Consider the following 56,184-nt stretch of genomic DNA (forward strand, 5'->3'; position numbering starts at 1 on the left):
GGCCCTGTGCCGGTCGCCTCTTAACAGACGCACCACGTATCCGTACAGAGCGCCGGCCTGCTCGTCGTAGAGCGTGCGCAGCGCGCGTTCCCGGGGGCCCACCGCACCCGAGGAACCCATCATGGTCCAGCTCACGTTCGCACTTCCTTGTTCCGTGACCCTGCGGGGGTACAGGTCTCGGGGCCGATCTCGGTGGTCCCGAGTCGGGGGAAGTGTGACGAGCGGGGTTCCACATCGCTTTGACGCTCGATTGACAGGTGGAGCCGCGGTTTCCGCCGCCCGGGAAGGTCGCGCACGGCGGCGGCGACGCGTTGCTGCCCTGGCGGGCGGGCCGTCGCCCGTTGTCCGGAAGGCCTGATGGCCCGCTGATCAGACGCCCTCTGCGTCCGGCCCGCGTTCGTCCAAGCGGCGGAGCCTGCCCCGGATCTCCTCGGTGTCGGGATGGCCGAACTCCTCGAAGACCGCGAGGGCCTGTCGCCATCTGATGCGGGCCGCTTCCGGGTCGCCCGCGGCCAGGAGGGTGTCGCCGAGGTGGTCGAGGGTTTCGCCCTCGTTCCAGCGGTCGCCGATGTCCCGGAGCGCTCCGAGGGCCTGGCGGTAGTGCTGGATCGCGTCGTCGTGGCGGTGGAGCCGGTGGTGGACGGTGCCGAGGATGTCGAGTGTGACGCCTTCGCCCCAGCGGTTGCCGCCGGCGCGCAGGATGGTCAGCGATCGCCTCAGGTGGTCGATGGCCTCGTCGAAGCGGCCGAGCCGCTGGTAGATGTCGCCCAGCTTGGCCAGGGCGACGCCCTCTCCCCAGGCGCTGCCGTGCGCCCGGTCGAGGACGAGTGAGCGGCGGATGTATTCGGCGGCCTTGTCGAGCCGGCCGAGCTGAAGATACGTGTTGCCCAGGTTGCCCATGGCCTGGGACCTGCCGGGGGTGTCCCCGAGTTCCCGGCAGCGGGTCATCGCCTGTTTCAGGTGGTCGATGGCCTCGTCGAAGCGGTGGGTCACGGTCAGTGCGACGGCCAGGTCGTTGAGGCTCCATGCCTCGCCCACGCGGTCGTGGGTGTCGCGGGCGGTGTCGAGTGCGATCCGGGTGGTGTCGAGCCAGTCGTGCAGATGGGCGCGCAGACAGAAGAATCCCCATAGGACGGCGGCGAGTTGCCAGGCGAGGCGGGGCCGGGAGGATGTGGCGGCCTGGTGCACTGCGGCGACGAGGTTGGGACGTTCGGCCTCGCACCATGTGAGGGCTTCGTCGTGGGTGGTGAAGGTCAGGGGGTCGCAGCCGGGAGGTGGTGAGAGGAGGGGGATCCGGCGGCGGTGGGGGGTGAGGTGGGGGTAGGCGGCGTCGGCGGTGTGCAGGTACCAGCACAGGAGTCGTTCGGTGGCACGGTCCCGTTCTTGTGGTGTCTCCTCGGTGGAGACGCGTTCGGCGGCGTAGGCACGCAGCAGGTCGTGCAGGGCGTAGCGGCCCGGTGAGTCTTCGGTCAGCAGATGGGCGCGGGTGAGTTCCGCGAGGAGGCCGCGGGTCTCGCGGAGGGGAAGCCCGGCGAGGGCGGCGGCGGCGGGTGCGGAGATGTCCGGGCCGGCGTGGAGGCCCAGCAGGTGGAACAGCCGGGCGGCCGGAGCGGACAGGGCCTCGTACGACGAGGAGAAGACGGCTCGTACGTCCATGGCGGGCTCGCCCCCGGCGAACGCGTCAAGGCTGCCCCGGCTGTCGCACAGCTCCTTGGCGATGGCTTCGAGCGGGAATCCGGGGTGGGCGGTGGCGCGGGCGGCGATGATGGCGAGGGCCAGGGGCAGCCGGGCGCAGCGGGTGATGATCTCGTCCGTCGCTTCGGGTTCCGCCGCCAGGCGTTCGGGGCCGACGCGGCGCACCAGGAAGCCATGAGCCTCGGCCCGGGTCAGCGGGGTCAGCGTCAGCGGATGGGCCCCCTCGTTGACGATCAGGCCGGTGAGCTGGTCGCGGCTGGTGACGATGGCCAGGCAGCCGGATGAGGCCGGGAGCAGGGGGCGGACCTGTTCCGCGTCGCGGGCGTTGTCGAGGAGGAGGAGCATCCGCCGGTCGGCGAGCAGGCTGCGGTACAGCGCCGCCTGGACGTCGAGGTGGGCGGGTATCCGCTGCGAGGGGACGCCGAGCGCGTCGAGGAAGATACGGATGGCCTCACCGCGGGGCATGGCCGAGCCGGTCGGGTCGAAGCCGCGCAGATTGATGTACAGCTGTCCATCGGGGTAGCGGTGGGCGAGGCGGTGGGCCAGATGCACGGCCAGGGTGGTCTTGCCGACGCCCGCCATACCGCCGATCGCGCTGATCAGCACCGTGGCCGGAGGCGTCGCGTCGCCGGGCAGCAGGGCCTGGATCTGGCTCAGTTCGGCTTCACGGCCGGTGAAGGTGGTCAGGTCGGCGGGTAGCTGCGCGGGGCGGGCCAGATGCCCGGCGGCCTGTGACACCCACGGCTCGGCCTCCGGCTCCGGCGAAGTGGGGTCCAGTGTGGGGTCGGCGGTCAGGATGCGGCCGTGGAGCTCCCGCAGTGACGCACTGGGGTTGATGCCCAGTTCGGCGGCCAGGGTGCCGCGCGTCCTGCGGTAGACCGCCAGCGCCTCGGCCTGCCGCCCGGACCGGTACAACGCCAGCATGAGAAGCCGGCACAGCGGCTCCCGCAGCGGATGCTCACCGGTCAGCGCGGCCAATTCGGCGATCACCTCACTGTGACGCCCCAGCCGGACCTCGATATCCAGACGGGACTCCAGCGTGGCCAGCCGCTTCTCGGCCAGCCGGGAACGCTCGGCCTCGGCCAGCGGACCGGGAAGACCGGCCAGCGGTGTCCCCTCCCACCCGTCGAGCGCGGCCCGCAGCAGATCCGCGGCGGCCGACATCGCACCCGTCGCCCGCAGCTTCTTCGCCTCGGCGACCCGCTGCTCGAACACACCCAGATCCACCGAACCTTCCGGCACCCGCGCCAGATAACCGTCCGCGGCCGAGACCACCACCCGCGGGGACTCACCTGCGTCCCGCCCCGGCTCCAGCACCTTCCGCAACCGCGACGCATAGGTGCGCAGCACGGACACGGCCGCCGGCGGCGGCTCATCACCCCACACGGCGTCCACCAGTTCGGCGACCGTGACCGGCCGCCCGCGCCGCAACAGCAACGCGGCCAGCACCACGCGTTGCTGCGGCGAACCCAGGTCCAGTTCACGTACGCCACGCCACGCCCTGACCGGCCCCAGCACCGCGAAACGCAGGGAATTCGCACGGGCCGCGTTCACGGTATCGGTCCGCGTGGTGGCCTGGACACGCTCATCCGTGAGGTGTTTCGGAGCATGCCCCGGCCAGTACGGCGCCCATCTCCGGGACGAGTCCGGCGACCGGATCATGGGTGAGCTCCGACATCCGTAGCCGCCCGCCGGTCGTGACGGCACCGAGAATGTGCTCGCCTGGCCTCGGTGGCACGGGCGCTCGACGGGGCATGCCGGGCGAGAGCCGCGGAACCGGTCTTCAGCGCGGCCGGTGTGCGCTGCTGGGCAAGCGATGCGCGGGTACGGCGGGAGAGCGTCCGGAAGTCTTTCGCGTCGTGAGCGGCGCTTCCCGGGATCAACCGCGTCTGCTCGACGGCGACGATGGCTTGCCATGGAGTGCCGTCGGCGGCTGTCTCGAGCGGGATCGTGTCTTCGGACACCCGGTACACGTCCTCGGGCGCGGCGCGGTCAACCGCCGCCCCGAGCAACGGATGCCGCTCCTGGAGCGAGAAATCGATGGACCGCTCGAACGCACCCAGCGGACGAACGACCATGTGGTCGGTGCTCATGCGCCCCAGCCGCCTCCGACGGCCCTGCTCGACAGGTACGAGTCGCGCAGCGCCTTGCGCAGACCGGGCACGGCGTCGTCGAAATGTGCGGCGAGGGCCTTGAGCGCCTGCTCGTGCTCACGGCGTTCCTTACCGGAGAACACACTGGTCACCTCGGTCTCGGCCGCGAACACGGCCATGGTCAGCTCCTCCATCGGCACCGCTGCCGGATCGGACCCGTGGAGCACGGCGTCGCGCACCCTCTCCTGCATGGCCAGTACCCGCTGCGGATCGTTGACGATGACCCGGTCGACGGCGAGCAGCCCCAGCCGCCTCTCGTGCCGGATCGTGACCACACCCGTCGCGGCAAGCTGCTCGCGGATGGGCTTCTCGGCGGTGTGCGCCTTGTTGTGGACGAGCGAAAGCCAGCTCTTGGGCTTCTCCGCGGGTACGTCGCGCCATACGTCGGCCAAGAAGGGATCGCTCGGCGGCTCTGTGGGCAGCCGGACGACCTTCTTTCCGGCGGCGCTGAGCAGCCCGTCGAGAGTCAGCACGGTCAGTGCCGCGGCGCGCAGCAACTGGCCGCGGCCCTGGAGATTGGTGAGTTCGAACTTCTCCTTGTCCACGGTGTAGCAGAGCAGGAACAGGCTCTGGGGCAGGGACTGGCTCTGGGGCAGGGACTGGCTCTGGGGCAGGGACTGGTCCATTTCTCTCCTCAGGGCTCCAACAGGGGTCGGCGGTCATGTCGGGGTCGGCGGTCAGGCCGATCGCGGGGGCCGCGGTCCTCCGGCCAGGGCCGTGAGTCGCTTGCCCGAGCGGCGGCCCGCCCACAGCACGACCAGGAAGGCCAGGGCGAGAAGGGGATAGCCCATCGCGATCTTGGCGAAGGCGAGCCAGCCGGTGGCGTCCTTTTCGTAGAGCCACTGCTGTACGGCGACCCGGGCGGCGAAGACGCCCACCAGGGTGAGGGTGGCGATGTCGTAGTAGTGGCGCGAGGGCTTGTCCTTGAGCCAGGCGGTGCCGGTGCCGTTGAGCGAGCCCCAGACGATTCCGGCCAGCGGCCGGCGTACGAGGACCGAGAGCAGGAAGAGCACGCCGAGTGCGACGTTGCCCCAGATGCCCGTCAGGAAGAAGCCCTTGGCCGATCCCGTCTTCCAGGCGACGAACGACGCGACGGCGACGCCGAACAGGCCGGAGAGCGCGGGCTGGATCGACTCCTTGCGCACCAGTCGCAACACGGAGATGGCCAGGGAGACGCCGACGGCGGTGCAGATGGCGGCGGTCAGCCCGTAGGAGGCGTTGGCAAGCACGAAGGCCACGACCGGCAGCATCATGTACACCAGGCCCGTGGTGCCGCCCATCTGCTCCAGCGGTGTCTGCTTCGTCTGGCCCCCCGGGGACCTGCCCGGCCCGTGCGGACCGGGCGCCGGGTCGGTGGGGCGTAGGGGCTGAGGTTCAGTCATGCGAGATCACTCACCAGGTAGGCATTGGTCTGTACGGCTGCGTCCGCACCGGCTTGCGGAGGCTGGGGCTCTTGAGCCACCGGCTGCTCGGTGCTCCCCTGCTCGCGCGGATGGCGGATGGCGGATGGCGGGCGAGGGGCAACGGGCAACGGGCAACGGGCAAGGGAAACGGCCGGCCGCGAGGTGGACGTCAGGCGGCGGGATCGCCGACGACTCCGCCGGTGGCCGTGCTGATCGCGGCGAAACGCCGGGAGACGGCGTCCCCCTCCGTCGCGCTTCTGCGTCGTGACCATGGCACCTCGCCTCCCGTTGGCGTCTCCCAACGACAGAATGTCACTTAGTGACGCCCCAGGCAAGGCGCGAGGCCCCAAGACCCCTCGGTTCGGTCGTCGACGTGAGCTTCTTGGGGTCGGCGGCAAGCCTGGAATCATCGTCGTGGCCGGCTCAGACGCTACGGATCTCGTGCCCTGGAGTCGTCCCCACGCGGCGGTCACCCGCGTGTGGCTCGCAGGAGGGACAGCCCCCACAAGATCCCTCTGACCGGCGACGACCTATCAGGACCAGTGGCGGCGACGGACTTCCCCGGCCGACTCCGTCAGTGCATCGGAACGTGCCCTCGACCCACGCCTCCCCTCACACCGATTTCCGCGCGCGGGGCATCCACAAGAGTGGGAGGCGCGTGGGGGCCGGGTCAGCGGGTGCGTTCGTAGTGGCGGCGCGCCTTTTCGCGGTTGCCGCAGACGGCCATCGAGCACCAGCGCGCGCGGTTGGCGCGGCTGCGGTCGAGCAGGAACAGCCGGCACTGGTCGTTGGCGCAGGGGCGCAGTCGGCCGGGCAGTCGCTCCTCGGTGGCGGCCCAGGCAAGGACCACCTCGACGGCCAGCCGGGCGTGCGGCGGAGTCCTGACCGTCCACCGAAGACCATCCGAAGTGATCTCCGGGATCTGGTGGACCCCTTCGAGCAGCGGGCTCAACGCGGCGGGCGAGCTTTCTCCGCGCACTACGCGCTGCAGGGCGTCCCGTGCTTCGCGCAGCAGCGCCAGTTCCGCGAGGCTGCCTTCGCCGCCGTGCTCCCGCGCCCAGCGCCTACCCCTGGCCGGGTCGCCGAGCGCGTCCCGTTCCTCGCCGTTGACCAGTGGCCTGCTGTTGAGCAGGTCCAGCAGCTCGTCCATCGGGCGTCACCCCATCTAACCAGATTGAATCCTTTGACAGGTTAGCTCAACTCATGCTTGCATGGCGAAGGACTAACCGGATCAAGCATTCAAAGGGGTTATTATGAGCTCGGTGCACCACCGGACCGCCACCGTCGGCGGCCACGAGATCTTCTACCGGGAAGCCGGCTCCGCCGACGCCCCCGCGATCGTCCTGCTGCACGGTTACCCGACCAGCTCGTTCATGTTCCGCGAACTCATCCCGCTGCTGGCCGACGACTACCATGTCATCGCACCGGACCACCTCGGCTTCGGCCACTCCGCCGCCCCTCTCGCAGGGGAGTTCACCTACACCTTCGACGCCCTCGCCGAAATCACCTCCGGACTGCTCGACCAACTGGGCCTGGACCGCTACGCCCTCTACGTCCAGGACTACGGCGCCCCCATCGGATGGCGCCTCGCGCTCAGGCACCCCGAACGGATCTCCGCCCTCGTCACCCAGAACGGCAACGGCTACGAGGACGGTTTTGTCGAGTCGTTCTGGACCGACGTCTGGGCCTACGGGGCGGACCCCGGCCCCGCCACCGAACCCGCCGTCCGCGCCGCGCTGGGCATCGACGCCATCCGCTGGCAGTACGTGCACGGCGTGCCCGACCCGAGCCTGGTCAGCCCGGACACCTGGGAGCACGACTTCGCCCTCGTCTCCCGCGAGGGCAACGACGAGGTCCAGCTGGCGCTGTTCCGCGACTACCAGAACAACCGTCCGCTCTACCCGCTGCTCCACGAGTTCCTGCGCACCAGCGAGGTCCCGGTGCTCGCCGTGTGGGGCCGCAACGACGAAATCTTCGGCCCGGCCGGTGCGCGAGCCTTCGCTCGCGACGCCAAGGACGCCGAGATCCACCTGATCAACGGCGGACACTTCCTGCTGGAGAGCCACCTGGACGTCGTCGCAGGTTACCTGCGCGGCTTCCTCGGGCGGGTGCTGGGCTGAGGGATGTCTCGTGCGTGGCCACCAACAGCACCCGTCAGGCCGGTGACGCGGATCGTCTCGGCGTGCGGGGTCACCCGCGGCCTCCAGCGGTGAGTTCGCTGACGAGGCCGTCAACGCGGGCCCGGATCTCGTCACGGATCGGCCGCACCGCCGCGACACCCCGCCCGGCCGGATCGTCGAGCTTCCAGTCCAGGTAGGTCTTGCCGGGGAAGTAGGGGCAGGCGTCGCCGCAGCCCATGGTGATGACCACGTCCGAGGCTTGCACGGCTTGGGCGGTCAGCACCTTCGGGATCTCCGCCGCGATGTCGATGCCGACTTCCGCCATGGCTTCCACCACGGCCGGGTTGACGTGCTCGGCGGGCGCCGAACCGGCCGAGCGGACTTCGACGCGGTCGCCCGCGAGGTGGGTGAGGAAGGCGGCGGCCATCTGGGAGCGGCCCGCGTTGTGGACGCAGACGAACAGCACGGACGGCCTCTCGGGGCTCTGGAGGTCAGACACGGGCGGAGCCTTCCTGGGCGGGGGCCTGCTCGGCGGTCGGGGCGGTGGGCCGGGGGAAGTAGCGGCGGGCGGCCAGGGCCACGTGGACGAGGCCGATCAGCACGGGAACCTCGATGAGCGGGCCGACGACTCCGGCCAGGGCCTGCCCGGAGGAGGCGCCGAAGGTCGCGATGGCGACGGCGATGGCGAGTTCGAAGTTGTTGCCCGCGGCGGTGAACGCCAACGTCGTGGAGCGCGGATAGTCCAGACCCACGGCCTTGCCCAGTGCCATGGACCCGGCCCACATCACGGCGAAGTACACCAGCAGCGGCAGCGCGATCCGCGCCACGTCCACCGGCCGTGAGGTGATCGCGTCGCCCTGGAGGGCGAACAGGACGACGATCGTGAACAGCAGCCCGTACAGGGCGAACGGGCCGATGCGCGGGATGAGCCTCGTCTCGTACCAGGCCCGGCCCCTGGCCCTCTCGCCGAGGCGCCGGGTGAGGAAGCCCGCGGCCAGGGGGACGCCGAGGAAGATCAGCACGCTGCGGGCGATCTCCCACACGCCGATATCGAGACCGGTCCGTTCCAGGCCGAGCCAGCCGGGCAGCACGGTGAGGTAGAACCAGCCGAGCGCGGAGAAGGCGATCACCTGGAAGACGGAGTTCAGGGCGACGAGGACGGCGGCCGCTTCGCGGTCGCCGCAGGCCAGGTCGTTCCAGATGATGACCATGGCGATACACCGGGCCAGGCCGACGATGATCAGGCCCGTCCGGTACTCCGGCAGGTCCGGCAGGAGCAGCCAGGCGAGCGCGAACATGACCGCCGGGCCCAGGACCCAGTTCAGCACGAGCGAGGGGACCAGGAGGCGCCGATCCCGGGTGACCGTGTCGAGGCGGTCATAGCGGACCTTGGCCAGCACCGGATACATCATCACCAGCAGGCCCAGCGCGATGGGCAGGGAGACGCCGGTGACGGTGACCTTCGCCAGGGCGTCGCCCAGGCCGGGGACGAGCCGCCCCAGGCCGAGGCCCGCCGCCATCGCCAGCAGGATCCACACCGCGAGGAAGCGATCCACGAACGTCAGGCGCGCACCAACCGGAGCAGCCGAAGACGCCGTGGGGTCGGCGGCCATCAGGCGTCCCCCGCCGTCCCGGCGGGCTCGGGCAGAGGCCGCCCGGCGGGGCGGGTGAGGATACCCGCGAGCCGGTCGGTCATCTCCGGCAGCAGCCAGTAGTAGACCCACGTGCCACGGCGCTCGCAGTCGATCAGCCCGGCCTGCCGCAGCAGCTTCAGGTGATGGGAGATCGTCGGCTGCGACAGGTCGAAGGCGGGAGTGAGATCACAGACGCACACCTCGCCTCCGGCCCGGGAAGCGATCATCGACAGCAGCCGCAGCCGGATCGGATCGCCCAGCGCCTTGAACACCTTGGCCAGCTCGACGGACTGCGCCTCGTCCAGCGGAGCGGTCAGCAGCCCTGGGCAGCAGCCGTCGACGCCGTCCTGGCCGAGCACCACAAGCTCTTGTTTCGACATTCCTCTATGTTGACGTTTTTCGATCCAAGGCGCAATGTTGCATCGAAGAACATCGATACAAACCGATGGGAGACCTTGCCATGTCCCGCGTGCAGCTCGCCCTGAACGTGCCCGACCTCGACGCTTCGGTGGCGTTCTACTCCAAGCTCTTCGGCGTCGAACCCGCCAAGCGCCGCCCCGGATACGCCAACTTCGCGATCACCGAGCCGCCACTGAAGCTCGTCCTGATCGAAGGCGAGGCGGCCCAGGAGACCCGGCTGGACCACCTCGGCGTCGAGGTCACCTCCACCGACCAGGTCACCGCCGCCACCGACCGCCTCAAGGACGCGGGGCTCGCCACCTTCGAGGAGAACGACACCTCCTGCTGCTACGCCCTCCAGGACAAGGTCTGGGTCCATGGCCCCGGCAAGGAGCCCTGGGAGGTCTACGTCGTCAAGGGCGACGCCGACCGGATGGGCAAGAGCGCGGCACTCGGCACCACCGACGCATAGGGGCCGCTACAGCCGATCTCGGTCCGGGTCCGACGTCAACGAGGTGTCGCCGTTCAGGTAGCGCCCCGGGGAGGTCCCGACGGTTCGCCGGAACGCCGCCAGGAACGCACTTGGCGTCGCGTAGCCCACGGTGTGCGCGACCCGGGAGACGGGCCGGCCTTCCGCGAGGAGGGAGAGGGCCGCGCGCAGTCGCGCATGGGTGCGCCAGCGGTCGAAGGTCATGCCGGTGTCGCGGACGAACAGCCGGGTGAGGGTGCGTCGGCTCACTCCCACGGCCCGTGCGTGCGCCTCCAGGCCGCGGGGGTCAGCGGGGTCGGCGAGCAGCGCCTCGGTGACGGCGCGTACGCGGTCGTCGGCCGGGGTCGGCACATTGATGGGTGTGCTCGGCAACGGGCGCAGCAGATCCAGTACGACTCCCTCGGCCCGCAGCCGGGCGTCGTCGGGGAGGTCGTTCCGGCTGAGGTAGGCGATCAGGTGGGCCAGCAGCCCGTCGACGCCGACCGGCGTGGGGTCGGACCAGTCCAGATGGCACCGGTCGGGTTCGAAGTACAGGCTGCACAGCACCGCGTCACGCGTCGCGCCGGTCCGGTGAACGATCCCCCCGGGCAGCCACAGCGCCCGGGTGGGTGGCAGAACCCAGTAGGCGTCGTCGACGGCGACGCCGAGTACGCCGCGCCGCGTCCAGGCCAACTGGTGTTGCGGGTGGGAATGCCGGGCGAACCACTGCCCGGACGCCAGCGGAAAATGTTCGACGACGATGGCGCCGACCCCGGGCGGTACGGGTCCCACGATGGCCTCGGTCATGCCGCCCAGCGTATGTCCCCAAGGCGTTATGGCCTGGCCTTGTAGCGCATCGCGGACAGAACGGCCCCTGCATAGCGTCGTCGTATGCCGATCCCTCATCCGCGCCGTGGGCGCCCCCGCGTGACGAACGGGTCGCCGGTTTCGGCGGCGGTCACCGCCACCGGACGCCGTGGACCGGCCCTGGTGGTGCTGTGCTTGGTGCAGTTCATGCTCGTCCTGGACGACAACGTGGTGAGCGTGGCGCTCCCCAGCATCCGCGACGATCTCGACTTCACCGCCGCCGGCCTGGCCTGGGTCGTCAACGCCTACTTCCTCGCCTTCGGCGGACTGTTGCTGCTCTTCGGCCGCATGGCCGACCTGTGGGGCCGCAGACGCGTCTTCCTGACCGGGGTGGCGCTGTTCGGCGCGGCGAGCCTGCTCTGTGGGCTGGCGCGGGAACCGTGGCAGCTTGTGGGGGGACGGTTCGTCCAGGGGGCGGGAGCTGCCATGGCCGGCCCGGCCTCGCTGGCGCTGATCACCCTCCTGTTCCCCGGTGACAGGGAGCGTGCCAGGGCACTCGGTGTCTGGGGCGCCGTCGCGGCTTTGGGCGGCACCTCCGGTCTGGTGATTTCCGGTGCGCTGACCGGCCTCGCATCCTGGCGCTGGATCTTCCTGATCAATCTGCCGGTGGCCCTCATGGCCCTTGCCCTGCTCCCGCGCCTGGTCCCGGAGAGCCGGACCAGCCGCCCGGTACGCCTCGACGTACCCGGTGCGGTACTGGGCACCGGCGCCCTGGTGTCCCTCGTCTACGGTCTGCTCCAGACCGAGTCGGGCTGGGGGCGCCCGGCCGCTGCCGGACCCCTGCTGCTCGCCGTCGTCCTGGCCTTCGCGTTCGTCACGGTCGAGGCACGCACCGCTGAGCCGCTGGTACCGCTGTCGTTCCTGTCCTTCCGCGTCCGCGCCGTCGCCAACGGGGCGACCCTGCTGTTCTCCGCCGCCTTCTTCGCGATGGCCTTCCTGCTGATGGTTCATCTGCAGACCGTGCTGGGCTATGGCCCCCTCGCGGCCGGCGTCGCCTATCTCCCCTACGGCGCCGGGATCCTCGCGGGTATGTGGTTCTCCTCCCGGGCGGTGGCCGGGCTCGGCATGCGCCGGACGCTCATCCTGTCGTTCCTGATCAGCGCGGCCGGACTGATGCTGCTGTCCGGAGTGGCGCCGAGCGACGGCTACGCCTCCGGAGTGCTGCCCGGCATGCTCGTCACGAGCCTCGGCTGCGGACTGAGTCTGCCCGCCCTGACCGTCGCCGCGCTCACCGGCACGACCGAGGAGAACGCCGGTCTCGGCTCGGCCTTCCTGAACTCGGTCCAACAGGTCGGTGGCGCGGTGGGCGTGGCGGTCCTGGTCGCTCTGGCCACCCGCCGCGGCAAGGCCCTGACCCCGACGGAAGGCCCCCGGCGGGCCGCGGCGGAGGGCTTCTCCCACGCGCTCTCCATCGCCGCCGCCCTCCTCGCGCTCGGCGCCGTCCTCATAGCCGCCCTGCTCGGGAAGGACCGCCACCCGGGTCGCGCAGTCGACGCCGAAGCAGCTCCGGCACGGCACGGAACCCGTATGTAACCGCCGCTTGCCGTGGATCGGACGCAGGTGAGGAGCGGCGAACGAGGCTGATCCCCGTCCGCCGCTCCGTCCCCGTCCATGGCCCGTCAGGCGGCCGCGGGCCGTGCCTCAGCCGCGGGCAGTGCCGCGAGGCGGCCGGTGCGGTGCAACCCGTACAGAGCCACGGCGCAGGCCAGGCCCAGTGCCAGCAGCGCGAGCCACGGCAGCGCGGACATCCCCGCCGCCCGGGCGGCGTCCAGCGCCGCACCGGTGAGCAGGTTGCCCAGGGTGATGCCGACCCCGCAGATGGTGTTGTACAGCCCGTAGTGTGTGGCCACGAGCCGGTTCCCGGAGAGCCGGACGATGGTGTCCATCTCGAACGGATAGGCGATCATCGTCCCCAGCGCGAGCAGCAATGCCGAGAGCGCGGGCGGGACGGAGGCGAGCAGCCAGCGGCCCACCCCACCGTCCGGCACCGGAACGGCGGTCGCGAGCAGCAGCGGTGCGAACGCCACACCCATCGAGAACAGCCCCCAGGTCAGCGCCTGCCCCGGCGCCATCCGGGCCTTGCACCAGGCGGTGACCTTCGTCTGCCCGAGGATGGTGCTCAGTCCCGAGACGGCGAACAGCAATGCCACCGCCACCGTTCCGGACTCACCCTCGCCGCCGAGGCGGCGCACTTCCAGCGGCAGGGCCAGATAGACCTGGAACGACAGGACATATGAGCCGATCATGGCAACCGAGAAGAGCAGGAAGGGCCGGTTGGCCACCACCTCTCGCCACTGCGACAACACGCTCTCGCGCCCTGTGTCCTGACCGGACTTGGTGTTGTGGCCCCTCCGGGGCGGCAACGCGCGGATCTGTACGACGCTGAGCAAGGCGAAGACCGCTGCCGCGACCAGGCAGGTGACACGGAAGTCGATGCCGGTCAGGACCATGCCCACCAGCGGGCCGAGCAGGATTCCCGCCTGGTAGAAGATGTTGAACAGTGCGAACGCCTCCACCCGGCGCTCTCCCGCGTCTGCCGCGAGGTACGCCCGTACCGCGGGGTTGAACAGGGCACCGGCCAGCCCCGTGGCCGCCGAGGCGGCGAGTAGCGCGGGCAGGGAGTCCACGAGCCCGAGAGCGGCGAATCCGACGGTGCGCAGAACGCATCCAGCGATGATCAGCGGCTTGTAGCCGAACCGGTCCGCCAGCGTGCCACCGACCAGGAACATGCCCTGCTGGCTGAAGTTGCGCACGCCCAGAATGAGTCCGACGAGCCAGCCGGCCAGTCCGAGACTGCCGGACAGGTGGGCGGCCAGGTAAGGCATGAGCATGTAGAAGCCCAGGTTGATGGTGAACTGGTTCACCATCAACAGCTGGACACTGCGCTCGTAGGAACGCACCTGTGTGAACAGCGACTTCACTACGCCACCTCCTCCTCGGGCTCCTCGGTGGCGTCCTGGAGGGTGAGGGGGTCGGCCACGGTGGTGCACCGGGTCCAGCGGTGTACCTCCTTTTCGTCCAGGCGGCCGATCAGGTCTGGTTCGGACGCGGGGGGTGAGCCCAGCAGGCCATGGGCGGCGCAGTAGTCGTCGTCGTATACCGTCCCCAGGTAGCGTTGTGGTCCATCGGGGAAGATCGCCACGATCCGGGCCTCCGCGGGCATGGTCCGGACGAGCCAGCCCGCCACCAGGGCGACCGCCCCGACGCTCCATCCGCCGGTGGCGTAGTGGGACGCGGCCAGTTGGCGGCAGGTCCACACGGCTTCCGCGGGGGCCACCCAGTGCACTTCCGAGAACTGGTCGTAGGCGACGTTGCGGGGGTAGATGCTGGATCCCAGCCCCCGCATCAGGCGGGGCCTGGCGGGTTGACCGAAGATCGTCGATCCGATGGTGTCGACTCCGACGACCGTCAACTCGGGGTAGAGCTGGCGCAGGACCCGGGAGACCCCGGCGGAGTGTCCGCCGGTGCCGACGCTGCACACCAGCACGTCGATATGGCCGAGTTCCCGGGCCAGTTCGAGCGCGAGCGGGGTGTACGCGGTGACGTTGTCGGGGTTGTTGTACTGGTCCGGGCACCATGAGCCCGGGTGCTGATCCTGCAGTTGCTGGACGCGGTCACGGCGGGCCTGCTGCCAGCCACCGGTCGGGTGGGGCTCGGAGACGACATTGACCTGGGCGCCGAACGCGGTCAGCAACCGGGTCATGGACAACTCCAGCCCCGGATCGGTGACCAGGGTCACCGGGTGGTGGTAGACCATGCCCGCCAGGGCGAGCCCCAGTCCCAGGGTCCCGCTGGTGGACTCGATGATCCGGCCGCCGGGCCGCAGGTCACCGCGGGCCCGGGCCCGTTGGACCATGTGCAGCCCGGGGCGGTCCTTGATGCCGCCGGGGTTGAAGCCCTCGAGCTTGGCCCAGAAGCCACGTCCCGCCGGGACGAGGGGCTCGGACACTCGCAGGAGCGGGGTGTTGCCGACCAGCCCGGAAAGGGCGGACCTGGCGGTCAGCTGACCGGTGTCGCTGGTGGTCGAGGAGTGCATCTCTCCGCTTTCTTTTCAGAGCGTGAAAAGCTGTCGGGTGGTCTGATCGCGTCCCGGCGAGACCCCGTAGCGCGCTTCCCGGATCCGGGGGCCGCTCGTTCAGGTACGCCGGCATGACGGCGGTGGCGGGCACGGCCTAAATACGCCACCTGCAGACGACCGACAGCCTGGAACTCCCGGCCAGCACCCGGCTGCTTCTCTCCTCCCCGGAGCGGGCCACGGCGCGGATGGCCGCCATGGCGAATGCCGGAGCTACCCCGACAGTCGGTACCAGCTCCCGCGAGGGCGCCGGTGGCCTCGGCACGGACAGACCGGCAAGGCCGTGTGGAGCGCAGGACTCCGCGCTGGGTACCGCCTCGGCATCCGAGTCCGCAGGCGATGCCGCCTGCGCGGACCCCCCGGACGCGATCGGCACCCGAGCGCTCGGATGGCCTGACGCCTCATGTGGACCGGCACAGTCCAGAACCGCCAGCAGCAACCCGCACAACACAACGGCGACGAGGCAGCGATACCAAGGAAACCCCGGTAAGGAAGGTAAGGAAGCAGGGCGGACATGAAGATGGAACGGCAACGATTCCTCCGCATGGGCCACCGCCCCCCGATGCGGAGCGGGGAGGGGCGGTGGACAGAGACCGGCAGGGCGGGATTCAGCGCCCCGAATGTCCCCGAACCAGCGTGCTGAACCAGCGGATCGGGGAGATCAGGAGCACCGCGCACACGCAGCACCGAGCCGGGCCAGGCGTATGGCGGGCATACGCCGACCGGCCGACGGTGCGGGGGCGCCTAGATCCGCAGAACCACGCAGGCAGCGGAGTCTGGCAATGGACATTCACTGGAAGCCAACTTGACCGGGCCGGTCATCCCCGATGGCGCGGCCGGAGGAGCCGACGCGCGGCTGAACACCGCCGGGCACGGGGCCACCCATCCGGAACCGTACTGCGGCTGACCCACCAGACACTCGTGCGCGGGGTGAGAGGAGTGATGGTCGCCTTTGCGGTGATCAACCCGTGACTCGACCCCGCGGTCGGACACCTTCTCGGCGGCGACGGACGCCGTCCCGGTGTCGCCCTGGCTCACGGTCGCGCCCTGATCCACCGCACCGAATGCGAGATGCCCGGCTACGCCTTCCGCGCTCACGCCGTGCGCGTACACGAGCCCGAGCAGAAGCGCCGCCACCCACAGCCCACGCAGCGGCCGCCGCGACAGGCGGCACCACGACATAACGGAGGGAAACCGGACCGTAACCATGCCGTGACACTAGCACTGGTGCGGGAGCGCCCGAGAAGGACCTGAGACTTCGCGCCAAGTTCGCGCACAGCACGCGAAATGGGCCCGATGCGACTCAGGCCCGCGACTCCCGGGGCGGAAAGCATGAGCGGCAGCGCGCACGAGTACAGCGGCTGGATGCGCACCGGACCGTCGTACGCGTTCGAACCTCCTACCCTGGCGTAGTGGGCAAGCAATGTTTTGCGGAGGTGAGATCACAGTGACCCTGGGGGCACTGGAAAGCGCGGTCATGCGGGTGTGCTGGGAGGTCCAAGCGCCAGTGACGGTCCGCGCCGTACTCAACAGACTCAACGAGGGCCGGGAGCGCCCGCTGGCCTACACCACGGTGATGACGGTGATGACTCGCCTCGCGGAGAAGCGCTTGCTCGATCGGGCCATACAGGGGCGTGGCTACGCGTACACGGCAACCGTCGCGGATGAGGCCGCGATCGCCGTACGGGAGGTGCTGCGGGCGCACGGGGACGCCGCGGTCGCGCATTTCGCCGCCGAGGCGTCACTGGATCCGCAGCTACGGGACCGTCTTCGGCGGCTCTTGGAGCAGTCACCGTGACCGGCAAGCGGGCCTTCTGGACTCTCGTAACGGTGTCCGTGACGATCCACATGGCGGTGGCCTTCCTCGGCTGCTGTCTGGTCGCAGCTCTGGCCTGGCAGTTCACCCATCACGGGATCGGTGCCGACCCGCGGTCGGGCGCCGCGTGGGCCGGCGCCACACTGCTCACCCTCTCTACGGCTGGAGCGATACGGTCCGCCCGGCGGCTTTGGCTTGGACTCAGCGCGACTCGGGCCATGGACCGCCAGGTCCGCGCCACGGCCGTCACCGATACGGCCATACGCACCACCGCCCGGCAGGCGGGCCTGACCGCCCGAGTGGATGTGATCGAGAGTGCCGGTAGCTTCGCGTTCACCCACGGCCTGCTGCGCCCCCGAGTGACGGTCAGCAGCGGGCTGATGAAGTCGGCGACTGCTGGGGAATTGCGTGCGGTTCTGGCTCATGAGGCCGAGCACGTCCGTGGGCGCGATCCGCTCAGAACGCTCGTGGCCGATTTCCTGGCGGCACGCCACATCGCGCTTCCGCTCCTGCGTCACCTGCGAACGGTGGTCGCCGCCGACCGTGAACTGGCGGCAGACCGCTGCGCGATGGCTCACTGCGGCGTCGGCGCCGTGGCCGGGGCACTGCTGAAGGCCGGCGACACTCCCCGATGGGCGGACACCGCCCCCGCCGCCGCGATGGGAGACCGCACGTTGCTCGCCGTCAGGATCACACAGCTCGAGGGCGCGATACCGCCGCCCGTACGTCCGGAACACCGGCAAGTGGCTGTCACGGTCGCCGGGGCCGCGCTCTACCTGTGGGCGATCACCGGCTCCGCCTGGCTGATGTCGACGACTCCGTTGGTCTGCTGGGGAGGAGGTCACTGAGCCTCGCCGGTCAAGACTCCCTATCTACTACGACCACATAGTAATTACTATGCGGTCGTAGTAGCCTCGGAGTCCTGCCGCCGAGAGGAGTCATACATGGCCGCCGCGACGGACCGCGAGAAGCCGATACGCCACGCGCTCTTCGCTCGCGTCTACCCGAGGATCAACGCCTTCGCCGAGGCCCACGGCGCCCTGGAACACCGGCGGGAACTGCTGGCCGAAACCACCGGCCGGATCGTGGAGATCGGCGCGGGAACCGGCGCCAACTTCCCGCACTACCCACCGAAGGTCGAGCAGGTCATCGCTGTCGAACCCGAGCCGCGCCTGCGTGAACTCGCACAGCGGTCGTCGACCGGGTCACCAGTGCCGGTAGAGGTCCGCGCAGGCCGGGCCGAGGCGCTGCCCGTCCCCGACGCTTCCGCCGACGGAGTCGTGGCCTCGCTCGTCCTGTGCACGATCGCCGACGTCCCCGCCGCGCTCAGGGAAGCCGCCCGTGTACTACGACCAGGCGGGCTTCTGTACTTCTACGAGCACATCCGATCGACACGCCCCGGCCTGGCAAGGCGGCAGCGGATCACCAACGTGGTGTGGCCACTGCTGGGCGGCGGCTGCAATCTCACCCGGAACCCCGAACCAGCCATCACCAATGCCGGATTCACGATCCAACGCGCACGGCACTTCGACTTCCTCATCAACGGCCGCACCACACCCAGCTCCCCGTGCGTCATCGGCGTCGCACGCAAAGCCGAGATCGCCGCCCAGGAGAACACCGCGTGGTCGTCCGATCGGCGCGCCAGGTAGCGCCGGCGGCCGGGCGGCCCCGGGAGCGGCGGTAAACTGACGGCCGATGCCGGAAACCCGCCAGCCCTCCCCGCCGCCCCCGACGACGCCGCGGAAGACATCACCCCGTAGCGGAGGAGGCTGGCTTCCGCACGGCTACCGCCTCGACACCCACTCCCACCCCCAGGGTCAGCTGGTGTACGCGGCCGCCGGGGCCCTGGCCACCACGACCGAGCGCGGGACCTGGGTCGCCCCGGCCAATCGGGTGACGTGGACGCCGCCCGGATTCGACCACTCGCATCGCTTCTACGGCAGGACCGACGCCCGGCTGGTCGTCATCCCGGCCGAGCTGTGCGACGCGCTCGTGGCACACCCCAGCGTGTTCGCGGTGAGCCCCCTGCTGCGAGAGGCGCTCCTGGCGCTGACCGATCGGCGGGAGGTCCGGCCCGGCGCCCATGAACGGCTGCGCGCGGTGGTGATCGACGAGCTCACCGCGACCCCCGAGCAGTCCCTGCACCTGCCCGAACCCCGCGACGACCGGCTGCGTGCCGTCACCGACCTTCTGCACGCCGACCCCGGCCGGACCACCACCCTGACCGAGCTGGGACGGGCCGTGGGAGCGAGCGACCGCACGCTGAGCCGTCTGTTCCACACCGAGCTGGGCATGAGCTTCCACCGGTGGCGCACCATTCTGCGCATCCACCACGCCTTGGTCCATCTCACCGACGGCCGGTCCGTCACCGACACCGCGACGGAGTGCGGCTGGTCCAACCCCTCGAGCTTCATCGAGGCGTTCACCGAAGTCGTCGGGCAGACCCCGGGCCGCTATCAGGCGGATCTGCGCGACGACGCGCAGTAGTTGGCGGCTTTTCGGTATTCGGTGTCCATTCATCAGTGGGCGGCGGCGACGGCCGGGTCCACAGTGGTGATCGACACCCAAGCTTCAAGGAGGCTCGGAAACACATGTCCGAAACAGTCGAGGACACCGCCGTAGTCATCGTGGGGGCCGGGGTTGCCGGACTTACGCTCGGCAATTTCCTGTTGCGCAACGGCATCGGCTGCGTCGTTCTCGAAAAGCGCAGCCGAGAATACGTCGAGCGGCGACAGCGGGCCGGGACCATCGACAGCCGCGGAGTGCGCATGTTCCGCGCGTGGGGGCTCGAAGAGGTCGTGGAGAGTTTCGGCGCCCCGGAGGAGTCGATAGGCTTCCGAATGGACGGGGAAGGGTTCACGAACGATCTCTTCGATGACGAAGACGGCGACTTCGACGATATGGTGTTCTGCCCTCAGCAGGTCCTCGTCCGGAACCTCACGGACGCTTTCCTGCGGGACGGCGGAGACCTTCGTTACGAGTCCGTCGGCATCTCCCTCGAAGACATCGACGGCGCGCGTCCGCGAGTCCGCTACCAGGACGCCTCCGGCGCCTCCGGCGCGACACGGGTCATCAACTGCGACTATCTCGCCGGCTGCGACGGCTACCACGGGGTCAGCAGGGAATCCATCCCCGCCGACGCCCTTACTCGGTACTCCTACGACTATGGGTACGCCTGGCTGAGCGTCCTGGCCGACGTGGCGCCGGACCCCGCGGCCATGGCGATCCATTCCCGCGGCCTGGCGGGAATCATCCCCCGTGGCACGACGGCCAGTCGTCTCTATCTCCAGTGCGCGCCGGACGACACCCTTGAGCAGTGGCCGGACGAGCGCGTCTGGAGCGAACTGGAGGCTCGTTTCGGTGTCCCCGTGGCGACCGGCCCGGTCCTCCACAAGCAAATCCTGCCGCTCCGGAGTGTGGTCCACAGCCCCATGAGCCACGGCAGACTGTATCTGCTCGGAGACGCGGCACACATTGTCCCCCCGATGAGCGCGAAGGGAATCAACCTCGCTCTCCATGACGCCGAAGTGTTCGCCCGCGCCGTCATCGCCCGGATCCAGAAGAACGATGCCGCCCTGCTCACCGGCTACTCGGAGACCTGTCTGCGTCATGTCTGGAACTACCAGGCATACGCAACGTGGATCACCGAGCTCATGCACAACTCCGGTGACGCCTCCTACGAAGGGGAATTCCGCAAGCAGATCGCCCGAGCGGAACTGGAGCGCCAATTCAACTCGCCCACGGCGAACCGCCTCTTCGGCGAACTCGCCGCCGGGGTGAATTAGGGCACGGGGCGGGGGTGAATGAGGGCTCCGGGCGCCGAAGCCCACCGCCGCCGTCGAGGTAGCGGGACACGGATGGGTCTGGGCGGACCTTCCGCCTTCTGTTTGAATGCCTCCTGTACCGAGCCGGTCCAGGAGGGACGGACATATGGTGTCCACGGAGAGCATTCTCGCGTTCGCGGCGATGTCGCTACTGGTGATCGTAATTCCGGGGCCGAGCGTGCTGTTCGTGGTCGGCCGGGCCCTCGCGTACGGCCGTCGCACGGCCCTGGAGACGGTCCTCGGCAACGTCGTCGGCTGCTATCTGCTCGTGATCGCCGTGGCATGGGGTCTCGGCGCGCTGGTGGCGAGCTCGGCGGCGGTGTTCACGGGCGTCAAGCTGGCAGGGGCGGCGTATCTCGTGTATCTGGGCGTGCAGGCGTTCCGCCACCGCGGGAACATGCGCGTGACGGACATGGAGGCCCCGGCCCGTGCGCAGCGCGGTGATCTGCGGACGATCCTGGACGGCATCTTCGTCGGCGTCACGAATCCGAAGGGCATCGTCTTCTTCGCGGCGGTGCTGCCGCAGTTCGTCAACCACTCGGCGGGCCACCTCCCGCTACAGATGATGGTGCTGGGCCTGGTTCCGGTCACCATCGGAATGATCACGGACACCCTCTGGGGCCTGGGCGCCTCCGCGGCCCGTTCCTGGTTCGCCCGCTCCGACCGGCGGCTGTCGATGGTCGGCGGGGCGGGTGGCCTCGCGATGATCGGCCTGGGCGTGACCGTGGCGGCGACCGGCCGCGCCGACTGAGGACTACATGGACGGGCTCGGGGTGGCTCACGCGATGGGCCGACTGGCCGACGTGACCGCCGGCCTCAGCAACCGCCTGAACCCCTGACACGTCCGGATTCGGCGTCAGCGGCGGATCACGCGCCCGGGCGGGGAGCCCGTAGGTGTTGGCGCTGGGCCAGTTCCTCGTCGTCGACGAGGGTGAGCATGGGCCGGCCCGGGGCGCAGAACATGGTGACGATGAAGCGGCTCCAGGCGTCCGTGCGGTTGTTTCCGTCCTGGTAGTGGATGACCTCGCCGCCCGGCTCCCAGAACGTCTCCCCCGCCCTGATCACCCGCTCCGGCTCGCCTTCCAGCTCGAAGAGCATCTCGCCCTCCAGCACGTAGCCGAAGGCGGGGCCCGAGTGGCGGTGTGGGGGGAGGCCGGGCTCGCCGGGCGGGTAGTCGACGCGGATGGTCATCCCCTCCGCCCCCTCCGGCACGAACGGCGGTTTGACCGACTGCAGCACGGTGATCGCCGAGCTCAGCGCCGCCAAGCGCGCTTGGCTCTCGGCGCTCCCTGCCATCTGCTCTTCGCTCGACATGGCGAGACCTCCAGGGATGGGCCGGGTGGTTCGGGAGAGCCCGTCGGCGTGGTCGACGGGTCCCCTTCCGCCGGGCGCCGACGGCTCATGGGTCCAGATTGCGACGGTGCGGGGCGGGGCGCACGCGGGCCGGGGGACATGGGGGGCTCACGGTCAGTGACGGACGGTGGCGGACGTTCGCAAGGGGGTCCGGCTTCTCCACCTCTGGCCTCAAGTTCCCTGTCCCGCAGGGAACTTGAGGCGCCCCTCGCGTTGATCACGACCCTGTCTCGTTTTCCTCCGGTTGTGCAACCGTTCAGCTTTAGGACAGCTCTCCTTCCATGACCCTTCCGTATCCGGCCGCCGGGGGAGACAGGTGGCGGTCGGGGCTCAAGGGCGACCGATGCGTTACTCATGGAGGACTTGTGCGCAATAGAACCCGAGGTGTGGTGGGCGTGGCGGTGGGTGCCGTCGTGACCGCCGCCGTGGCCGCCGGGGCCGGCGCCGTGGTGTCGAACGGCGACGGGACCGACCAGAAGCAGCCCTCCCCCACGACTGCCGCGGCGGGGAAGACCACACCGGGCGATATCGACGGCGACGGCTATGCCGACCTCGGTGTGGGCGCGCCCGACGGGACCGTTTCGGGGAAGTCCAAGGCGGGCTACGTGGGGGTGACCTACGGGGCCAAGGGCGGGGTCGACACCGCGCGGCACGGCACGTTGTCGCAGGCCAGCCCGGGGATTCCCGGCACGCCCGAAGCCTCGGACCACTTCGGCTCGGCCGTGGTGCGCGGCGATGTGGACGGGGACGGGTACGGCGACCTGATCATCGCCGCGAACTACGAGGCCATCGGCGACGCCAAGCGGGCCGGTTCGGTCACGGTCGTCTTCGGCTCGAAGGACGGCCTCTCCAGCGACGCCATCGCCTTCCACGCGCCGAAGGCCACCGCCTACGCGCTGTTCGGCGACCGGATGGCCGTGGGCGACTACAACCACGACGGCCGCGACGACATCGCCATCTCCGACGGCACCGAGGTCCAGGTCGTGAACGGCGCGGCGAACCTGCGCGAGACGGCCACCCCGAAGATGTCCAGCGTCACCCCGCCCGGCGGTGGCGCGGGCACGGAGCACCTGTCCTCCGGCGACATCAACGGGGACGGCTTCGCCGACCTGGTCACCGTCGCCTACCAGGACGACCCCGCCGACGAGGGCACGCTCGGCGTGCTGCCCGGTTCGTCCGCGGGGCTGAAGAGCACATCGCTGGGCGAGGACGTACCGCTGCCGTTCGCCTCGTACCGGGCCGTGGTGGGTGACATCAACGGCGACGGCAAGGACGACGTCGTCACGGACACCGGGTTCACGGACGGTCCGGACGACGCGCGTCTGCGGACGTACCCCGGCACGGCCGAGGGGCTCGACACCGCCAATCCGGTGAACTGGACGGGCAAGGCGCAGAACGGCATCGCCTCCCGGCTCACCGACATCAACGGCGACGGCCACGACGACCTCGTCGTCAGCGACACCGGCGCCGAGGCCCCCGGGGGCTACAACGACGCCGGTGCCATCACCGTACTCAAGGGCACCAAGGACTGGCTGACCGACGCGGGCGCGCAGACCTTCTCCCTGGACACCGAGGGCGTCCCCGGCGACATGACGGGCGGCGACTGGTTCGGCGACGCCATCTCGCCGGCCGACTACAACGGCGACGGCAAGCCCGACCTGGCCGTCGGGGTCCCGAACCGGACCGAGGGCGCGGGCGCGGTGGCCCTGCTGTACGCGGGCGCCGACGGGCTCACCGCCGAGGGCTCCGCCCTCATCGGACCGGGCGACCTCGGCTCCCCGGCGGACGACGCCGCGTTCGGCAAGGAGCTGTCCGGCCCCGCCACGAAGTAGCACCACCTGGTGGTTGGTTCGGTGGCCCGGCCCGCGTTCTTCCGGGCCGGGCCACCGCAGGACACCATCCACGCCGCCGAGGGCACCAGGAGGGTTCCCCTCCCGGACCGGCCTCCGCATGGGCACCGCTCCTCCTGCGCGCACCGCCTCAGCCGGCGACCTTGGCGATGATGCGGCCCATGTCCTCCCGTCCGAAGGCCCTCAGGGTCGTGGTGCGGACATTGCCCAACGCGCCGAGCTGGAGCGACGCCGCGGTCGCGGTCTCGTCGTCCGGGGCCTCTACGATGCACACGAGGTCGTACGGCCCATCCGTCCAGTAGATGTCCACGAGCCGCGCCCCGAGCTTGTTCAGCGACGCGGCGAAGTCCTCGGTGCGTTTGGTGGTGTCCTTGTAGGCGCGGACTCCCTGCTCGGTCCAGTTCAGCAGCGTGATGTACGTGGCCATGGCCCTCACCTCCACGAGAAGACTCACCGTGCGATCAATTCTGGAAGTAATGCCGCGAACCCGCACATCTGGTGCGTCGGCGAGCGGCCGGAGTGGTTTGCCGAACTGGCAACGGGTGTGGTCCGAGCCGCCGACGGCACGGCAAGCTCGGACCCATCGGCCGCCACACGGAATGTTCGGCGCGACCCGGGAGGGAACCATGCCGCAGACACCGCCCACAACCGACCTCACCCACCGTCTGGTGCCCTCACCCGCCGGGCGGATCCACCTCGTGGAGCGGGGCACCGGCCCGCTGGTACTGCTCGTGCACGGCTTTCCGGAGTCCTGGTACTCATGGCGCCACCAGCTGCCCGCGCTGGCCGCGGCCGGGTACCGGGTGGCCGCCCTCGATGTCCGTGGATACGGGCGCTCGTCCCGGCCCGCGACGGTGGACGCGTACCGGATGCGGGAGCTGGTGGCGGACAACGCCGCCGTGGTGGAGGCGCTCGGCGAGGAGTCCGCCGTGGTGATCGGGCACGACTGGGGCTCGCCCATCGCCGCCAATTCCGCCCTGCTGCGCCCTGATGTGTTCCGGGCGGTCGGGATGCTGAGCGTGCCGTACGCCCCGCGTGGCGGCCCCAGGCCCTCCGAGGTCTTCGCCGGGATGGGCGGGGACGAGGAGTTCTACGTCTCCTACTTCCAGGAGCCGGGCCGGGCCGAGGCGGAGATCGAGCCGGACGCGCGCGGCTGGCTCGCGGGGATCTACGCGGCGCTGTCGGGCGACACCATGCCCGGACCCGATCTGCCCGACCCGCACTTCGTCACGCGCGGCCGTACGCTGCGCGAACGGTTCCCCGCCGGACGGCTGCCCGCCTGGCTGAGCGAGGGGGACCTCGACGTCTACGCCGGTGAGTTCGAGCGGACCGGGCTGAGCGGAGGGCTGAACCGCTACCGGAACATGGACCGGGACTGGGAGGACCTGGCGGAGTACGACGGCGCGCCCATCACCCAGCCGTCGCTGTTCGTCGGCGGCGCCCTGGACGCCTCGACCGCCTGGATGGGCGACGCGATCAAGGCGTACCCGAGCACGCTGCCCGGGCTCGTCGGCTCGCACATCCTCGAGGACTGCGGCCACTGGATCCAGCAGGAGCGCCCGGAGGAAATCAATCGGCTGCTGGTCGACTGGCTGGATTCGCTTCCCGCGTGACGCGTACGGCCCGCCTGAATGCGGGGTGTGCGGAGATGTCCGTGAAGCGCGGGACCACGGTCATGGGGCTTGCCGCGGCCGCCGCCGCGCCGACGGCAGGGCCGTCGACGCCACCGACATCCGAGCGCCGCGTTCACCGACTACCAGGCGTCCCTGCGGCTGCGCTGCCGGCGCCGGGATATCGGCGGGCCGCCCACACCGGCCGACGCGTTCATGAAGCCTCCGGCGGCACCGGCGGTCAGGGCTCCTTCCCCATGCCCGTCAGCCTGGGCGCTGGAGGGCGCGGAAGTCGTCGAAGAAGCCGTAGTTGTGGGCCGGTGAGCCGTCGTCGGACGGCTTCACGGTGCGGTTGGCGTAGAGGCTGTTCAACAGCCAGGGTTGCTTGTCCGGGCCGAAGTTCCGGGTCATGGCGGCGCCTTGGGTGACTCCGTACGTGGCCACGGCGAGGCGTCCGGTGTCGCGGAAGTGGCGCACCTGGTCCCGCAGGAAGTGCTTGTTGTCCTCGAACCAGGGGCTCATGGCGAGGAAGTCGCGCCACTTCTCCTCGGGGAAGGGATGCTCGATGGCCTCCTTGATCACCTTCCACACCGGGGTGTCCGGCGGAAGGCGGTAGCGACGGGCGAAGCGCGCGGGGATCGTGTCGTTCAGGTGCAGCTTCCACAGCTGGACCAGGGAGAACTCGGTGACCAGGAACTTCTGGCCGGCGCGGAGGCGGGGCAGGATGTAGTCGAGATAGGGCTGTACCTTCTCCGGCGCGGACACATGGGGGTGGATGTCCACGCCCTCGATCTCCGGGGTCCGGCGGGTGAAGGACAGCCAGCGGTCGGTGGCCCGCGTCCGCTTGTCCGGCTTGTCGAGGTAGTTGAGTGCCCCCATGTGGAGGTGGGTCCGGCAGCGCGAGCCGAAGTGCTTCTTCCGGTACGCGATGATGTGCTCCGCGACGTGCTCATAGAACGCGTTCAGCGCGCCCGAGCGGCGGTCCTGGGCAAGGCTCTCGATGAACGGTTCGTTGCCGATGGCCAGGACGTCGACGGTGTCGAGGACGGTGTGCAGAACCTTGTCGACTCGGGCGAGTTCCGCGTCCATGGCGGAGCTGCCCGGTCGGGGTATCGGCCGGTGGTTGTAGGGGAACTTCAGCGAGAGCACCGTGCTGTGGCCGAGCCGATGGGCGTCCAGGAGCTTCGCGATGGCGCGCTGCTGGGAGGCGTCGTCCGTGACCTCGGGCATCGGAACGAAGCCCCGGAGCCAGTTCGCGGAGAGCTCGCGCAGTTCGCCGAAGGTCACGCTGTCCGGGTCCTCGTTGAAATTCGCTCCCAGCGCGCCGTCCGGCCCGTCGGCGGGGGTCCTGGCCTCGGGGGCGTGACTGGTCTTGTCGGCGGAACCTCGTTCGCCCTGTGTGCACCCCGCGGCGATGAGGGATCCGGCCGTCAGGGCCAGAACACGTCGCCGTGCGAGCGGCTTCTTCCTCTTCTCCGAATCCACGTGACGCTCCCCTTCCGTGCTGGTGCCCCGGGCGTTGCTGCCCGGACCGCCCGGAAGGATGCGTCGACGAAGCCCGCGCGTTGCCCATGCTGCCCACGTTTTTCGCGGAACCGCGTGCACGGGCGTGCCGCGCCGCCCGGTCAGCGGGTGATCTGCACGGTGACGGTGAGGGCCCCCTTGTTGTCGTCGAGGCAGCCCTCGCCGTCGTTGATGCGGAGTTGCAGGGTGCCCTGGCGGGTTGCCGTGAAGTGCCATGCGCGCCCTACGGCATGGGGGTTCCCGGGGTTTCCCGGGTAGCGGCCCAGGAGGGCGCCGAAGGGGACGGCGGGCTTCATCTTGCAGTCCTCCCAGGCGAAGTTGAGGGATTCGTCGTCGGCGCGGGTGTGGCCGGCCGGGCCGACGAGGGGGAGGTTGGCGGAGTCAACGGTCCAGGTGCCGCTGGTGTAGCGGACCGACACCTCGTCGCCCTTCTGGACCGGGGTGCTCGTCGCGGGCTGCCAGCCGCGCGCCGCGTCCACGGTCACCTTGCTGATGAGGGTGCCGGGCTGCGCCGCGTCGTCGTCGCCGTCGGACGGGGGCCCGAAGGCGAAGAAGAGCCCGGTGGCGAGGGCCGCCACCGCGAGCGCCGCGCCCGCCGTCCACCACCAGGTCCGGGCCCGGCCCCGGCCGCGGGGGCGAGGGGGTGGCGATCCGGCCGCCTGGTCGACGACGGTCGGTTCCCGGTCCAGGGTGGGGGTTCCGGCCAGCGTGGGGCTTCCGGCCAGGGTGTGAGGCGCGGTCGGCGCCGGGCTTCCGGCCAGCGTGTGGGATCCGGTCACCGTGGGGGGCGCCGTCATCGTCGGGGGGTCCGCCAAGCCCGTGGGGCTCTCCGGGAAGCCGCCCGGGGTCCCTGCCGTCCCCGCGGGCTCGGCCGGGGGCAGTGGGCCCGGGTCTTCCGCCCCGTCCGCCACGCGTCGCAGCGCGGCCCCGATCGTGGCCGCGGACGGGCGCTGGTCCGGTGACTTGTTCAGCAGGGCCTCGACGACGGGCCGCAGGGCGCCGACCCGTTCCGGGATCTCCGGGTCCGCGAAGGTGACCGCGTGCAGCGCGGCGGCCCCCGTGGAGCGCTGGAAGGGCGGGACGCCGGAGGCGACCGCGGACAGGGTCGCGCCCAGCGACCACAGGTCCGACGGCGGGCCGACCTCCTCCGCCGTCAGCCGTTCGGGCGCCATGTAGCCGATGGAACCGAGGAGTTCACCGGTGGTGGTGAGCGACTCGTCGTCTTCCAGGGCGGCGATGCCGAAGTCGGTGAGGACGGCGCTGCCGTCCCGGCGCAGCAGGATGTTCGCGGGCTTGACGTCGCGGTGCAGCGCCCCGGCGGCGTGCACGGCCTCCAGCGCGCCGAGCAGCTGCAGCCCGAGGGCGGCGGTGTGGCTGGGGGTGAGGGGGCCGTCGTCCGCGATCCGGCGGGCCAGGTTGGGGCCGTCGATCAGCTCCATCACGATCCACAGCCGGTCGTCGTGTTCGACCAGGTCATGGACGCCCACCACATGCGGGTGGCGCACCCGGGCGACGGTACGCGCCTCTCTCAGCGCCCGGCGCAGTCGTCGGTGGTACTCGTGGTCGTCGCTCGCGACGTTCAGCTCCTTGGCAGCGACCTCGCGCTCCAGCATCTGGTCGTACGCGCGCCAGACCGTGCCCATACCGCCTCGCCCCAACCGGTTGCCCAGCTGGTAGCGGCCGCCGATAAGCCGTACGCCGTCCCCATCCGATGTCACCCGATCTCTCCTGTTCTCACGCCCGGTGAGCATAGTCGGAAGTGTTCGAACATCATCGGGCACAACTGATGCATCAGTCAGCCCGCATCGCAATTCCTGGGTGAAATTCCCACGGATTTAGGTAGAAAGCGGGCGCCCTGCCATCACATTCATTGCGGTTATCTCAACGCATCCGTACCGTGTCGGCCATGCGGCAACAGTTCGACGTGGCGGAACGCGTACGTCAGGTGATCGGCGAGGCCGGTTGTACCCAGCGCGAATTCGCTCGGCGGGTCGTGATGGACCCCTCCAAGCTCTCGCGTTCGCTCAGCGGGAGCCGGCGCTTCACCGTGGCCGAGCTGGCGCGGATCGCCGACGCCGGGAACGTGGACGCCGGATGGCTGCTGGGCACCACGACGGCCGACGCGGCGGACGACGGAGCCGAAGGAGCGTACGGCGGTGCGGTCGGCAGGGCGGTGGGGGCGCCCAGGCCGCCCGCCCCCACCGCGCCCCCCGGCAGCGGACGGCCGCTCCAGATCGTGCGGGAGACGGTCCGGCTCATCGCCGAGCGCGGCTTCCACGCCGTACGCGTCGCCGACATCGCCGCCGCCTGCGACACCAGCACCGCCACCATCCACTACCACTTCCCGGGCCGCGCCGAACTGCTCGAGGCCGCCGTGCGCTGGTGCATGGACGAGGACACCGCGCGCCGCGCCGCCCGGATCGCCGCGGCCGACGACGCGCGCGAGGAGCTGCGGCAGCTGATCGCGCTCCAGGCGCCGTACACCGAGCGGCAGCGGCGGCAGTGGCTGGTGTGGATGGACCTGTGGGCCGAGGCCGCGCGGTCCACGGCCATCGGGCGGCTGCACGCCGACTTCTACCAGCAGTGGCGGCGGACCGTGGCCGAGGTGATCCGGCGCGGGATCGAGCAGGGGGTCTTCCGCACCGTCGACCCGGAGTTCAGCGCGCTTCGCCTGACCGCGCTGATCGACGGACTCGCCATCCAGGTGCTGGCCACCGAACCCGGTGCGGGCGGTACGAGCGCCGAGGCCATGGACATCGCCTGCAACGCGTACGTGGACACCGAATTGACCGCACGGCGCTCCGGCGCCGACGCGGCCGGACCGGCCGACCGGCCCGGACCGTAGCCGAGGCACCGCAAGAGTGCGGTGCGCCGCGAGAGAGGGAGAGAAGCCCATGCCCATGAACGACAGCGTCATCATCACCTGTGCCCTGACCGGCGCCGGTGACACCGTGGGCCGCAGCCCCCATGCCCCCGTCACCCCCGAGCAGATAGCCCGCTCCGCCGTCGAGGCCGCGGAGGCCGGGGCGGCCGTGGTCCACATCCACGTACGCGACCCCGAGACCGGCGCCCCCGCCCGCGATCCGCGGCTCTACCGCGAGGTCGTGGAGCGGGTCAAGGAGACCGGCACCGACGTCGTCATCAACCTCACCGCGGGCATGGGCGGCGACCTGGTCATCGACCCCGAGAACCCGCTCACCCACCTCCCCGGCACCGACCTGGTCAGCGGCCTTGACCGGCTCCCCCACGTCGAGGACCTGCTGCCCGACATCTGCACCCTGGACTGCGGCTCGCTCAACTTCGGCGACGGCAGCAACCTCTACGTCTCCACCCCCGACATGCTGCGCACCGGCGCCAAGCGCATCCAGGAGCTGGGCGTACGCCCCGAGCTGGAGATCTTCGACACCGGGCAGCTGTGGTTCGCCAAACAGCTGCTGGCCGAGGGGCTGCTGGACGACCCGACCGTCTTCCAGCTGTGCATGGACATCCCGTGGGGCGCCCCGGCCGATCCGGGCGTGCTCGCGTCGATGGTCAACATGCTGCCCGAGGGCGCCCAGTGGGCCAGCTTCGCGCTGGGCCGGATGCAGATGCCGTGGGTGGCGCAGTCCATCCTGCTCGGCGGGAACGTGCGGGTCGGTCTTGAGGACAACCTCTACCTCAGCCGGGGCGTCAAGGCCACCAACGGCCAGCTCGTCGAGCGCGCGGTCCAGATCACCGAGCTGCTGGGCGCGAAGGTCGCCACACCGGACGAGGCGCGGCAGCGGCTGGGCCTCAAGCCCCGCGCGTAATCCCCCCACCCGCTCCCCTCTCTTCCTCCTCTCCCCTCAGACCCTTCCTCCTCCCCCCTCACACTCTTAGGACCGCCATGCCCTCATCCCCCTGCACCCCCGAAGAGGTACGCCGCGTCGCCTGCGTCGGCGCCGGAGTCATCGGCGGCGGCTGGGTCGCCCACTTCCTGGCGCGCGGCTACGACGTCACCGCCTGGGACCCGGCCCCCGACGCCGAGGAGAAGCTGCGCCGTCTCGTGGCGGCCGCCTGGCCCGCCCTGGAGCAGATCGGCCTCGCCGACGGCGCCTCCCCCGACCGGCTGACCGTGACCGCGACCCTGGCGGAGGCCGTGGCCGACGCGCAGTTCGTCCAGGAGAGCGCCCCGGAGAAGCTGGAGCTCAAGCGGTCGCTGCTGGCCCAGCTGGACGCGGCGGCCCCGCCCGGGGTCGTCATCGCGTCCTCCACCTCCGGCTATCCGATGACCGATATGCAGACCGAGGCCGCCGGCCCCGGCCGCCTCGTCGTCGGCCACCCCTTCAATCCGCCGTATCTCATTCCGCTGGTCGAGGTCGTCGGCGGGAAGCAGACGGATGCCGCGGCGGTCGAGTGGGCCTCGCGCTTCTACGAGGTGGCGGGCAAGTCCGTCATCACCATGGAGCGCGAGCTGCCCGGCTTCATCGCCAACCGGCTCCAGGAGGCGCTGTGGCGGGAGGCGCTGCACATGGTGGCCAACGGTGAGGCCACGGTGAAGGAGATCGACGACTCCATCACCGAGGGACCCGGGCTGCGGTGGGCGTTCATGGGTCCGTGCCTCACGTTCGCCCTGGCGGGCGGCGACGGAGGCATGGGACATATGCTCGACCACTTCGGACCCTCGTTGAAGTCTCCGTGGACCCGTCTCGAGGCGCCTGAGCTGGACGACACGCTGCGTGCGGCCATGGTCGACGGCTGTGACGAGGCGGCGGGCAGCCGTACCATCGCGCAGCTCGTCGCGGAGCGGGACCAGGGCGTCATAGACGTCCTGCGGGCGACTGGCCGTCTGCCGCGGCAGCGCACCGAGGGGACGGACGGCATCGCACATACCCCCAGCACCATGGGAGACGAGAAGTGAGCAGCACGCTCCCCGACTACCGGCAGACCGTACGTCCCGAGTGGATCGACTACAACGGCCATATGAGCGAGGCGTTCTACGTCCTCGTCTTCGGCCACAGCACCGACGAGATGATGGTGGAGACCGGGCTCGACTCCGCCTACCGCGCCAAGACCGGCTGCTCCCTCTACACCGTGGAGTCGCACATCCGGTACCTGAGCGAGGTCGAGGAGGGCGCCGAGCTCACCATCCGTACGCGCGTCATCGGCGTGGACGAGAAGAAGGTCCGGTTCACCCACGAGATGCATGTGGGCGAGCCGGACGGCGCCCCCGTGGCCACGACCGAGCTGCTCGCGCTCCACATCGACCAGAAGGAGAGCCGCTCGGCTCCGTTCCCCGATGAGGTGCGGAAGCGGCTGACTGATCTGCTCGAGAAGGCCCCCGAGTGGGCGGGCCGGGCGATCGGCCCGGTTCCGGCCGAGGCGGGTTGAAGGACCGCCGTACCGCCTGAACGCCCCGGTCCCGGATTCGTCCGGGGGCCGGGGCGTTCGCCGTTCCGGATGGGGGATCGGGTGAGGTTGAATGGCGGTGGAACGCGATGGAAGCGGTGGGGGCGATGGGGGAAACGCCGAGGGACGCGTGTGCGAGGAGTGACGACGCCATGGCGGACGCCGGACCGGACGGTAACGGGAACAGGACCGGGAACAGAGCCGGGAACGGGGCCGGGGACGGCACGAGGGACGGCAACGGCGGTCGGCGCGTCGAGCTGAGTGAGGTCCCCGAGACCCTGCTGTGGAACCTCTATATGCGGGCCGCCGAGGCCCGCCGGGCGCGGACCGTGCTGGACGACCCCAAGGCCGTGGAGCTGGTCGACCGCGTCGACTACCCCTTCGAGGAGACCTTCGGAACGCCCAGCCCGCTGCTGGCGCAGGGCCAGGCGCTGCGGGTCCGCACCTTCGACACCGCCGTACGGGCCTTCCTCGACGAGCATCCGGACGGCACGGTCGTCACGCTCGCCGAGGGTCTGGAGACGCAGTACTGGCGGGTGGACAACGGGCGGGCGCGCTGGCTGTGCGTGGAGCTGCCGGAGACCGCCGAGGTGCGGCGGGCGCTGCTGCCGGACGAGGAGCGGCGGCGCACCCTCGCCCGCTCGGCGCTCGACCTGTCCTGGCGGGACGAGGTCGACCCGGCGCGCGGGGTGCTGATCACCGCGCAGGGGCTGCTGATGTATCTGCGGCCCACCGAGGTGAAGGACCTGATCGCGGGGTGCGCCGAGCGGTTCCGGGGCGGGGCGCTGGTCTTCGACGCGGTGCCGCGGTGGTTCAGCGCCCGCACGATGCGCGGCGAGATGCGCACCGCGCGGGGCTACAGCCCGCCGCCCATGCCGTGGGGCATGGACGCGGGTGAGCTGCCGAAGGTGCGGACGGCCCATCCGGCGATCACGGACGTGCGCGAGGTGCCGCCGCCGCGCGGGCGGGGGTTCTACTACGGGGTGCTGGCGCCGCTGATGCGGTGGCTGCCCGCGGTACGGAACCTGCGGCCGACGATGACGGCGATAGCCCGCTTCTCGTAAGGCTTGCCGATCAGCCCGCCGGTTCGGCGAGGACCTTGGCGAGCCGGCGCAGGACCGAGGGCCAGCCGCGCCCCATCCCGTCGAGCGCCTTCCTGCCCAGCGGGGAGTCGAGGTCGAACCCGGCGTGCTCGAGGAAGAGCCGGGTGCCCGCGCCCTCCGGTTCGAGGCGCCAGGTGATGGTGGTGTCGAGGGTGGTCCCGGCGAACCGGTAGCTCAGCAGCCGCTCCGGCTCGACGGCGATCACCTCGCAGGGCTGCTCTCCCCAGGGCCCCATGTCGAGCGTGAAGCGGTGGCCGACCTCCGCCCGCACATCGCCCGCGGCCCACCACCGCGCGTGCAGCCGCGGATCGGTGAGGGCCTTCCACACGACGGCCGGAGGGTGGGGCAGGAACTGGTCGCAGTGGATGGCGTCGGGCTCGGTCATGGGTTCTCCTCGTCGAGGACGTCGCGCAGCGCGTGGAGCCGGGCGCGCCAGTAGTGCTCGAAGGGATGCAGCCACTGCCGCACCTCGGCGAGCGGATCCGGCTCCAGGTGGTAGTACCGCTGCCGCCCCCGCGGCTCCTCCCGTACGAGCCGGGCCAGCCGGAGCACCTGGAGATGTTCCGAGATCGCCGGTCTGCTCAGCTCGAACTCGCCCGCGAGGTCGTTGACGGCGCGAGGGCCGTCCCGGAGGCAGTCGAGCAGTTTGCGGCGCACGGGGTTGGCGAGCGCGCTGAAGACGTCTGTGGGCACGGCTCGGAGATTACGTCGGAAATCTCCGACGCGTCAACGTTTCCCGACGCGTCGGGGTCCGGCTGACCTTGCTCCGCGCTCCACGCTTGGTTGGGGGCATGACGAAGCACACGTACCGCGAAGTCCGGCTGGCGGCCCGCCCCGAGGGACCGGTCAAGGATGACCTCTTCGAGATCGCGGAGGTGCCGGTCCCCGAGCCAGGACCGGGCCAGGTCCTCGTGCGCAACACCCATATGGGCGTCGCCGCCGTGACGCGCACGCTGATGGACGAGAACACCGACGTGCCGATGCCCTCCTTCGAGATCGGGGCACCGCTGAACGGACCGGCGGTCGGCGAGGTCATGGCCGCCCCCGGCACCGAGCTCACCCCCGGCGACCTGGTGGAAACACCGGCTCGGCCGGCGCGAGTACGCGCTGCTCGACGCGCATCAGGCGCGCCGCCTCGAACCGGGCCTGACGCCCGACCCGGCCGCCTGTCTCTCCCAACGAGGGGCAGCGGCGAGAATGGACAGGTGAGACGCCCACTGGACACCGCGCCCCCGATACGGCCCCGGCTGCCGTCCCCCGTGCGGGACGTGGCCGACCCATGGCTCGCCGACCGGGGCGTGGAGCTGCGGCTGAAGCGGGACGACCTCATCCACCCGCTGGTACCGGGCAACAAGTGGCGCAAGCTCACCCCGAATCTGCGCGCGGCCGTCGAGCAAGGCCACACCCGGCTGCTCACGTTCGGCGGGGCGTACTCCAACCACATCCGGGCGGTGGCGGCGGCGGGCGCCGCGTACGGGCTGTCGACGGTCGGGGTCATCCGGGGCGATGAGCTGGCCGACGCGCCGCGCAACTGGTCGCTGGCGCGGGCCGAGGCACACGGCATGGAGCTGGCCTTCGTCACCCGCTCCGCCTACCGCGAGACGCTGCGCGGCCTGGGTGAGGACGGCCCTGGCCCCCTGCGGGCGCTGGAGGAGCGGTGGGGGCGCGCCTACGTGCTCCCGGAGGGCGGTACGAACGTCCTGGCGGCGCGCGGGGCGGCGGAGCTCGTCGCGGAGCTGCCCGACCTGGGGCCGGCCGATGTGGTGTGCTGCGCGGTGGGCACCGGCGGCACGCTGGCCGGGATCGCCGCCGCGCTCCCGGCTGGTGCGCGGGCGGTGGGGTTCGCCGTCCTGAAGGGGGCGGAGGGCTACCTGGACCGCGAGGTGGCCGCGCTGCACGAGCGGGGGTGGGGGCGGCCGTTCGGCGACTGGCGGATCGAGCACGGCTTCCACGGCGGCGGGTACGGACGGGTCCCGGCGGAGCTGGAGGCGTTCGCGGCGGAGTTCGAGGCGCGGCACGGGGTCCGGCTGGAGCGGCGGTACGTGGCGAAGCTGCTGTGGGGTGTGTACGGGCTGGCGGAGCGGGGCGAACTGCCCCCGGGCAGCCGGGTGACGGCGGTGGTGACGGGGCCTCCGGATCCGGTGGGCCCGCCGGATCCGTAGAAGCGGGTGGGCCCGCCGGGCGGTAGGAGCTACGGCGGGAGCCGTGGCGGTCACAGTTCGACGCGCAGCCCGTCGTGGGCAACGTCCCAGCCGCTCAGATCCTCGGCCAGCGCCGTCGGGGACAGGTGGGTGAGCAGCAGCCGTCGGCAGGTGAAACGGTCACGGTGGCGCGCGAGCGTGTCGAGGTCGAGATGCCAGCGGATGGGGCGCGGGCTGTAGCCCTCGCACAGGAACAGCCCGACGCCGTCCGCCGCGTCGAGCAGGGCGTCGGTCCACTCGGTGTCGCCCGAGTAGGCCATCGCTCCGCTCGGCCCCTCCACCCGTAGCGCGTAGGCGGGAGCTCCGGAGGCGTGCCGCACCTCGAAGGGGGTCGCCCGCAGGGGCCCCAGCTCCCTGGGGCTCCGGTCGGCGTGCTCCACGACATGGACGTCGAAGCGCCGTCGCACCCCGCTAGAGCCGGGGAACAGCGCTTCCATCGCCCGCGTCAGCCGGTCACCGGTCCCGGGCGGGCCGACCACGGTCAGATCACGGGTGCGGCGCCGGAACTGCCCGTCGAGTACGAGGAACGGCAGACCGCCGAAGTGGTCACCGTGCAGATGGGTGACCAGGGCCGTGTCGATGTCGTTGGTCTCGATCCCCTGCTGACGCATCGCCGTCAGGCTGGTCGCGCCACAGTCCACCAGGACGTGGGGCGGCCCGGCCGGGTCGGGGGCCACCGCCAGGCAGGTCTGGAACCGCCCGCCCGAGCCGAACGCGTCACCGCTGCCCACGACCGTCACCCGCATCCGCGCATCGTCGCACGGCCGGGGCACACAGGACACGGGGTCGGCCGAAGGCGATCAGTCGGGGATGCGGAGGCGCATGACTCTCGTCGCCGCGTGGCGGACCGTGCCTTCCTGGCGGACCTCGACGGTCAGGTCCGGGGCGACGGGGCGGTAGGCGATCTCGGCGCCGACCCGGTCCAGGGCGGTGGGGAGTTCGGCGGGCGGGGGCCGGTGGTCCGGCAGGTCGCGCAGGGCCGTGCTGAGCTGGGCGCGGACGGCCGTGGAGAGCGGGGCGGAGATCAAGGGCACGTCGTCGCCGGGGAGCACCAGCGCGAGGGCGCGCGGGCGGAGGCGGGGGCCGACGACGCCGACGACCACGGCGTCACGGGTCTCCGAGTGGCGCACCTTCCGCCAGTGGCGGCCCGGCCGGTAGGGCTGGTCCAGCTCCTTGATCACCAGGCCCTCGATGCCGATCTCCAGGAGCGACTCGTACCAGGTGGCGGCGAGCTCCGGATCGGTCGTCATCGGCACGGCCTGGAGCGGTGGGCCGAGCGGTTCGAGAAGCGCCATCAGCCGGGCGCGGCGCTGTTCGTACGGATGCGGCCGCAGATCCTCCGCGCCGATCGCGAGCAGGTCGAAGGCGGCGTAGGAGGCGGGCAGTTCCCGGGCGAGCCGCCCCGCCCGTGACTCGGACGCGGCGAAGGCGCGCTTCTGGACGGCGGCGAAGTCCGTACGGCCGCCCGCCCACACCACCACCTCGCCGTCGAGGACCGTGCCGGGCGGCAGCGGCCGCGCGGCGGCCGCCAGGTCGGGGAAGGCGCGGGTGATGATGCGGCCGGAGCGGGCCTGCATCCTTACGGTGTCCCCCAGCCGGAAGATCAGCAGCCGATGGCCGTCGAACTTGGGCTCGTACGCCAGCCGCCGTCCGGGCGGTGCGGTGGGCAGGATCGGGACGACACGGGCCAGCGCCACGTCCACGGGTGGCTGAAGGGGCGGCTCATGGGAGGACGAGGTCATCGGTCGGCCACGCCTTCGTCGTCGCCCTGGCCGTTGTCCTCGCCCTCCTCGGCGACCTCCTCGCCCTCCTCGGCGTCGTCCTCGACGGCGGCCTCGCCCGTCGGCAGCGGGCGCCCCTCCGCCGGGTCCAGCAGCGGGGCGAGCAGATCCCCGTGGCGGTCGAGCCGCTCGGGGATGTCGTCGATCAGGAAGGTCAGCGCCGCGGGTTCGCCGCACGCCTCGACCTCCTCCCAGGTGACGGGCGCGGAGACGGCCGGTTCGGGGACGGCGCGGGGGGTGTACGGGGCGGCGGTGGTCTTCGCGGCGGCGTTCTGGCTGAAGTCCACGTACACCTTCCCGGGCCGCAGCGAGCGGGTCATCTTGCGGATGACCAGGTCCGGCATGGCGTTCGCGGCCTCCAGGGCCAGCCGTCTGGCGTAGGCGGTGGTCTGCCGGGAGGGGGTCGGCTCCACCGGCACCAGCAGATGCAGCCCCTTGGAGCCACTGGTCTTCGCGTACGCCGTAAGGCCGTCGGCGGCCAGCCGTTCGCGCAGCCATACGGCGACGGCGCGGCAGTCCACGATCGTGGCGGGCGGCCCGGGGTCGAGGTCGAAGACGAGCCGGTCGGCGATGCCCACGCCCTGGTCGATCCGCCACATCGGGGTGTGGAGCTCCACCACGAGGTTGGCCGACCACATCAGCGAGGGCAGATCCTGGATCACCACCTGCCGCGCGGTCTCCCCCTTATGGCGGGTGACCTCGGCCGTCGTCACCCAGGAAGGCGTGCCCGGAGGCGGGTTCTTGGTGAAGAACTTCTGGCCGTCGGGGCCGTCCGGGTAGCGCAGGAACGCCAGCGGCCGCCCGCGCAGATGGCCGAGGAGCGCGTCCGCGGTCGACGCCAGATAGTGCAGCAGCTCGCCCTTGGTGGTGCCGGTGGCCGGATGGATGACCTTGTCGAGGTTCCTGAGCGTGATCCGCCGCCCCTCCACCTCCGCGATCGGGGACATACGATAAGAATCTCACGAAAGGGATCAAGCATGCGATCTATCTGGAATGGGAACATTTCCTTCGGCCTGGTGAGCATTCCGATCAAGATCTATCCGGCCACCGAGGACCACTCGATCTCGTTCCGGCAGATCCACACCCGCGACAACGGCCGCATCCGCTACCGCAAGGTCTGCGAGCTCGAGGACAAGCAGGTCGAGTCGAGCGAGATCGGGCGGGCCTACGAGGACGCGGACGGCGCGCTGGTCCCGATCACCGAAGAGGACCTCGCGGCGCTTCCGCTGCCCACCACCCACACCCTGGAGATCGAGGCGTTCATCTCCGCCTCCGAGATCGATCCGCTCCAGATGGGCGACGCCTACTACCTGGGCACCAGCGGCGCCGCCGGGGCCAAGCCGTACACCCTGCTGCGCGAGGCGCTCAAACGCAGCGAGAAGGTCGCCATCGCCAAATACGCCCACCGCGGCCGCGAGCGGCTGGGGATGCTGCGCGTCGTGGGCGACACGATCGCGCTGCACCGGCTGCTCTGGCCGGACGAGGTACGCGAGCCCGCGGGGGTCGCCCCCAAGGAGAAGGTGACCGTGAAGCCGGCGGAACTGGACCTCGCGGACACCCTGATGGAGACGCTCGGAGAGGTGGATCTGAACGATCTGCGCGACGACTACCACGAGGCGCTGGAGGAGCTGGTCGCGGCGAAGGTGTCCGGCGCCACGCCCACCGCCGAGCCCGGTGAGCGGCCCGCGGGCGCGCAGGTGGTCGACCTCATGGCGGCGCTGAAGGAGAGCGTCCGCAGCGCCAAGGAGGCCCGGGGCGAGGGGGCCGGGGAGGCCGCGGAGGCCCCGGCGGGCGAAGCCGGGGAGGAGGCGGAGGCGACGGTCCACGAACTGCGCGGCCGTAAGAAGGCACCGGCGAAGAAGGCCGCGTCGGCGAAGAAGGCGCCCGCGGCCGAGAAGAAGACGGCGGCGAAGAGAGGCGGGACGAAGACGGCGAAGACCGCCAAGGCCGCGGAGGAGCAGCCCGCGGGGAAGGCCGCCGGGAAGAAGCAGACGGGGACGAAGAAGGCCGCGGCCAAGAAGACCACCGCGAAGAAGCAGACGGGCAAGCGCGGCACGCGGACCGCCTCCTGACACGGGCCCCACAGCGCACCTGCGGCGGGCTATCCCCTACCCGCCCCTTCCCGAACCATGGGCCTCCGCCCCCTGGACCCCGGACGGCTGATTTCAGCCCCTCCGGCGATTGAGGAGCGGGGTCCGGGGCGGAGCCCCGGTTGTGGGAAGGGGCGGGTCGGGGAAGGCCCGCCGCAGGCGCGACCCGGTGCACACCCGGGCCCCGGCGCCGGCGCGGTACGCGCCTCAGCGGAAGGCGGCCACGTGGTCCTCCACCCACTGGGCGAACGTACGCCCGGGGCGGCCCGTGATGCGCTCCACCTCCGGCGAGATCGCCTGCGGCCGGTCCACCAACTCCGCGAAGACCCGCAACAGCGAGTCCGCCATCTCCGGTGTGACGAACCCGCCGGACATCCGCTCCCGCGCCGCCTCGTGCGGGATCTCCTCGTACCGCAGCGGCCGCCCGATGGCCTCACCGATGACGCGCACCTGGTCGGCGAAGCTCAGCGACTCGGGTCCGGTCAGCTCGGGGGTCTTGCCGACCAGGTCGTCGGCGAGCAGGGCACGGGCGGCGACCGCGCCCATGTCGGCCTCGTGGATGAGCGCCATCTGCGCCCCGGCGTACGGCCCGTACACCACGTCCCCCGCCTTGATCTGGTCCACCCACTGCAGCGCGTTCGCGGCGAAGCCACCCGGGCGGACGAACGTCCACTCCAGCCCCGTGGCCTCGACCTCGTCCTCCAGGGCGCGGTGGCGGGCGCCGATCGGGTTCGTCTGGGGGTCGACGTCGTCCAGGACGGAGGACGAGGAGAGCATCACGATCCGCCGCACCCCGCCCTCCTTGGCCCGCTCGAGGATCTTCTCGGACCCGACCTGCCAGACCACCGCGGGGTTGAGGAACAGCGCCGTGGCGCCGTCCAGGGGCAGCTCGTCGGTGCGGGCCGCCCGCACGCCCTCCGGCAGCCGGGCCGCCTCGGGGTCGCGGGTGAGCGCGAGCACCTCGGCGCCCGCGTCGGCCAGGTGCTTCACCACATGGCTGCCGACGTTTCCGGTGGCTCCGGTCACCACGAACATGATCGATCTCCTTGCCTGTCCTGCGATCCCGTACGTAACCGCAGCCAGATTCATCCAAACGGATGAAGTTGTCAAACAGTTAGATGAGAGCATGGCGGGTACCCCGGCTAGCCTGTCCGGGCCGACAGCTGTCCGGGCCGAGGAAGAGGAGATGACGACGATGCACGGGACGCCCAGGAGGCCCCGCCGCGCCCCCACGCCCGAGGAGCGCAAGCAGTGCCCGGAGCGCTCCCGGCGGCTGCTGCTGGAGGCGGCCATGGACGAGTTCTCCGAGAAGGGGTTCGCGGGCGCGCGCGTCCAGGACATCGCGGACCGTGCGGGCCTCAACAAGCAGCTGATCACCTACCACTTCGGCGGCAAGGAGGGCCTCTACCGGGAGCTGGGCCGCGAGTGGCTGCGGCGCGAGGCGACCTTCAACGACCCCGCGGTCCCCTTCGAGGAGCTGGTCGTCCGCTACCTCCGGGAGGCGTTCGACGACCCCCGCGGCATCCGGCTGGCCATCTGGCAGGCGCTGACCGGCGAGGTGGGGGACGAGCCGCGCGAGGACCTGTCCGACATGCGGCGCCGACAGGCGGCGGGCGAGCTGGCGGACGACCTCGACCCGGCCGCCGTGCTGCTGATGTGCTACGCCATGGTCTCCGCACCGGCCACCATGCCCCACGCCGTCCGCCAGATCTTCGGCGTCGAGCCGGACTCGCCGGAGTTCCGGGAGCGGTGGGAGGAGCAGTTGCGCCGCGTCGTCCGCCACCTCGCCGCGTAACCGCGCGCCCTACCGCCGGCTTCGGCTCACTCGGTCACCCCGTCGATCTGGAACGTCTGCACCGACTTCTCGGCGAACGGAACGCTCAGCCGCTTCCCGTCCAGCGCCGTGTCCTGGCGCGCGGTGTACAGGTCGCCGGTGCCCGAGGTCTGCGTGGACCAGCGCGGCACCAGCCCGCCCGTGCCCCCGGTGACCTGGCCGAAGCGGGACAGATCGAAGGTGAGCGTCTGCGCGGCGCCGGGCCGGGCTGCAGCTGGGGGCTGGGGTCCATCACCTGCCATTGACATCCACGCCGCCGCAAAGTGCGACGTCCCCGCCTACCGCGCCGGTGTCGGCACTGGTTTCGGGTGGGTTCCCGCTTCGCCGCGCTGCGCCGGGATCGGAGATCCTGGTCTTACCTGCGCTTCACGGGCTGTCACCGCCAGTCCGGCGGCCTTGGCGACGTTAACCGCCGCGTTGATGTCCCGGTCCAGAACAGTCCCGCATGCCCTGCACGTCCAGAGACGGATGTGCAGAGGCTTGGGACCGTCCTTTGCTCCACACTGCGAGCACACCTGACTGGTGGGCTCGAACCGGCCGATGCGCACGAACGTACGCCCGTAGCGCGCGGCCTTGTACTCCAACATGGCCACGAACGCCGACCATCCAGCGTCACGTACCGACTTGGCCAGACGCGTGCGGGCGAGCCCATTCACCGCCAGATCCTCCACAGCGACCGCTTGGTTCTCACGGATCAGCCGAGTGGAGAGCTGGTGGTGGAAATCGCGCCGCGCGTCAGCAACCCGTGCATGAATGCGGGCCACCTTCCGCCGGGCCCTGTCCCGGTTTTTGCTGCCCTTCTCCTTACGGGACAAGGCACGCTGGGCCTTCTTCAGCCGCTTCTCCGCCCGGCGTAGAAAGCGCGGAGAGTCGACCTTCGTCCCATTGGATAGCACCACGAAATGCCCGAGCCCGAGATCGATACCCACCTCGTGGGATGTCTCCGGCAGGGCTGCCTCGGGGCCAGTCTCGACGACAAAGCTCGCGAAGTACCGGCCCGCGCTGTCCCTGATCACCGTCACTGTGGACGGCACCGACGGCAGCGTGCCAGACCACCTGACCGGTACGTCACCGATCTTCGGTAGACGCAGTTTCCGGCTTGGCGTAATGAACCAACGGGCATTTGCGGTGAACCGGACCGCCTGCCGGGTGTCCTTCCGCGTCTTGAACCGGGGCTCGCCCGTGCGGGGGCGCTTGTCCTTCAGGCTGTCGAAGAAATTCTGGTAGGCCGCATCCAGATCTCGCAGGGACTGTTGGAGGACGACAGCGGACACCTCGCCGAGCCAGGCCCGCTCGGGCGTGCGCTTCGCCTCGGTGATAAGCCGCTTCGATAACTCACTGGCCTTCGGGAAGGGCAGCCCCTGCTCACGGGCGGTCTTCCGCGCCCGAAGCGCGTCGTTGTAGACCACTCGTGCACACCCGAACGTCCGTGCCAGCGCCGCGCTCTGACCAGCACTCGGATAGAGGCGGAAGCGATACCGAAGCTGCACACCGATCACGCTACGCAACTGGCTCACGAATATCGACGGGAACGTCTGTTCCAGTTCTCATGCGCCCGAAATTCGGTTGCCTCCGCCCGCCCCCGTGTCCAGGATGTCCGCGACCTCACGTCTACGAGACATCTACGAACAGGAGCAACCGATGCGCCGATTCCTCGGAACGACTCAGCGCCCCCACCGGACGACCGTTTTCGAGGACCTCAGCATCCATGCCCAGCTCTCCACGGGTCTCCCGGACCCTCAACATCGGTGTGCTCGCCCATGTCGACGCCGGTAAGACCAGCCTGACCGAGCGACTGCTCTACGACGCCGGGGTGATCGACCGGCTCGGCAGCGTCGACACCGGGGACACCCAGACCGACACCGGCGAGATCGAGCGGCAGCGCGGTATCACCGTGCGGACCGCGGTCGCGTCCCTCATCGCCGGGGACACCCAGATCAACCTGATCGACACCCCCGGCCACTCCGACTTCATCGCCGAGGTCGAGCGCGCCCTCGGGGTGCTCGACGGCGCGGTGCTCGTGCTGTCCGCCGTCGAGGGCGTCCAGGCACAGACCCGTGTGCTGATGAAGACGCTGCGGCGGTTGCGGCTCCCGGTGCTGCTCTTCATCAACAAGATCGACCGTGCGGGCGCCCGCGACGAGGGGCTGCTCGCGGACATCCGGCGTGCCCTGGCCCCGCATCTCGTCCCGCTGACGTCGGTACGGGGCCTGGGCACGCGGAACGCCCGCGTCCGGCCGCGTTCCCTGGACGATCCGGGGGTGCGCACGGAGGCGGCCGAGGTGCTGGCCGAGACCGATGACGCGATGCTCGCGCGGGTCGTGGACGGTCCGCCCCCCTCGGCCGAGGAGGTGGGCGCGGCGCTCGCGGCCCGTACGGCGGAGGGGCTGGCGCATCCGGTCTTCTTCGGCTCGACGCTCAGCGGCGAGGGCGTCGGGGCGCTGGTCGAGGGGGTGGCCCGGCTGGTGCCGCCCGCGCCGGGCGGCGCGGAGCCGCGCGGCACGGTCTTCGCCGTGGAGCGCGGCGGTGGAGGGGGCACAGGCGGCGGCACAGGCGGCGCAAACGGCGGAAGCGGCACAGGCGGCGGAAGCGGCAGGGGCGGCGCCCGTGGCGGCCGTACGGCCTATCTGCGGCTGTTCTCCGGCGAGGTGGCGCTGCGCCAGCGGGTGACCCTGCACCGCCGCGAGCCCGGCGGCGCCCTGACCGAGCACACCGGGCAGATCACCGCGCTGGAGGTCATCGGAGCTGCGGGGTCCGCGCGCGGGCCGCTGACCGCCGGGAACATCGCGAGGATCAAGGGGCTGCCCGGGGTCCGGGTCGGCGACCGGCTCGGGGCCGTCCACGACGCCCCGTCGGACCGGCGGCACTTCGCCGCACCCAGTCTCCAGACCCTCGTCCGCGCCCGCGAGCCCGGCGCCGCCGCCGCGTCCCGGCTGCATACCGCGCTGCTGGACCTGGCCGACCAGGATCCGCTGATCCACGCGCGGGCGATGCCGGGCGGCGCCACCTCGGTGCTGCTGTACGGGGAGGTGCAGAAGGAGATCATCGCGGCCACGCTGGTCCAGGACTACGGCATCGAGGCGGACTTCGAACCGAGCCGTCCGGTGCTGGTCGAGCGCCCCTCGGGGGTCGGCGAGGCCACCCGCGAGATCGCCCGGGTCGGCCACACCGGGCCCTGGGCGACCGTCGGGCTGCGCGTGGAGCCCACCGAGCGCGGCGCCGGGGTGGTCTTCGGCTACGAGACCGAACTGGGCGCGCTGCCCCGGGCCTTCCACAACGCGATCGAGGAGACCGTGTACGAGACGCTCTTCCACGGGCCCCGTGGCCGCTCGGTGACGGACTGCCGGGTCGTCCTCGTCCGCTCCGGGTTCATCGGCCCGCTGAGCACCGCGGCCGACTTCCGGGACCTCACCCCGGTGGTGCTCGGGGAGGCCCTGGAGCGCGCGGGGTGGCGGATCTACGAGCCGTACCACGCCTTCGAGCTCGAGCTTCCGGCCGAGACGCTCGCCGCGGTCACCGCCCACCTCGCCGCCGCCGAGGCGGACATCGGCGAGAGTGCGGACGGTGCCACGGGGTGGCTGCTGCGGGGCGAGATCCCGGCCCGCCGGGTGCACGGTTTCGAGCGGGTCCTGCCCCGGCTGACACACGGCGAGGGGGTGTGGTGGTCCCGGCCGTGCGCCGACCGGCCGCTGCGCGCCGGGGTGGCGGCCCCGGGCCTCGGCTCCTAGTGCCGCGTCAGTCAAGGTTTGCCCGGTAGCGAGGCGTCCTGGTGCGGTCAGCTGCAAGGCGCCGAATCGGCCTCGTAGTGGGCCTACTCGGTCGGTTCGGCAACGCCGCAGATGGCCGTGGCAGGGCGGCGAGCGGGGCAAACCTTGGCTGACGCGGCACTAGATCCCGGGCGGTCCCACACGGGTGTGGACGACGGTGTTGCTGCTGCCCCCAGGCGTGATCACCTGTACGTTCACCGGCCCGGCAGGTCCGGACGGCGCGATGGCGGTGACCCAGGCGTCGGAGACGACGGTGAACGAGGCGGGCGTGGCGCCGAAGAGCACCGAACTGGTGGTGGTGAGACCGCTGCCGAAGAGTGTGACCGTGGTCCCGGCGTCGAGCGGCCCCTGCGTCGGCGACAGGCCGGTGAGGACGGGGGTGGGCACATACGTGTACGGGACGCCGTTGCTGGTGCCGCCCGGCGTCACCGCCGTGATCTGCACAGTGCCGCTTCCCGGCGGCGCCACCGCCGTGATCCGCGTGGCCGACACCACCGTGAAGGAGGTCGCGCTGACGGCCCCGAACCTGACCGCCGACGCACCGAGCAGATTGGTGCCGGTGAGCGTCACGGTCGTACCGCCGGAGGCGGGGCCCTGGGCGGGTGCGGCGCCGCTGAGGGTGGGGACGCCCACGTAGAAGTACGTGACCCCGTTGCTGGAGCCACCCGGCCCGGTCACGGTGATCTGCACCGGCCCGGCGGCCCCCGGCGGGGCGACCGCGGTGATCTGGGTGGCCGAGACCACGGTGAACGACAAGGCGGGCGCGGCGCCGAAGTTGACGGCGGTGACGCCCGTAAGGCCGCTACCGGTGAGCGTCACCGTGTTCCCGCCGCCGACCGGGCCCTGCCCCGGCGAGACGGACGCGACCACCGGCACCGCCACATAGCTGTACGCCACCCCATTACTCGTCCCACCCGGCGTCGTCACCGTGACCTGCACCGTGCCACTCCCCGCCGGCGCCACCGCCGTGATCTGCGTCGCGGACACCACCGTCACGGACGTGGCACTGACACCCCCGAACCTGACCGTCGCACCGAGAAGATTGCTGCCCGTCAAAGTGACCGTCGTACCGCCGACGGCGGGACCCATGGCGGGCGAGATGCCCGAGAGAGTGGGGGCGACGGCATAACCGAACGCCACCCCATTACTCGTCCCACCCGGCGTCGTCACCGTGACCTGCACCGTGCCACTCCCCGCCGGCGCCACCGCCGTAATCTGCGTCGCGGAGACCACGGTGTACGACAAGGCGAAGTTCGGGCCGAAGCGGACCACCGTGGCCTGGGTGAAGTTGCTCCCGGTCAGGGTGACCGGGGTCCCGCCGCCGGGCGAACCGGCGGCGGGGCTCACGGAACTGATCACAGGAGGGGACGACACGGCCGTCGAGGGACCGGTACCTGTACCTGCGGCTTGAGGGGTACTCAAGATGGTTCTCCTTCTGGCGGGTCGTCCCACGGGTGATCAGATGTTCGGACCGGCCACGTACTGGAACGGGGTCGGGGTGGTGGCGCTGCCTGCCAGGGTGGTGACCGTGATGTCGGCGGGGCCGGGCGCTCCGTCCGCGGTGGGCGGCGAGACCGCGGACAAGGTGGTGTCATTGATGACCGTGAACGGCGCCGCGATGCCGCCGAAGGTCACCGACTGGGTGGTGGAGAAGCCGGTGCCCGGGATGGTCACCGCCGTGCCGCCGGAGGCGGGCCCGGAGTTGGGGTTGGGCGTGCCGATGGTGGGTGTGTCGAGGTAGGTGTAGGAGAAGCCGTTGTTGGTGCCCCCCGTGGTGGTGACGCTGACCCCGACCGCGCCGGCCGCCGCGCCCGGCGGCACCGGAACGGTGATGACGCTGTCGGAGACGACGGTGGGCGTCGCGGTGTTGGCGCCGAAGTGCACGGCCGTGGCCGTCGACAGTCCGGTGCCGGTGATGGTGGCGATGTTGGTGCCCGCGACCGGTCCGGCGGTGGGGCTCAGCGCGGACTTGAAGGGCGCTCCGACGTAGAAGAAGTCCACCGGGTTGCTGGTGCCGCCCGGTGTGGTCACGGTCACGGGGACCACCCCGTTGCCGGACGGTGTGGTGACCGTGACCGAGGTGGGGGTGTTGCCCGCGATGGCGGCCGTCTTGGAGCCGAAGTGCACGACCGTGGCCCCACTGAGATTGTTGCCGTTGATGGTGACGGTCTGACCGCCGCCGCTCGAGCCTGAATTGGGCGTGATGGGCATGGCGCATGGCCTCCTGCGTGAGGACGGAGTGTGGAGGGGCACGGGACCGGGCGGGCTGGACCCGCTCGCGCTCCGGGGAGTCCGATGCGCGACCGCGGGCTTTGGGGCACCCGCCCGGTCCTCCTCGCGGTACGCCTGGCGCCTGGCTCCGGCGAGGACGCGGCGTCCCCAGCGCCGAAAGAATCGACGGGGTCCACCGCACATTTTCAGTAATCCATCCGACGTAGCCCACGACAAGAAGGGTGACGCTACGTCACCCGTTCGGCCGGGCGTGCGAGACCGGCGGGGCCGCACACCGTACGCCCGGGCCTGCCGTCCCGCCCCGTACGGCCCTGGCACGCCCCTCTCCGGCGCCGGGCCCCGCCCCTCACCCGTTCCCGTGACCCATCCGACGGACGGGTCACTTCCGTACGTCCCGGGCGTATGCTCTTGCCACATGGGGGCGGAAATGGGCATTACCGCCAATGCGACCTCCAACGGGGGTACATGGCGGGTGAGGATCCGTAGTTCGGCCGGTGACGTCCTGGGCGCCGGAATCCTCCTGGGCAGCGACACGGTGCTGACGTGCGCCCATGTGATCCCCGACGACGGGCTCCCGGTGCCCGCCACCGAGGTGCTGGTCGAGCTGGTCGAGGTACACGAGGCCCAGCCCGTCCCCGCGCGCGTCGCCGACGGCTGCTGGGTGCCCCAGCGCTCCGACGGCTGCGGCGATGTGGCGCTGCTGCGGCTGGGCCGGCCGCAGCCCGCCGAGCACGCCGCGCCGCTCTACCGGCTGCCGCCGGTGCTCGGCCGGCCGGTGTGGATGGGCGGCTTTCCCAAGGGGCTCGACAACGGCCACTATCTGCGTGCGAAGACCGCCGGGCGGGTCGGCCCCCGGGCGGAGTGGGTGGGTCTCGACCCCAAGTCGCCCAGGGACGTGGTCCGTAAGGGCTTCAGCGGCGCCGGGGTGGAGGACGAGGCGACCCGGCATGTCATCGGCATGGTCGTCAGCCGGTACGACGACCCCGTCGAGGTGCCCTCCGCAGAGCGCCTCAGCGTCTCCTACATGATCCCGGTCGAGACGATCGTGCGCCATCTGCCGGTGGTCCACCGCTGGGTGCGCGGGGACCCCGGGGTGGACCGGCCGCTGGTCTCCCCGCTGACCACCGGTGTCCAGGACATCGGCTTCGCCCAGCGGCTCGCCGTATGGCTGCGCCGGGAACCCCTGACCGGGCGCGCGGGCATCACGGACGTGGAGACCGTGGTCATCGAGGACGACGACCACGCGCGGTACGAGGCCCTCAGCCGCGCCATCACGCTCGCCGACCGCGAGCTGTCGGGCGGCGGCCCCGACGAGGCGGTCTCGGCCGCGCCGCACGGCACCGTACCGCCCCTGGGCAGCGTGGATCTGGCCATCGACGTCACCAAGCGCACCGACACCGAGGTCGCGCTGCGGGTCGCGGACCGCATGGATCTGCGCTCGCCCGGCGACACCTCCCCGCTCAGCCGGGTCCGGGCCAACGCCGTGCCGCTCACCATCGTGGCCGTCGGTGTGGACCGCGCCCGCGACCCGGATGCGCTGGTCGGCTTCATGAAGCTGCTCGCCGACCGGGGCAGCCGACTGCTGCTGGTCTTCCGCGACCCCCACTCGAGCGGACTGCGGCTGGCCGAGCGGCTGTTCCGCCCCGAGGCGGCCCGGATCGACGCCTGGCTGGACGAGCTCGCCGGGCGGGTGGCGCTCGCCGCCGACCGCGAGCACGAGACGGCCGGGCGCGGGGCGCGCCGCTCGTCCTTATCGGACGCCGAGGACGCCACGGCCCTGCGGATCAATCTGACCCGGCTGCGCTCCGACCCCGAGCTGCGCTCCCACCGCATCGTCGCCAAGCTGGCCGCGTTCGAGCACTCGGTGCGGGCGGTCGCCGAGCGGGCCGAGGAGACGCTGCGGGTGATCGACGCCCAGCAGCCGGCGGTCCAGGAGCTGAAGTGGCAGCTGGTGTCGTATACGGCGATGCTCGGGACCAAGGCCGAATCCGAGCGGGCCGAGCTGATCCCGCTGCACCGCGCCGCGGTGCGGCTGCTGGCCGAGGTGCCCTGCGATCTGCCGGAGGCCCGCCGCGCCGTCGACCGGTTCGTGGCCGCCGTGCACACACCGCCGGAGGGGGAGGCGCCATGACGGACCCGACGGATGGGGCGGTCTGCGACCGCCCGGACTGCCGCGGCGAGGGCCTGGGCCGGATCAACGCCCGGGGGTTCTGCTCGGAGTGCGGCCGCAGGCCCCCGCCCGCCACCCCGGATCCCGCTCCCCCATCCGCTGAGCCCGCCGCCCCTCTGGTGTCCGAGTCGACGGCGACCACGGCCCGTGCCCGCCGCCGCGATGTGGCGCGGAAGTTCACGGTGCGACCGGCGGGTGAGGGCCTGCTGGACCTGCCCCGCGTCGAACTCCCCTCGCTGCGCGACCTGGTGATGGACGATCCGCGTCCCCCCTCGCGCGGCCAGACCTGCGGCTGGGAGGGGTGCGACGCGGTCGTGGGCGCGCCCTACGCCGGACAGCCCGCGCTCTCCCGGGGCTACTGCCCGCGCTGCCGCCATCCGTTCGACTTCACCCCGCGGCTGAGCCCCGGCGATCTGCTGGGTGATCAGTACCGGGTGATCGGCTGCGTCGGGTACGGCGGGCTCGGCTGGGTCTATCTCGCCGAGGACACCCAGCTGGACGACCAGCCGGTGGCCATCAAGGGCCTGATCAACAACGAGGACGAGGCGGCCCTGCGGGTGGCGGTCGAGGAGCGCCGCTATCTGACCATGCTCGACCACCCGGGCATCGTCCGGATCATCAACTACGTCACCCGGCCCGACCCCCGCGACGACGGCGCGCTGACGGGCTACATCGTGATGGAGTTCGTCGGCGGGATGACCCTCGCCCAGATCAAGGACCACATCGCGGACGCGGTGCGGCCGTACGACGGGCCGCGGCTGTACGAGCACATCCTGGCCTATGGCTGTCTGGTGCTGCGCGCGCTGGGCTATCTGCACGGCGAGAAGCTGCTGTACTGCGATCTCAAGCCGAGCAATGTGATGCACCACGAGGACCGGGTCAAGGTGATCGACCTCGGCGCGGTGCGGCGGCTGGGCCAGCGGGACGGCGGGCCGCCGGTGATCACCGAGGCGTTCGCCGCCCCCGAGGTGCTGGCCCGGGGCGCCTCCGCCCTCACCGAGCGCCATGACCTCTTCGGGGTCGGCAGGACGCTCGAGGAGCTCTCGGACAAGGCCGCCCGGCAGACCCAGCGGCCGCCGGGCCTGGGCGCCGAGTCCTACCGCCGGGTGCTGGCCCGCGCCACCGCGGCCGACCCGGAGCGGCGGTTCGGATCGGCCGCGGAGATGTCCGAGCAGCTGTGGGGCGTGCTGCGGGAGATCCACTCGCTGCGGCTGAACCGGGAGCAACCGCAGCCGTCCACGCTCTTCGCCCCGACCTCGGCGCTGCTGGACTCCTCGCTGGGCCGGATCCCCGGCCTGGAGCGCTGGCTGGACGGGGAGCCGCGCCCGCTGCTGGCGTCCGGGCTGCCCCGGCCGGAGCGGGTGCCGCTCGGGCTGCCGGTGCCGTTCCCGGACGCGGCGGATCCCGGCGCGGCGCTGCTGGGCGTCCCCACCGACAGCGGACCGCGGCGGCTGATCGAGCAGCTGCACGCCTTCCCCCGCCCCTCCGCCGAGATCCGGCTGCGCGTCTGCCGCGCCTATCTGGAGCTGGGCGAACGGGACGCGGCGGCCGATGAGTTGGCGATCGCCGTCGAACTGATCGGCTCCGCCGCCCCGTACGACTGGCGGCTGTCCTGGCACCGCGCCCTGCTGCGGCTCGCGGACGGCGCGGTGGCCGACGCCCGGCGCGAGTTCGACGAGGTCTACAGCGCCCTGCCCGGGGAGTACGCGCCCAAGCTGGCGCTCGGCTACTGCGCCGAGCACCTGGGCGACCACGAGGCCGCCAAGCGGTTCTATGAGGCGGTGTGGCAGCGCAACCGCTCGCAGGGCAGCGCCGCCTTCGGGCTGGCCCGGCTCCGGCTCGCGGCGGGCGACCGGGGCGGCGCGGTGGAGATCCTCGGCGGGGTGCCGAAGGTCTCCCGCCACTACGACGCCGCGCGGATCGCCATAGTGCGGGTGCTGTCGGGGCGGCTGGGCCACCCCGACGCCCTGCCGACGGCCGAGGACCTGGCGGAGGTGCGCACGAGGCTGCCGCGGCTGTATCTGGACGAGGGACGCGAGTCCGGCCCGGCCCGCGACCGGCTGACGGCGGAGTCGCTGGAGGTGACGCTGGACTGGGCGGAGCGGCGGTCCGGCGCCGGGGAGCAGCGGGGTGCGCCCGCTGGGCACGCCCGTTCAAGGCGCTGGGGACGGAAGGGGCGCGCCGATCGGGGGCGCACCGATCTGGCGGCTGAAGTGCCCCGGAGGGGAACCGAACCCCGGTCACTGGTGTATGGGGAGTGGGAGGACGAAAGCGCGCTGCGCGGGGAATTGGAGCTGACGCTGCGCCGGGTGGCCCGGCAGGCGGACAGCCCCGAGGCGCTCGGGGCGCTGATCGACCGGGCGAACGCCGTCCGGCCCGTGACCCGCGTCTGACAGGGGGGATCAGATGAACGAGGACCGCGGAAAGAGACAGCACGGCCCAGGCCCAGGGGGCGCGGGCCCGGCCCTCACCCTGCGGGTGCACCAGAACAAGTACCTGCCCGCCTCCGCGGGCCGCATTGAGATGCACGCCATCGTCAGCGTGCGGGCCCACGGCCTGGGCCCGGCGGCGGCCCGTACCGCCGCTTCGGAGGTCATCGTCATCGACTGCTCGATGTCGATGAGCTGGCCGCCGACGAAGATCGCGGCGGCGCGGCGGGCCACCGCCACCGCGGTCGGCATACTGCGCGACGGCACCCGCTTCGCGATCGTCGAGGGCACCGAACAGGCCCAGGTGGTCTATCCGTTCACCGGCGGCATGGCGGTGGCGGGGCCGGACACCAAGGCCGCGGCCGCCCGGGTGGCGGCCCGGCTGCCCACGGTGGGCGGCACCGCGATGGGTTCCTGGCTGGACCTCGCCCGGCGGCTGCATCTGCGGCAGCCCGCCGCGATCCGGCACACCCTGCTGCTCACCGACGGCCGTAACGAACACGACCCGCCCGGCTATCTGGACCAGGTGCTGGACGCCTGTGCCCCGCATTTCACCTGTGACGCGCGCGGGATCGGCGACGGCTGGGACGCCACCGAGCTGAAGCGGATCGCCCACCGGCTGCACGGCCGGGCCGACGCGGTCCTGGAGGACTCCGCGCTGGCCGCCGAGTTCGAGGAGATGGTCTCCGCCTCGATGGCCAAGGCGCTGGCCGGGGTGCGGATCCGGATCCGCACCCGGGCGGGCAGCCGGGTCGGTTTCGTCAAGCAGGTGCACCCCACCCGGGCGGACCTCACCGATGAGGGCGTCCGCCCCGATGAGCGCACCTGGGAGTGGACCGGCAGGGCGTGGGGCGACGAGACCCGCGAGTACCAGGTGTCCGTGCTCGCCGATCCGCGGCGCGATCCGATGGGCGAGGACGTGGAGCTGGCCGCCGTGGAGCTGGTGGTGGAGGGCGACACCGCGCTGCCGTCGCCCGAGCCGGAGTCGGTGCTGGTCCAGTGGACGGACGATGTGCTGCTTTCATCCCGTATCGACCCCCGGCTGGCCCACTACGACGCCGACTCCGAGCTGGGTCACGCGATCACCGCGGGCTGCGACGCCTACGAGGCGGGTGACCGGGAGCGGGCCCGGAGCCAGTGGGGGCGCGCCGTCCAGCTGGCCCATCAGCTGGGCAGCGAGAAGATGCTGGCCCGGCTGAGCGGGCTGGTCCACATCGTCGACCCGGCCACCGGCGAGGTGCGGATCCGCGAGCCCATCCGGCCGCTGGACCTCAACTCGGTGATCGTCGTGTCGGAGGAGAGCGCCCCCTTCATGGGGCTGGAGCGCCCGGAGCCCGCCGCGCCGCCCGCCGCGGATGTCCTCTGTCCGGCCTGCGGGCGCAGGTCGCCCGCCACCGCCGGGTTCTGCCAGCAGTGCAACGCTCCTCTGAACGGCGAACCGGGTGAATCGGGTCAGGCGGGCGGCGCGACATGACCGCCACCCGGGCCTTCCTGGTGCGCCGGCTGATCGCCCTGCTCGTGGTCACGGTGGTGGCCGTGGCCGCGCTGCTGGCCGCGTACTACGGCGTCAGCCGCAACTCCAGGGCGGTGACCGACCGGTCCACCCCGGCGATATTGCAGGTGGCCGCCGCGATCGACGCGCTGAACGCCTCGTACGACGAGGCGCGGCGCAGCATCTCGAGCCCCACGGCGCAGTTCGAGGGGCTCAGCGAGGAGTACCGCGACAAGCTGTCGACGGCCAAGCAGAGCCTGACCCAGGTGTCCAAGAGCACCGTCGGGGGCGAGTCGGCGCGCGGGGCCCTGCGCACCTCGGCGGCGCTGGTGACGTCCTATGGCGACACCGTCGAGCAGGCGTACGCGAACCGCGAGAACCCGACGCTCAGGGATGCCTACCTACGGTACGCGGCCTCCATCCTGCGCCACGACCACAGCGGTGTCCTCGACCGTCTGAGGGCGGTGCAGCAGCGGCAGTTCGGCGTGCTCGACGACCAGACCTCGTTCGGCTGGCTGCTGACGTTCGCCTGGTGGCTGCTGGTGCCGGGGCTGTTCCTCACGCTGGCGGCGCTGCTGGTCCACACCCAGCGCTTTCTGCGGCACCGCTTCCGGCGGCTGGTCAATCCCTGGCTGGCGGCGGCCACCGCGCTGCTCGTCGCCCTGCTGCCGCTGGCGGTGTTCACGTACCAGACCCAGGACCGGCTGGAGTCCGCCCGGGCCAGCCTGACCCAATCGGACATCGGCCGCACCAGCGGCCCCACCGCCAGGGAGGTCGCGAGGACGATGCGGAACGCGCATTGGCAGGCCGGTGCGGTCGGCTGGATACCCGTGGGCGGTGCCGTGCTGGCCGCCCTGATCCTGGTGGGGCTCCAGCCGCGTATCGACGAGTACCGGTTCCAGCCCCGATGAGCGCGGCGAAGCGGTCCGGTCACGCCACGGCCACCGTCCTCGGGCTGTGGATGGTGCTGCTGTGTGTCGTGGGCGCGGGCGATACGAGCGGCTGGCAGTCGCGCGGCAGCGTCAGCGTGCTCGCGTCATGGACCGGCGACGAGGGCGAGGCGTTCCGGGCCCTGCTGGACACGTTCACCCGGCGCACCGGCATCCATGTGGACTATCAGGGCACCACCGCGCTGCGCGAGGTGCTGTCCTCGGAGGTGGCCTCCGGGACCCCGCCCGACATCGCCGTGCTGCCCAGCACGGGCGAGCTGGCCGCGTACGCCCGCCAGCGCCAGCTGACCCCGCTGGACGGAGTGATCCCGAGCCGGGAGCGCACGGCCTACGGAAAGCTGTGGACGCCCCGGCTGAGCGCCGACGGGCCGGTGTACGGGATCGCGGTCAAGGCCGATCTGAAGAGCATCGTGTGGTACGACCGCGACCGCCGCCCGGGCACCCTGCCCGCCCTCGCCGCCGACGGCCGCCAGTGGTGCGTCGGCATGGGCGACGACGCGACCTCCGGCTGGCCCGGCACCGACTGGATCGAGGATCTGCTCCTCCAGCAGCAGGGCAGATCCGTCTACCAGGACTGGGCCACCGGCGGTCTGCCGTGGACGGACCCCCGGGTGGAGCGGGCCTGGCAGAGCTGGGGCTCGCTCTTCGGCAGGGACACCGCGCGCACCGCGCTGATCACCGACTTCCGCGAGGCGGGCGCGAAGCTGTTCGGCACGAAGCCGCCGTGCGCGCTGGAGCACCAGGGGTCGTTCATCCGCGGCGGCTACCCCGACCCCGCCAAGGCGGCCTTCGCCTTCTCCCCCGGGCTCCTTCCCGACACCGACCAGCGATCCACCGCCCGGGAGGTGTCCGGCGACTTCGCCGCGATGTTCCGCGACACCCCGCAGGCCCAGGAGCTGATGCGCTATCTGATCTCTGCCGACGCCCAGCGGGCGTGGGGCGAGAAGACCGCCGACAGCAGCACCCACCCGTTCTTCGCCAACCGCGACGTCCAGTTGGACGCCCAGGGCGACGACGCCGTGGGCCGGAGCATCGCGAAGACCCTCCGGGACTCGGCCTCGCTGTGCCTGGACGCCTCCGACGCCATGCCCACGCGCATGCGGGTGGCCTTCCAGCGCGCCGCGCTGGCCTACCTCAGCGACACCGGCAAGCCGCCGGACGGGCTGCTGCGCAGCCTGGAGAGAATCCGCCAGAGCCTGCGCGACACCCCCGACCAGCCCTGGCTGTCGACGGTCTGCGGCTGACCGGGCTCAGGGCGCCATCTCGTCCGGGCAGGGCGTGCCGCGCGGCAGCTGGTACTTGCCCGTTATGCGGTAGATGCCGGGCCGGGGGGCGTGCAGCACCGTCCACTCGTCCTCCGGCTGGCCCTCTTCCCCGCCCACGATCTGCTTGGTGAGACAGCCCTCGCGGTTGATCGGCAGCCGGTCGTCCTCCCCCTTCGGGGCCCGGACGCTGTGCCCGTCCTTGTCCACCAGGCCCAGCCACGGCGAGTACGGGATACGGATGAGCACCGGGCCCTTGGCGCGGACCGACAACACCAGCTGGTCGGCGCCCGCGCGCCGCACGGTGGCGGGCGGGTCGGCGATCTGCGTCGGGTCCTTGACCTCGTACAGCTTCCAGTTCTCGTCCGACCAGACCTGGCGCAGATACGGCAGCTCGGTGCCGAGCAGCTCGGACTCCTTCTCCGCCGCGGTGTCCGGGTCGTCCGCGGGCAGCACCACATAGTGCACCGCCCAGCGCTTGAGCCATTCGTGGTAGCTGACCGGCGTGAGGGTGTCCTCGCCGTAGAAGATCGGGTTCCGGTCCAGGTCGCGCTGGCGGTTCCAGCCGCGCGCCAGATTGACGTACGGGGCGAGCGCGGAGGACTCGCGGTGGCTGCGCACCGGAACCACCTCGACCCGGCCCCGGTCGGCCTTCTCCCGCTTGAGCCGGTCGACCAGCGGCGCCAGCTCACGGGCCCAGGACGCCGAGGGGGCG

Annotated in this window: 50 protein-coding genes and 3 pseudogenes (2 of these 53 running past the window's edge); 26 read left to right on the forward strand and 27 right to left on the reverse strand. The window is 71.4% G+C overall.

Annotated elements, in window-relative coordinates; all coding sequences use genetic code 11:
* From ACMTAK_RS21305 to ACMTAK_RS21330, 6 genes and pseudogenes are all read right to left on the reverse strand, one after another.
* Positions 1-123: pseudogene (locus tag ACMTAK_RS21305) on the reverse strand (sigma-70 family RNA polymerase sigma factor) (its annotated part extends 369 nt beyond the left edge of the window); the annotation flags it as partial.
* Between the two features lie 246 nt (positions 124-369).
* Positions 370-3,249 carry an AfsR/SARP family transcriptional regulator gene (locus ACMTAK_RS21310; protein WP_413807694.1) on the reverse strand — a complete coding sequence of 960 codons (2,880 nt, stop codon included), beginning with the start codon at positions 3,247-3,249 and terminating at the stop codon, positions 370-372.
* A gap of 104 nt (positions 3,250-3,353) precedes the next feature.
* Entirely contained in the window at positions 3,354-3,788 is a 435-nt protein-coding gene (locus ACMTAK_RS21315) for a hypothetical protein (protein ID WP_413807695.1), read from the reverse strand.
* Positions 3,785-4,474: a GOLPH3/VPS74 family protein gene (locus tag ACMTAK_RS21320; RefSeq protein WP_413807696.1), complete on the reverse strand. Its 690-nt coding sequence runs from the start codon at positions 4,472-4,474 to the stop codon at positions 3,785-3,787. The genes ACMTAK_RS21315 and ACMTAK_RS21320 overlap by 4 nt, the downstream gene beginning before the upstream one ends.
* 51 nt (positions 4,475-4,525) lie before the next feature.
* Positions 4,526-5,230, reverse strand: coding sequence for a DUF3159 domain-containing protein (locus ACMTAK_RS21325; protein WP_413807697.1), 705 nt, complete (start codon positions 5,228-5,230; stop codon positions 4,526-4,528).
* 691 nt (positions 5,231-5,921) lie between these two features.
* Positions 5,922-6,401: a CGNR zinc finger domain-containing protein gene (locus ACMTAK_RS21330; RefSeq protein ID WP_413807698.1), complete on the reverse strand. Its 480-nt coding sequence runs from the start codon at positions 6,399-6,401 to the stop codon at positions 5,922-5,924.
* Positions 6,402-6,504: 103 nt separating this feature from the next.
* Between ACMTAK_RS21330 and ACMTAK_RS21335 the strand changes: the two genes are divergently transcribed.
* Positions 6,505-7,371: an alpha/beta fold hydrolase gene (locus tag ACMTAK_RS21335; RefSeq protein ID WP_413807699.1), complete on the forward strand. Its 867-nt coding sequence runs from the start codon at positions 6,505-6,507 to the stop codon at positions 7,369-7,371.
* A 70-nt stretch (positions 7,372-7,441) separates the two neighbouring features.
* Here the strand turns inward: ACMTAK_RS21335 and ACMTAK_RS21340 are convergent, their stop codons facing one another.
* The 3 genes from ACMTAK_RS21340 to ACMTAK_RS21350 form a co-directional block, all read right to left on the reverse strand.
* Positions 7,442-7,798 carry an arsenate reductase ArsC gene (locus tag ACMTAK_RS21340; protein WP_413812959.1) on the reverse strand — a complete coding sequence of 119 codons (357 nt, stop codon included), beginning with the start codon at positions 7,796-7,798 and terminating at the stop codon, positions 7,442-7,444.
* 64 nt (positions 7,799-7,862) lie between these two features.
* Complete coding sequence (gene arsB / locus ACMTAK_RS21345) at positions 7,863-8,984, reverse strand: ACR3 family arsenite efflux transporter (RefSeq protein WP_413807700.1); 1,122 nt, start codon at positions 8,982-8,984, stop codon at positions 7,863-7,865.
* A complete protein-coding gene (locus ACMTAK_RS21350) occupies positions 8,984-9,385 on the reverse strand; it encodes an ArsR/SmtB family transcription factor (protein ID WP_413807701.1) in 402 nt (133 codons plus the stop codon). Before ACMTAK_RS21350 ends, arsB begins: the two co-directional genes overlap by 1 nt.
* 80 nt (positions 9,386-9,465) lie before the next feature.
* Between ACMTAK_RS21350 and ACMTAK_RS21355 the strand changes: the two genes are divergently transcribed.
* On the forward strand, positions 9,466-9,876 hold the full coding sequence (locus ACMTAK_RS21355) for an ArsI/CadI family heavy metal resistance metalloenzyme (protein ID WP_413807702.1): 411 nt from the start codon (positions 9,466-9,468) through the stop codon (positions 9,874-9,876).
* A 6-nt stretch (positions 9,877-9,882) separates the two neighbouring features.
* Here the strand turns inward: ACMTAK_RS21355 and ACMTAK_RS21360 are convergent, their stop codons facing one another.
* Positions 9,883-10,680, reverse strand: a complete 798-nt coding sequence (locus ACMTAK_RS21360) for a helix-turn-helix transcriptional regulator (RefSeq protein WP_413807703.1) — start codon at positions 10,678-10,680, stop codon at positions 9,883-9,885.
* Between the two features lie 84 nt (positions 10,681-10,764).
* Between ACMTAK_RS21360 and ACMTAK_RS21365 the strand changes: the two genes are divergently transcribed.
* On the forward strand, positions 10,765-12,273 hold the full coding sequence (locus ACMTAK_RS21365) for an MFS transporter (RefSeq protein WP_413807704.1): 1,509 nt from the start codon (positions 10,765-10,767) through the stop codon (positions 12,271-12,273).
* An 86-nt stretch (positions 12,274-12,359) separates the two neighbouring features.
* Here the strand turns inward: ACMTAK_RS21365 and ACMTAK_RS21370 are convergent, their stop codons facing one another.
* Both ACMTAK_RS21370 and ACMTAK_RS21375 read right to left on the reverse strand, forming a co-directional pair.
* On the reverse strand, positions 12,360-13,661 hold the full coding sequence (locus ACMTAK_RS21370) for an MFS transporter (RefSeq protein ID WP_413807705.1): 1,302 nt from the start codon (positions 13,659-13,661) through the stop codon (positions 12,360-12,362).
* A complete protein-coding gene (locus ACMTAK_RS21375) occupies positions 13,661-14,776 on the reverse strand; it encodes a PLP-dependent cysteine synthase family protein (protein WP_413807706.1) in 1,116 nt (371 codons plus the stop codon). The genes ACMTAK_RS21370 and ACMTAK_RS21375 overlap by 1 nt, the downstream gene beginning before the upstream one ends.
* A gap of 1,486 nt (positions 14,777-16,262) precedes the next feature.
* Between ACMTAK_RS21375 and ACMTAK_RS21380 the strand changes: the two genes are divergently transcribed.
* The 6 genes from ACMTAK_RS21380 to ACMTAK_RS21405 all read left to right on the forward strand — a co-directional run bounded on the left by ACMTAK_RS21380 (position 16,263) and on the right by ACMTAK_RS21405 (position 21,206).
* Positions 16,263-16,613 (forward strand): BlaI/MecI/CopY family transcriptional regulator, encoded by a 351-nt coding sequence (locus ACMTAK_RS21380; protein ID WP_413807707.1) that lies wholly within the window; start codon positions 16,263-16,265, stop codon positions 16,611-16,613.
* A 32-nt stretch (positions 16,614-16,645) separates the two neighbouring features.
* Positions 16,646-17,479 carry a M56 family metallopeptidase gene (locus ACMTAK_RS21385; RefSeq protein ID WP_413807708.1) on the forward strand — a complete coding sequence of 278 codons (834 nt, stop codon included), beginning with the start codon at positions 16,646-16,648 and terminating at the stop codon, positions 17,477-17,479.
* Between the two features lie 96 nt (positions 17,480-17,575).
* Positions 17,576-18,280, forward strand: a complete 705-nt coding sequence (locus ACMTAK_RS21390; protein WP_413807709.1) for a class I SAM-dependent methyltransferase — start codon at positions 17,576-17,578, stop codon at positions 18,278-18,280.
* Between the two features lie 46 nt (positions 18,281-18,326).
* Entirely contained in the window at positions 18,327-19,118 is a 792-nt protein-coding gene (locus ACMTAK_RS21395) for a helix-turn-helix domain-containing protein (RefSeq protein WP_413807710.1), read from the forward strand.
* A 104-nt stretch (positions 19,119-19,222) separates the two neighbouring features.
* Positions 19,223-20,416: a 4-hydroxybenzoate 3-monooxygenase gene (locus ACMTAK_RS21400; RefSeq protein ID WP_413807711.1), complete on the forward strand. Its 1,194-nt coding sequence runs from the start codon at positions 19,223-19,225 to the stop codon at positions 20,414-20,416.
* A 145-nt stretch (positions 20,417-20,561) separates the two neighbouring features.
* Positions 20,562-21,206, forward strand: coding sequence for a LysE family translocator (locus ACMTAK_RS21405; protein ID WP_413807712.1), 645 nt, complete (start codon positions 20,562-20,564; stop codon positions 21,204-21,206).
* Between the two features lie 116 nt (positions 21,207-21,322).
* On the opposite strand, the gene ACMTAK_RS21410 is transcribed toward ACMTAK_RS21405, so the two are convergent.
* On the reverse strand, positions 21,323-21,751 hold the full coding sequence (locus ACMTAK_RS21410; RefSeq protein ID WP_413812960.1) for a cupin domain-containing protein: 429 nt from the start codon (positions 21,749-21,751) through the stop codon (positions 21,323-21,325).
* Positions 21,752-22,173: 422 nt separating this feature from the next.
* On the opposite strand from ACMTAK_RS21410, the gene ACMTAK_RS21415 reads away from it, so the two are divergent.
* Positions 22,174-23,640, forward strand: a complete 1,467-nt coding sequence (locus ACMTAK_RS21415) for an FG-GAP and VCBS repeat-containing protein (protein ID WP_413807713.1) — start codon at positions 22,174-22,176, stop codon at positions 23,638-23,640.
* Between the two features lie 148 nt (positions 23,641-23,788).
* On the opposite strand, the gene ACMTAK_RS21420 is transcribed toward ACMTAK_RS21415, so the two are convergent.
* Positions 23,789-24,085 (reverse strand): GYD domain-containing protein, encoded by a 297-nt coding sequence (locus ACMTAK_RS21420; protein ID WP_413807714.1) that lies wholly within the window; start codon positions 24,083-24,085, stop codon positions 23,789-23,791.
* A gap of 199 nt (positions 24,086-24,284) precedes the next feature.
* On the opposite strand from ACMTAK_RS21420, the gene ACMTAK_RS21425 reads away from it, so the two are divergent.
* Entirely contained in the window at positions 24,285-25,271 is a 987-nt protein-coding gene (locus ACMTAK_RS21425) for an alpha/beta fold hydrolase (protein ID WP_413807715.1), read from the forward strand.
* 261 nt (positions 25,272-25,532) lie between these two features.
* Here ACMTAK_RS21425 and ACMTAK_RS21430 read toward each other — a convergent pair whose 3' ends face one another.
* Positions 25,533-26,753: a hypothetical protein gene (locus ACMTAK_RS21430; protein WP_413807716.1), complete on the reverse strand. Its 1,221-nt coding sequence runs from the start codon at positions 26,751-26,753 to the stop codon at positions 25,533-25,535.
* Positions 26,754-26,893: 140 nt separating this feature from the next.
* The gene (locus tag ACMTAK_RS21435; protein ID WP_413807717.1) at positions 26,894-28,510 is read right to left on the reverse strand and encodes a serine/threonine-protein kinase; all 1,617 of its coding nucleotides are present in this window, start codon (positions 28,508-28,510) and stop codon (positions 26,894-26,896) included.
* A gap of 188 nt (positions 28,511-28,698) precedes the next feature.
* Between ACMTAK_RS21435 and ACMTAK_RS21440 the strand changes: the two genes are divergently transcribed.
* The 5 genes from ACMTAK_RS21440 to ACMTAK_RS21460 all read left to right on the forward strand — a co-directional run bounded on the left by ACMTAK_RS21440 (position 28,699) and on the right by ACMTAK_RS21460 (position 33,223).
* Positions 28,699-29,637: a TetR family transcriptional regulator C-terminal domain-containing protein gene (locus ACMTAK_RS21440; protein WP_413807718.1), complete on the forward strand. Its 939-nt coding sequence runs from the start codon at positions 28,699-28,701 to the stop codon at positions 29,635-29,637.
* Positions 29,638-29,686: 49 nt separating this feature from the next.
* On the forward strand, positions 29,687-30,580 hold the full coding sequence (locus ACMTAK_RS21445; protein ID WP_413807719.1) for a beta-keto acid cleavage family enzyme: 894 nt from the start codon (positions 29,687-29,689) through the stop codon (positions 30,578-30,580).
* Between the two features lie 77 nt (positions 30,581-30,657).
* Positions 30,658-31,671 (forward strand): 3-hydroxyacyl-CoA dehydrogenase NAD-binding domain-containing protein, encoded by a 1,014-nt coding sequence (locus ACMTAK_RS21450; protein WP_413807720.1) that lies wholly within the window; start codon positions 30,658-30,660, stop codon positions 31,669-31,671.
* On the forward strand, positions 31,668-32,141 hold the full coding sequence (locus tag ACMTAK_RS21455) for a thioesterase family protein (RefSeq protein ID WP_413807721.1): 474 nt from the start codon (positions 31,668-31,670) through the stop codon (positions 32,139-32,141). Before ACMTAK_RS21450 ends, ACMTAK_RS21455 begins: the two co-directional genes overlap by 4 nt.
* A gap of 170 nt (positions 32,142-32,311) precedes the next feature.
* The gene (locus ACMTAK_RS21460) at positions 32,312-33,223 is read left to right on the forward strand and encodes a class I SAM-dependent methyltransferase (protein WP_413807722.1); all 912 of its coding nucleotides are present in this window, start codon (positions 32,312-32,314) and stop codon (positions 33,221-33,223) included.
* A gap of 10 nt (positions 33,224-33,233) precedes the next feature.
* Here the strand turns inward: ACMTAK_RS21460 and ACMTAK_RS21465 are convergent, their stop codons facing one another.
* Both ACMTAK_RS21465 and ACMTAK_RS21470 read right to left on the reverse strand, forming a co-directional pair.
* Complete coding sequence (locus tag ACMTAK_RS21465) at positions 33,234-33,647, reverse strand: SRPBCC family protein (RefSeq protein WP_413807723.1); 414 nt, start codon at positions 33,645-33,647, stop codon at positions 33,234-33,236.
* Positions 33,644-33,955 carry an ArsR/SmtB family transcription factor gene (locus ACMTAK_RS21470; protein WP_262700443.1) on the reverse strand — a complete coding sequence of 104 codons (312 nt, stop codon included), beginning with the start codon at positions 33,953-33,955 and terminating at the stop codon, positions 33,644-33,646. Before ACMTAK_RS21470 ends, ACMTAK_RS21465 begins: the two co-directional genes overlap by 4 nt.
* A 98-nt stretch (positions 33,956-34,053) precedes the next feature.
* Here ACMTAK_RS21470 and ACMTAK_RS21475 point away from each other — a divergent pair.
* Positions 34,054-34,284, forward strand: a pseudogene (locus ACMTAK_RS21475) (NADP-dependent oxidoreductase); the annotation flags it as partial.
* A gap of 213 nt (positions 34,285-34,497) precedes the next feature.
* Positions 34,498-35,424 (forward strand): 1-aminocyclopropane-1-carboxylate deaminase/D-cysteine desulfhydrase, encoded by a 927-nt coding sequence (locus ACMTAK_RS21480; RefSeq protein ID WP_413812961.1) that lies wholly within the window; start codon positions 34,498-34,500, stop codon positions 35,422-35,424.
* Positions 35,425-35,474: 50 nt separating this feature from the next.
* Here ACMTAK_RS21480 and ACMTAK_RS21485 read toward each other — a convergent pair whose 3' ends face one another.
* The 3 genes from ACMTAK_RS21485 to ligD are packed head-to-tail and all read right to left on the reverse strand — an operon-like array spanning position 35,475 to position 38,191.
* Complete coding sequence (locus ACMTAK_RS21485; protein ID WP_413807724.1) at positions 35,475-36,209, reverse strand: MBL fold metallo-hydrolase; 735 nt, start codon at positions 36,207-36,209, stop codon at positions 35,475-35,477.
* A 54-nt stretch (positions 36,210-36,263) separates the two neighbouring features.
* The gene (locus tag ACMTAK_RS21490) at positions 36,264-37,205 is read right to left on the reverse strand and encodes an ATP-dependent DNA ligase (RefSeq protein WP_413807725.1); all 942 of its coding nucleotides are present in this window, start codon (positions 37,203-37,205) and stop codon (positions 36,264-36,266) included.
* On the reverse strand, positions 37,202-38,191 hold the full coding sequence (ligD, locus tag ACMTAK_RS21495) for a non-homologous end-joining DNA ligase (protein WP_413807726.1): 990 nt from the start codon (positions 38,189-38,191) through the stop codon (positions 37,202-37,204). Before ligD ends, ACMTAK_RS21490 begins: the two co-directional genes overlap by 4 nt.
* A gap of 30 nt (positions 38,192-38,221) precedes the next feature.
* Between ligD and ku the strand changes: the two genes are divergently transcribed.
* A complete protein-coding gene (gene ku, locus ACMTAK_RS21500; RefSeq protein ID WP_413807727.1) occupies positions 38,222-39,316 on the forward strand; it encodes a non-homologous end joining protein Ku in 1,095 nt (364 codons plus the stop codon).
* A 225-nt stretch (positions 39,317-39,541) separates the two neighbouring features.
* Here the strand turns inward: ku and ACMTAK_RS21505 are convergent, their stop codons facing one another.
* The gene (locus ACMTAK_RS21505) at positions 39,542-40,369 is read right to left on the reverse strand and encodes an NAD(P)H-binding protein (protein ID WP_413807728.1); all 828 of its coding nucleotides are present in this window, start codon (positions 40,367-40,369) and stop codon (positions 39,542-39,544) included.
* Positions 40,370-40,520: 151 nt separating this feature from the next.
* Between ACMTAK_RS21505 and ACMTAK_RS21510 the strand changes: the two genes are divergently transcribed.
* Positions 40,521-41,129: a TetR family transcriptional regulator gene (locus ACMTAK_RS21510; RefSeq protein ID WP_413807729.1), complete on the forward strand. Its 609-nt coding sequence runs from the start codon at positions 40,521-40,523 to the stop codon at positions 41,127-41,129.
* Positions 41,130-41,155: 26 nt separating this feature from the next.
* Here ACMTAK_RS21510 and ACMTAK_RS21515 read toward each other — a convergent pair.
* Both ACMTAK_RS21515 and ACMTAK_RS21520 read right to left on the reverse strand, forming a co-directional pair.
* Positions 41,156-41,365, reverse strand: a pseudogene (locus ACMTAK_RS21515) (beta-1,6-galactanase); the annotation flags it as partial.
* An 81-nt stretch (positions 41,366-41,446) separates the two neighbouring features.
* Positions 41,447-42,658, reverse strand: a complete 1,212-nt coding sequence (locus ACMTAK_RS21520) for an RNA-guided endonuclease InsQ/TnpB family protein (protein WP_413812962.1) — start codon at positions 42,656-42,658, stop codon at positions 41,447-41,449.
* A gap of 218 nt (positions 42,659-42,876) precedes the next feature.
* Here ACMTAK_RS21520 and ACMTAK_RS21525 point away from each other — a divergent pair, with 218 nt between their 5' ends.
* Complete coding sequence (locus ACMTAK_RS21525) at positions 42,877-44,895, forward strand: GTP-binding protein (protein ID WP_413807730.1); 2,019 nt, start codon at positions 42,877-42,879, stop codon at positions 44,893-44,895.
* Positions 44,896-45,054: 159 nt separating this feature from the next.
* On the opposite strand, the gene ACMTAK_RS21530 is transcribed toward ACMTAK_RS21525, so the two are convergent.
* Positions 45,055-46,308: an IPT/TIG domain-containing protein gene (locus tag ACMTAK_RS21530; protein WP_413807731.1), complete on the reverse strand. Its 1,254-nt coding sequence runs from the start codon at positions 46,306-46,308 to the stop codon at positions 45,055-45,057.
* A gap of 84 nt (positions 46,309-46,392) precedes the next feature.
* The gene (locus ACMTAK_RS21535) at positions 46,393-47,145 is read right to left on the reverse strand and encodes an IPT/TIG domain-containing protein (protein ID WP_413807732.1); all 753 of its coding nucleotides are present in this window, start codon (positions 47,143-47,145) and stop codon (positions 46,393-46,395) included.
* Between the two features lie 493 nt (positions 47,146-47,638).
* Here ACMTAK_RS21535 and ACMTAK_RS21540 point away from each other — a divergent pair, with 493 nt between their 5' ends.
* From ACMTAK_RS21540 to ACMTAK_RS21560, 5 genes are read left to right on the forward strand one after another with little or no spacing between them, the layout of a single operon-like run.
* Complete coding sequence (locus ACMTAK_RS21540) at positions 47,639-49,297, forward strand: S1 family peptidase (protein WP_413807733.1); 1,659 nt, start codon at positions 47,639-47,641, stop codon at positions 49,295-49,297.
* The gene (locus ACMTAK_RS21545) at positions 49,294-51,729 is read left to right on the forward strand and encodes a serine/threonine-protein kinase (protein WP_413807734.1); all 2,436 of its coding nucleotides are present in this window, start codon (positions 49,294-49,296) and stop codon (positions 51,727-51,729) included. The genes ACMTAK_RS21540 and ACMTAK_RS21545 overlap by 4 nt, the downstream gene beginning before the upstream one ends.
* 13 nt (positions 51,730-51,742) lie before the next feature.
* A complete protein-coding gene (locus ACMTAK_RS21550; RefSeq protein WP_413807735.1) occupies positions 51,743-53,239 on the forward strand; it encodes a VWA domain-containing protein in 1,497 nt (498 codons plus the stop codon).
* On the forward strand, positions 53,236-54,168 hold the full coding sequence (locus ACMTAK_RS21555) for a hypothetical protein (protein WP_413807736.1): 933 nt from the start codon (positions 53,236-53,238) through the stop codon (positions 54,166-54,168). Before ACMTAK_RS21550 ends, ACMTAK_RS21555 begins: the two co-directional genes overlap by 4 nt.
* Entirely contained in the window at positions 54,165-55,451 is a 1,287-nt protein-coding gene (locus tag ACMTAK_RS21560) for an ABC transporter substrate-binding protein (protein WP_413807737.1), read from the forward strand. Before ACMTAK_RS21555 ends, ACMTAK_RS21560 begins: the two co-directional genes overlap by 4 nt.
* A gap of 6 nt (positions 55,452-55,457) precedes the next feature.
* Here ACMTAK_RS21560 and ACMTAK_RS21565 read toward each other — a convergent pair whose 3' ends face one another.
* On the reverse strand, positions 55,458-56,184 hold the end of the coding sequence (locus ACMTAK_RS21565) for an MFS transporter (RefSeq protein WP_413807738.1). Its footprint extends 1,175 nt past the window's final position; the window shows 727 of its 1,902 coding nt (coding positions 1,176-1,902); its start codon lies off the right edge, out of view; the stop codon is at positions 55,458-55,460.

The sequence above is a fragment of the Streptomyces lacaronensis genome (genome assembly GCF_047337785.1).
GTDB classification, from domain to species: domain Bacteria; phylum Actinomycetota; class Actinomycetes; order Streptomycetales; family Streptomycetaceae; genus Streptomyces; species Streptomyces lycopersici.

Excerpts from the sequence above, each read along its gene's own strand:
- ACMTAK_RS21505 (WP_413807728.1), bottom strand. The coding sequence starts at position 40,369 with ATGTTCGTGGTGACCGGAGCCACCGGAAACGTCGGCAGCCATGTGGTG.
- ligD (WP_413807726.1), bottom strand. The coding sequence starts at position 38,191 with ATGTCCCCGATCGCGGAGGTGGAGGGGCGGCGGATCACGCTCAGGAAC.
- ACMTAK_RS21545 (WP_413807734.1), top strand. The coding sequence starts at position 49,294 with ATGACGGACCCGACGGATGGGGCGGTCTGCGACCGCCCGGACTGCCGC.
- ACMTAK_RS21535 (WP_413807732.1), bottom strand. The coding sequence starts at position 47,145 with ATGCCCATCACGCCCAATTCAGGCTCGAGCGGCGGCGGTCAGACCGTC.
- ku (WP_413807727.1), top strand. The coding sequence starts at position 38,222 with ATGCGATCTATCTGGAATGGGAACATTTCCTTCGGCCTGGTGAGCATT.
- ACMTAK_RS21550 (WP_413807735.1), top strand. The coding sequence starts at position 51,743 with ATGAACGAGGACCGCGGAAAGAGACAGCACGGCCCAGGCCCAGGGGGC.
- ACMTAK_RS21425 (WP_413807715.1), top strand. The coding sequence starts at position 24,285 with ATGCCGCAGACACCGCCCACAACCGACCTCACCCACCGTCTGGTGCCC.
- arsB (WP_413807700.1), bottom strand. The coding sequence starts at position 8,984 with ATGGCCGCCGACCCCACGGCGTCTTCGGCTGCTCCGGTTGGTGCGCGC.
- ACMTAK_RS21335 (WP_413807699.1), top strand. The coding sequence starts at position 6,505 with ATGAGCTCGGTGCACCACCGGACCGCCACCGTCGGCGGCCACGAGATC.
- ACMTAK_RS21440 (WP_413807718.1), top strand. The coding sequence starts at position 28,699 with ATGCGGCAACAGTTCGACGTGGCGGAACGCGTACGTCAGGTGATCGGC.
- ACMTAK_RS21525 (WP_413807730.1), top strand. The coding sequence starts at position 42,877 with ATGCCCAGCTCTCCACGGGTCTCCCGGACCCTCAACATCGGTGTGCTC.
- ACMTAK_RS21510 (WP_413807729.1), top strand. The coding sequence starts at position 40,521 with ATGACGACGATGCACGGGACGCCCAGGAGGCCCCGCCGCGCCCCCACG.
- ACMTAK_RS21465 (WP_413807723.1), bottom strand. The coding sequence starts at position 33,647 with ATGACCGAGCCCGACGCCATCCACTGCGACCAGTTCCTGCCCCACCCT.
- ACMTAK_RS21315 (WP_413807695.1), bottom strand. The coding sequence starts at position 3,788 with ATGAGCACCGACCACATGGTCGTTCGTCCGCTGGGTGCGTTCGAGCGG.
- ACMTAK_RS21375 (WP_413807706.1), bottom strand. The coding sequence starts at position 14,776 with ATGCACTCCTCGACCACCAGCGACACCGGTCAGCTGACCGCCAGGTCC.
- ACMTAK_RS21320 (WP_413807696.1), bottom strand. The coding sequence starts at position 4,474 with ATGGACCAGTCCCTGCCCCAGAGCCAGTCCCTGCCCCAGAGCCAGTCC.
- ACMTAK_RS21350 (WP_413807701.1), bottom strand. The coding sequence starts at position 9,385 with ATGTCGAAACAAGAGCTTGTGGTGCTCGGCCAGGACGGCGTCGACGGC.
- ACMTAK_RS21340 (WP_413812959.1), bottom strand. The coding sequence starts at position 7,798 with ATGGCCGCCGCCTTCCTCACCCACCTCGCGGGCGACCGCGTCGAAGTC.
- ACMTAK_RS21560 (WP_413807737.1), top strand. The coding sequence starts at position 54,165 with ATGAGCGCGGCGAAGCGGTCCGGTCACGCCACGGCCACCGTCCTCGGG.
- ACMTAK_RS21365 (WP_413807704.1), top strand. The coding sequence starts at position 10,765 with ATGCCGATCCCTCATCCGCGCCGTGGGCGCCCCCGCGTGACGAACGGG.
- ACMTAK_RS21450 (WP_413807720.1), top strand. The coding sequence starts at position 30,658 with ATGCCCTCATCCCCCTGCACCCCCGAAGAGGTACGCCGCGTCGCCTGC.
- ACMTAK_RS21410 (WP_413812960.1), bottom strand. The coding sequence starts at position 21,751 with ATGGCAGGGAGCGCCGAGAGCCAAGCGCGCTTGGCGGCGCTGAGCTCG.
- ACMTAK_RS21460 (WP_413807722.1), top strand. The coding sequence starts at position 32,312 with ATGGCGGACGCCGGACCGGACGGTAACGGGAACAGGACCGGGAACAGA.
- ACMTAK_RS21395 (WP_413807710.1), top strand. The coding sequence starts at position 18,327 with ATGCCGGAAACCCGCCAGCCCTCCCCGCCGCCCCCGACGACGCCGCGG.
- ACMTAK_RS21555 (WP_413807736.1), top strand. The coding sequence starts at position 53,236 with ATGACCGCCACCCGGGCCTTCCTGGTGCGCCGGCTGATCGCCCTGCTC.
- ACMTAK_RS21420 (WP_413807714.1), bottom strand. The coding sequence starts at position 24,085 with ATGGCCACGTACATCACGCTGCTGAACTGGACCGAGCAGGGAGTCCGC.
- ACMTAK_RS21445 (WP_413807719.1), top strand. The coding sequence starts at position 29,687 with ATGCCCATGAACGACAGCGTCATCATCACCTGTGCCCTGACCGGCGCC.
- ACMTAK_RS21490 (WP_413807725.1), bottom strand. The coding sequence starts at position 37,205 with ATGACCTCGTCCTCCCATGAGCCGCCCCTTCAGCCACCCGTGGACGTG.
- ACMTAK_RS21390 (WP_413807709.1), top strand. The coding sequence starts at position 17,576 with ATGGCCGCCGCGACGGACCGCGAGAAGCCGATACGCCACGCGCTCTTC.
- ACMTAK_RS21325 (WP_413807697.1), bottom strand. The coding sequence starts at position 5,230 with ATGACTGAACCTCAGCCCCTACGCCCCACCGACCCGGCGCCCGGTCCG.
- ACMTAK_RS21355 (WP_413807702.1), top strand. The coding sequence starts at position 9,466 with ATGTCCCGCGTGCAGCTCGCCCTGAACGTGCCCGACCTCGACGCTTCG.
- ACMTAK_RS21405 (WP_413807712.1), top strand. The coding sequence starts at position 20,562 with ATGGTGTCCACGGAGAGCATTCTCGCGTTCGCGGCGATGTCGCTACTG.
- ACMTAK_RS21485 (WP_413807724.1), bottom strand. The coding sequence starts at position 36,209 with ATGCGGGTGACGGTCGTGGGCAGCGGTGACGCGTTCGGCTCGGGCGGG.
- ACMTAK_RS21360 (WP_413807703.1), bottom strand. The coding sequence starts at position 10,680 with ATGACCGAGGCCATCGTGGGACCCGTACCGCCCGGGGTCGGCGCCATC.
- ACMTAK_RS21330 (WP_413807698.1), bottom strand. The coding sequence starts at position 6,401 with ATGGACGAGCTGCTGGACCTGCTCAACAGCAGGCCACTGGTCAACGGC.
- ACMTAK_RS21400 (WP_413807711.1), top strand. The coding sequence starts at position 19,223 with ATGTCCGAAACAGTCGAGGACACCGCCGTAGTCATCGTGGGGGCCGGG.